The organism is Halomonas sp. YLB-10, from assembly GCF_003856855.1.
Taxonomy (GTDB): domain Bacteria; phylum Pseudomonadota; class Gammaproteobacteria; order Pseudomonadales; family Halomonadaceae; genus Halomonas; species Halomonas litopenaei.
The window spans coordinates 745,193-801,518 of sequence record NZ_RRCU01000001.1 but is presented as its reverse complement, the minus strand read 5'-3'; the positions used below and the strand labels follow the sequence as shown (position 1 = coordinate 801,518).

At 65.2% G+C, this 56,326-nt stretch carries 52 protein-coding genes (2 of these 52 cut by a window edge); 40 read left to right on the top strand and 12 right to left on the bottom strand.

Annotated features, from left to right (window positions below; genetic code table 11):
- Positions 1-1,199: the 3' portion of a lytic murein transglycosylase gene (locus EBB56_RS03285; RefSeq protein ID WP_124802764.1), read on the top strand. 100 nt of this gene lie to the left of the window's left edge; 1,199 of the gene's 1,299 nt are visible here — the last part of the coding sequence; its start codon lies beyond the left edge, outside the window; its stop codon occupies positions 1,197-1,199.
- 138 nt (positions 1,200-1,337) lie between these two features.
- A complete protein-coding gene (locus EBB56_RS03280) occupies positions 1,338-1,916 on the top strand; it encodes an ATP-dependent zinc protease (protein WP_045992177.1) in 579 nt (192 codons plus the stop codon).
- A 39-nt stretch (positions 1,917-1,955) separates the two neighbouring features.
- On the opposite strand, the gene EBB56_RS03275 is transcribed toward EBB56_RS03280, so the two are convergent.
- Positions 1,956-2,669 carry a 16S rRNA (uracil(1498)-N(3))-methyltransferase gene (locus tag EBB56_RS03275; protein ID WP_124802762.1) on the bottom strand — a complete coding sequence of 238 codons (714 nt, stop codon included), beginning with the start codon at positions 2,667-2,669 and terminating at the stop codon, positions 1,956-1,958.
- Positions 2,670-2,788: 119 nt separating this feature from the next.
- Between EBB56_RS03275 and phaR the strand changes: the two genes are divergently transcribed.
- The 4 genes from phaR to EBB56_RS03255 all read left to right on the top strand — a co-directional run bounded on the left by phaR (position 2,789) and on the right by EBB56_RS03255 (position 6,018).
- Complete coding sequence (phaR, locus tag EBB56_RS03270; protein WP_045992122.1) at positions 2,789-3,262, top strand: polyhydroxyalkanoate synthesis repressor PhaR; 474 nt, start codon at positions 2,789-2,791, stop codon at positions 3,260-3,262.
- 102 nt (positions 3,263-3,364) lie between these two features.
- Complete coding sequence (gene purD, locus EBB56_RS03265; protein ID WP_045992121.1) at positions 3,365-4,648, top strand: phosphoribosylamine--glycine ligase; 1,284 nt, start codon at positions 3,365-3,367, stop codon at positions 4,646-4,648.
- Positions 4,649-4,711: 63 nt separating this feature from the next.
- The gene (locus tag EBB56_RS03260; protein ID WP_108448062.1) at positions 4,712-5,146 is read left to right on the top strand and encodes a thioesterase family protein; all 435 of its coding nucleotides are present in this window, start codon (positions 4,712-4,714) and stop codon (positions 5,144-5,146) included.
- The gene (locus tag EBB56_RS03255; protein WP_045992119.1) at positions 5,146-6,018 is read left to right on the top strand and encodes a phosphoribulokinase; all 873 of its coding nucleotides are present in this window, start codon (positions 5,146-5,148) and stop codon (positions 6,016-6,018) included. Before EBB56_RS03260 ends, EBB56_RS03255 begins: the two co-directional genes overlap by 1 nt.
- Here the strand turns inward: EBB56_RS03255 and EBB56_RS03250 are convergent.
- Positions 5,988-6,959 (bottom strand): DMT family transporter, encoded by a 972-nt coding sequence (locus EBB56_RS03250; protein ID WP_260425274.1) that lies wholly within the window; start codon positions 6,957-6,959, stop codon positions 5,988-5,990. The genes EBB56_RS03255 and EBB56_RS03250 overlap by 31 nt on opposite strands.
- Positions 6,960-7,094: 135 nt before the next feature.
- Between EBB56_RS03250 and EBB56_RS03245 the strand changes: the two genes are divergently transcribed.
- Complete coding sequence (locus EBB56_RS03245; RefSeq protein WP_124802760.1) at positions 7,095-8,522, top strand: PLP-dependent aminotransferase family protein; 1,428 nt, start codon at positions 7,095-7,097, stop codon at positions 8,520-8,522.
- 46 nt (positions 8,523-8,568) lie between these two features.
- On the opposite strand, the gene EBB56_RS03240 is transcribed toward EBB56_RS03245, so the two are convergent.
- Positions 8,569-9,813 carry a sodium:proton antiporter gene (locus EBB56_RS03240; RefSeq protein ID WP_045992117.1) on the bottom strand — a complete coding sequence of 415 codons (1,245 nt, stop codon included), beginning with the start codon at positions 9,811-9,813 and terminating at the stop codon, positions 8,569-8,571.
- A 222-nt stretch (positions 9,814-10,035) separates the two neighbouring features.
- Here EBB56_RS03240 and EBB56_RS03235 point away from each other — a divergent pair, with 222 nt between their 5' ends.
- Together EBB56_RS03235 and coq7 are read left to right on the top strand one after the other, a co-directional pair.
- Entirely contained in the window at positions 10,036-10,377 is a 342-nt protein-coding gene (locus tag EBB56_RS03235; RefSeq protein WP_045992116.1) for a histidine triad nucleotide-binding protein, read from the top strand.
- 374 nt (positions 10,378-10,751) lie between these two features.
- Positions 10,752-11,396: a 2-polyprenyl-3-methyl-6-methoxy-1,4-benzoquinone monooxygenase gene (gene coq7 / locus EBB56_RS03230; protein WP_108131334.1), complete on the top strand. Its 645-nt coding sequence runs from the start codon at positions 10,752-10,754 to the stop codon at positions 11,394-11,396.
- Positions 11,397-11,533: 137 nt separating this feature from the next.
- Here coq7 and EBB56_RS03225 read toward each other — a convergent pair whose 3' ends face one another.
- From EBB56_RS03225 to EBB56_RS03215, 3 genes are all read right to left on the bottom strand, one after another.
- A complete protein-coding gene (locus EBB56_RS03225) occupies positions 11,534-11,953 on the bottom strand; it encodes an OsmC family protein (RefSeq protein ID WP_108131335.1) in 420 nt (139 codons plus the stop codon).
- Positions 11,954-12,041: 88 nt separating this feature from the next.
- A complete protein-coding gene (gene murU / locus EBB56_RS03220; protein ID WP_045991846.1) occupies positions 12,042-12,719 on the bottom strand; it encodes an N-acetylmuramate alpha-1-phosphate uridylyltransferase MurU in 678 nt (225 codons plus the stop codon).
- Positions 12,716-13,756 carry an aminoglycoside phosphotransferase family protein gene (locus EBB56_RS03215; RefSeq protein WP_124802758.1) on the bottom strand — a complete coding sequence of 347 codons (1,041 nt, stop codon included), beginning with the start codon at positions 13,754-13,756 and terminating at the stop codon, positions 12,716-12,718. Before EBB56_RS03215 ends, murU begins: the two co-directional genes overlap by 4 nt.
- Positions 13,757-13,944: 188 nt before the next feature.
- Here EBB56_RS03215 and EBB56_RS03210 point away from each other — a divergent pair, with 188 nt between their 5' ends.
- The 8 genes from EBB56_RS03210 to EBB56_RS03175 all read left to right on the top strand — a co-directional run bounded on the left by EBB56_RS03210 (position 13,945) and on the right by EBB56_RS03175 (position 21,832).
- The gene (locus tag EBB56_RS03210; protein ID WP_124802756.1) at positions 13,945-16,407 is read left to right on the top strand and encodes an LPS-assembly protein LptD; all 2,463 of its coding nucleotides are present in this window, start codon (positions 13,945-13,947) and stop codon (positions 16,405-16,407) included.
- A 77-nt stretch (positions 16,408-16,484) separates the two neighbouring features.
- Positions 16,485-17,126 carry a SurA N-terminal domain-containing protein gene (locus EBB56_RS03205; protein ID WP_045991849.1) on the top strand — a complete coding sequence of 214 codons (642 nt, stop codon included), beginning with the start codon at positions 16,485-16,487 and terminating at the stop codon, positions 17,124-17,126.
- Complete coding sequence (gene pdxA / locus EBB56_RS03200; RefSeq protein WP_260425273.1) at positions 17,126-18,187, top strand: 4-hydroxythreonine-4-phosphate dehydrogenase PdxA; 1,062 nt, start codon at positions 17,126-17,128, stop codon at positions 18,185-18,187. The genes EBB56_RS03205 and pdxA overlap by 1 nt, the downstream gene beginning before the upstream one ends.
- 41 nt (positions 18,188-18,228) lie before the next feature.
- Positions 18,229-19,041, top strand: coding sequence for a 16S rRNA (adenine(1518)-N(6)/adenine(1519)-N(6))-dimethyltransferase RsmA (gene rsmA / locus EBB56_RS03195; protein ID WP_108448069.1), 813 nt, complete (start codon positions 18,229-18,231; stop codon positions 19,039-19,041).
- Positions 19,038-19,418: a Co2+/Mg2+ efflux protein ApaG gene (gene apaG / locus EBB56_RS03190; RefSeq protein WP_045991851.1), complete on the top strand. Its 381-nt coding sequence runs from the start codon at positions 19,038-19,040 to the stop codon at positions 19,416-19,418. Before rsmA ends, apaG begins: the two co-directional genes overlap by 4 nt.
- Positions 19,419-19,457: 39 nt before the next feature.
- Positions 19,458-20,270 (top strand): symmetrical bis(5'-nucleosyl)-tetraphosphatase, encoded by an 813-nt coding sequence (locus EBB56_RS03185; RefSeq protein WP_124802754.1) that lies wholly within the window; start codon positions 19,458-19,460, stop codon positions 20,268-20,270.
- A gap of 66 nt (positions 20,271-20,336) precedes the next feature.
- Positions 20,337-20,675, top strand: coding sequence for a thiosulfate sulfurtransferase GlpE (gene glpE / locus EBB56_RS03180; protein WP_045991853.1), 339 nt, complete (start codon positions 20,337-20,339; stop codon positions 20,673-20,675).
- A complete protein-coding gene (locus EBB56_RS03175; protein WP_124802752.1) occupies positions 20,672-21,832 on the top strand; it encodes a polynucleotide adenylyltransferase in 1,161 nt (386 codons plus the stop codon). Before glpE ends, EBB56_RS03175 begins: the two co-directional genes overlap by 4 nt.
- Before the next feature lie 13 nt (positions 21,833-21,845).
- On the opposite strand, the gene folK is transcribed toward EBB56_RS03175, so the two are convergent.
- Both folK and folB read right to left on the bottom strand, forming a co-directional pair.
- A complete protein-coding gene (gene folK, locus EBB56_RS03170; protein WP_045991855.1) occupies positions 21,846-22,388 on the bottom strand; it encodes a 2-amino-4-hydroxy-6-hydroxymethyldihydropteridine diphosphokinase in 543 nt (180 codons plus the stop codon).
- A complete protein-coding gene (gene folB, locus EBB56_RS03165) occupies positions 22,388-22,753 on the bottom strand; it encodes a dihydroneopterin aldolase (protein ID WP_045991856.1) in 366 nt (121 codons plus the stop codon). The genes folK and folB overlap by 1 nt, the downstream gene beginning before the upstream one ends.
- A gap of 204 nt (positions 22,754-22,957) precedes the next feature.
- On the opposite strand from folB, the gene EBB56_RS03160 reads away from it, so the two are divergent.
- Positions 22,958-23,545, top strand: coding sequence for a glycerol-3-phosphate acyltransferase (locus tag EBB56_RS03160; RefSeq protein WP_045991857.1), 588 nt, complete (start codon positions 22,958-22,960; stop codon positions 23,543-23,545).
- Between the two features lie 79 nt (positions 23,546-23,624).
- Here EBB56_RS03160 and tsaD read toward each other — a convergent pair whose 3' ends face one another.
- On the bottom strand, positions 23,625-24,653 hold the full coding sequence (gene tsaD, locus EBB56_RS03155; protein ID WP_045991858.1) for a tRNA (adenosine(37)-N6)-threonylcarbamoyltransferase complex transferase subunit TsaD: 1,029 nt from the start codon (positions 24,651-24,653) through the stop codon (positions 23,625-23,627).
- Between the two features lie 389 nt (positions 24,654-25,042).
- Here tsaD and rpsU point away from each other — a divergent pair, with 389 nt between their 5' ends.
- The 3 genes from rpsU to rpoD all read left to right on the top strand — a co-directional run bounded on the left by rpsU (position 25,043) and on the right by rpoD (position 29,419).
- The gene (gene rpsU / locus EBB56_RS03150) at positions 25,043-25,258 is read left to right on the top strand and encodes a 30S ribosomal protein S21 (RefSeq protein ID WP_013333229.1); all 216 of its coding nucleotides are present in this window, start codon (positions 25,043-25,045) and stop codon (positions 25,256-25,258) included.
- Between the two features lie 198 nt (positions 25,259-25,456).
- Positions 25,457-27,271 carry a DNA primase gene (dnaG, locus tag EBB56_RS03145; protein ID WP_045991859.1) on the top strand — a complete coding sequence of 605 codons (1,815 nt, stop codon included), beginning with the start codon at positions 25,457-25,459 and terminating at the stop codon, positions 27,269-27,271.
- Between the two features lie 312 nt (positions 27,272-27,583).
- On the top strand, positions 27,584-29,419 hold the full coding sequence (gene rpoD, locus EBB56_RS03140) for an RNA polymerase sigma factor RpoD (RefSeq protein WP_045991860.1): 1,836 nt from the start codon (positions 27,584-27,586) through the stop codon (positions 29,417-29,419).
- Between the two features lie 216 nt (positions 29,420-29,635).
- Here rpoD and EBB56_RS03135 read toward each other — a convergent pair whose 3' ends face one another.
- Both EBB56_RS03135 and EBB56_RS03130 read right to left on the bottom strand, forming a co-directional pair.
- A complete protein-coding gene (locus EBB56_RS03135; protein ID WP_045991861.1) occupies positions 29,636-30,283 on the bottom strand; it encodes a hypothetical protein in 648 nt (215 codons plus the stop codon).
- A gap of 179 nt (positions 30,284-30,462) precedes the next feature.
- Positions 30,463-31,386, bottom strand: coding sequence for a LysR substrate-binding domain-containing protein (locus EBB56_RS03130; RefSeq protein ID WP_124802750.1), 924 nt, complete (start codon positions 31,384-31,386; stop codon positions 30,463-30,465).
- Between the two features lie 239 nt (positions 31,387-31,625).
- Between EBB56_RS03130 and EBB56_RS03125 the strand changes: the two genes are divergently transcribed.
- The 7 genes from EBB56_RS03125 to EBB56_RS03095 all read left to right on the top strand — a co-directional run bounded on the left by EBB56_RS03125 (position 31,626) and on the right by EBB56_RS03095 (position 38,952).
- Positions 31,626-33,005, top strand: coding sequence for an L-serine ammonia-lyase (locus EBB56_RS03125; RefSeq protein ID WP_124802748.1), 1,380 nt, complete (start codon positions 31,626-31,628; stop codon positions 33,003-33,005).
- 335 nt (positions 33,006-33,340) lie between these two features.
- Positions 33,341-34,117, top strand: a complete 777-nt coding sequence (locus EBB56_RS03120) for an ABC transporter ATP-binding protein (protein ID WP_124802746.1) — start codon at positions 33,341-33,343, stop codon at positions 34,115-34,117.
- Positions 34,114-34,866, top strand: coding sequence for an ABC transporter ATP-binding protein (locus tag EBB56_RS03115; protein WP_124802744.1), 753 nt, complete (start codon positions 34,114-34,116; stop codon positions 34,864-34,866). Before EBB56_RS03120 ends, EBB56_RS03115 begins: the two co-directional genes overlap by 4 nt.
- Before the next feature lie 139 nt (positions 34,867-35,005).
- The gene (locus EBB56_RS03110; RefSeq protein WP_124802742.1) at positions 35,006-36,253 is read left to right on the top strand and encodes an ABC transporter substrate-binding protein; all 1,248 of its coding nucleotides are present in this window, start codon (positions 35,006-35,008) and stop codon (positions 36,251-36,253) included.
- Between the two features lie 70 nt (positions 36,254-36,323).
- Complete coding sequence (locus tag EBB56_RS03105) at positions 36,324-37,211, top strand: branched-chain amino acid ABC transporter permease (RefSeq protein WP_045991867.1); 888 nt, start codon at positions 36,324-36,326, stop codon at positions 37,209-37,211.
- A 70-nt stretch (positions 37,212-37,281) separates the two neighbouring features.
- The gene (locus tag EBB56_RS03100) at positions 37,282-38,199 is read left to right on the top strand and encodes a branched-chain amino acid ABC transporter permease (RefSeq protein ID WP_371931873.1); all 918 of its coding nucleotides are present in this window, start codon (positions 37,282-37,284) and stop codon (positions 38,197-38,199) included.
- A 9-nt stretch (positions 38,200-38,208) separates the two neighbouring features.
- The gene (locus EBB56_RS03095; RefSeq protein WP_124802740.1) at positions 38,209-38,952 is read left to right on the top strand and encodes a tetratricopeptide repeat protein; all 744 of its coding nucleotides are present in this window, start codon (positions 38,209-38,211) and stop codon (positions 38,950-38,952) included.
- A 96-nt stretch (positions 38,953-39,048) separates the two neighbouring features.
- Here EBB56_RS03095 and EBB56_RS03090 read toward each other — a convergent pair whose 3' ends face one another.
- Entirely contained in the window at positions 39,049-39,978 is a 930-nt protein-coding gene (locus EBB56_RS03090; protein WP_108131345.1) for a LysR family transcriptional regulator, read from the bottom strand.
- A 184-nt stretch (positions 39,979-40,162) separates the two neighbouring features.
- Here EBB56_RS03090 and EBB56_RS03085 point away from each other — a divergent pair, with 184 nt between their 5' ends.
- The 12 genes from EBB56_RS03085 to fdhF all read left to right on the top strand — a co-directional run.
- A complete protein-coding gene (locus EBB56_RS03085) occupies positions 40,163-41,272 on the top strand; it encodes an S-(hydroxymethyl)glutathione dehydrogenase/class III alcohol dehydrogenase (protein WP_045994980.1) in 1,110 nt (369 codons plus the stop codon).
- Between the two features lie 209 nt (positions 41,273-41,481).
- Entirely contained in the window at positions 41,482-42,339 is an 858-nt protein-coding gene (gene fghA / locus EBB56_RS03080) for an S-formylglutathione hydrolase (RefSeq protein WP_045994979.1), read from the top strand.
- 580 nt (positions 42,340-42,919) lie between these two features.
- Positions 42,920-44,029: a GlxA family transcriptional regulator gene (locus EBB56_RS03075; protein ID WP_409360198.1), complete on the top strand. Its 1,110-nt coding sequence runs from the start codon at positions 42,920-42,922 to the stop codon at positions 44,027-44,029.
- Between the two features lie 197 nt (positions 44,030-44,226).
- Positions 44,227-44,925 carry a monofunctional biosynthetic peptidoglycan transglycosylase gene (mtgA, locus tag EBB56_RS03070; protein WP_045994978.1) on the top strand — a complete coding sequence of 233 codons (699 nt, stop codon included), beginning with the start codon at positions 44,227-44,229 and terminating at the stop codon, positions 44,923-44,925.
- Between the two features lie 284 nt (positions 44,926-45,209).
- Positions 45,210-46,223, top strand: a complete 1,014-nt coding sequence (locus EBB56_RS03065) for a dipeptidase (protein ID WP_124802738.1) — start codon at positions 45,210-45,212, stop codon at positions 46,221-46,223.
- 42 nt (positions 46,224-46,265) lie between these two features.
- Positions 46,266-46,811: a DUF5943 domain-containing protein gene (locus EBB56_RS03060; protein WP_124802736.1), complete on the top strand. Its 546-nt coding sequence runs from the start codon at positions 46,266-46,268 to the stop codon at positions 46,809-46,811.
- Positions 46,812-47,014: 203 nt separating this feature from the next.
- Positions 47,015-49,117, top strand: coding sequence for an NADH:flavin oxidoreductase (locus tag EBB56_RS03055; RefSeq protein ID WP_124802734.1), 2,103 nt, complete (start codon positions 47,015-47,017; stop codon positions 49,115-49,117).
- 60 nt (positions 49,118-49,177) lie between these two features.
- A complete protein-coding gene (locus EBB56_RS03050) occupies positions 49,178-51,307 on the top strand; it encodes a DUF3483 domain-containing protein (RefSeq protein WP_124802732.1) in 2,130 nt (709 codons plus the stop codon).
- On the top strand, positions 51,304-52,728 hold the full coding sequence (locus EBB56_RS03045; RefSeq protein ID WP_124802730.1) for an electron transfer flavoprotein subunit alpha/FixB family protein: 1,425 nt from the start codon (positions 51,304-51,306) through the stop codon (positions 52,726-52,728). The genes EBB56_RS03050 and EBB56_RS03045 overlap by 4 nt, the downstream gene beginning before the upstream one ends.
- The gene (locus EBB56_RS03040; protein WP_260425272.1) at positions 52,718-53,848 is read left to right on the top strand and encodes an electron transfer flavoprotein subunit beta; all 1,131 of its coding nucleotides are present in this window, start codon (positions 52,718-52,720) and stop codon (positions 53,846-53,848) included. The genes EBB56_RS03045 and EBB56_RS03040 overlap by 11 nt, the downstream gene beginning before the upstream one ends.
- Before the next feature lie 104 nt (positions 53,849-53,952).
- Positions 53,953-55,710, top strand: coding sequence for an NADH-ubiquinone oxidoreductase-F iron-sulfur binding region domain-containing protein (locus tag EBB56_RS03035; protein WP_185696368.1), 1,758 nt, complete (start codon positions 53,953-53,955; stop codon positions 55,708-55,710).
- Positions 55,710-56,326, top strand: partial view of a formate dehydrogenase subunit alpha gene (fdhF, locus tag EBB56_RS03030; protein WP_124802728.1) — the 5' end (the start) only. It continues 2,338 nt past the right edge of the window; the window shows 617 of its 2,955 coding nt (coding positions 1-617); its start codon is at positions 55,710-55,712; its stop codon lies off the right edge, out of view. The genes EBB56_RS03035 and fdhF overlap by 1 nt, the downstream gene beginning before the upstream one ends.

Here is a 56,326-nt window from a genome sequence, read left to right as displayed (position 1 = left end):
CCAGTGCTGGTGCAAGCGTCACCGCCAGCGCCAGTGGCGAAGCGTCTGGGCAGGCCGCCCCTGCCGCCGCTGCAGTCGAGCCCCAGAGCTTCGATCAGTGGCTGGCCGGCTTTCGTGATCAGGCGCGTGCAGAAGGCATCAGCGAAGCGACCCTGGCGCGCGCGCTGGATGGCCTGCGCTACCGTCCCCGGGTGATCGAACTCGACGGCTCCCAGCCGGAGTTCGTGCGCCCGATCTGGCAATACCTGGATACCGCGGTCTCCAACGCCAGGGTGACCCAGGGGCGTGACAAGCTCGCCGCCAATCGCTCCGCGGCCGACCGCGCCGAGGCCGACTACGGTGTGCCCGCCGAGGTCCTTACCGCCATCTGGGGTATCGAGAGCAACTACGGCCAGAACTTCGGTGACTTCTCGACCCTGGAGGCACTGGCGACCCTGGCCTATGACGGTCGGCGCCGAGACTTTGCACGCGGTGAACTGATGGCAGCGCTCGAGATCATCGATGCCGGCGATATCACACCGCAGCGCATGAAGGGCTCCTGGGCGGGGGCGATGGGCCACACCCAGTTCATTCCTTCCAGTTTCGTGGCCTACGCCAAGGACGGAGACGGCGACGGTCGCCGTGATATCTGGGCGAGTATCCCCGACGTCATGGCGTCGACTGCCAACTATCTGGATCGTGCCGGTTGGCGTCAGGGCGAGCCCTGGGGTGTCGAGGTGCAACTGCCGTCCGGGTTCGACTACGCCCAGACCGAGCTCGATACCCGCAAGAGCGCTTCGGCTTGGGCCGGCCTGGGTGTGAGCCCGCTGGGCGGTGGCGATCTGCCGGCCTTCGATGAGGCGTCGGTGATCACTCCGGCCGGCGCGCGTGGTCCTGCTTTCCTGGTGGGACCGAACTTCCGCGCCATTCTGCGCTACAACAACGCCACCAGCTACGCCCTGGCGGTGGCCTCGCTGAGCGACCGTATCGCTGGGCGCGCCGGCATCGAGGGTGGCTGGCCTCGTGACGAGCAACCGCTCTCTCGTACTCAGGTGAAGACGCTGCAGTCGCGGCTTCAGGCGCTTGGCTACGAGGTGGGAACCCCGGACGGCATCATGGGTCCCAATACCCGGGCAGGGTTGCGCGCCTGGCAGCGCGACCAGGGGCTGGTGCCCGACGGTTTCGCCACGCTCAACCTGCTCGAACGCCTGAGCCACTGAGCGATCAATCAGCCCTGAAAACATCAAGGCGGCCCCTGACTCAGGGGCCTGACGTATCGGCGTCCGGCGGGACGCCCTCCACATGGAAATGGCACGATGACTCTCTGGAATCGATGGCTGTCGGGCCCCGCCCGACGGATGGCGCTGGCGGCGCTTCCCCTGTGCATGGCGCCGGCCGGCGGCGCCCTGGCCGATGACGGCCCTGACGTCTTTGGCTGGGTCGAGATGGCGACCCTGGAGCCCTGGGACGTCGAAGTGAAGGCAAAGCTGGACAGCGGCGCGCTGACGTCTTCGTTGGATGCCCGGGATATCGAGCGCTTCGACAAGGAAGGCGAACCCTGGGTGCGTTTCGCCCTCGAGCTCGAGGACGAGGAGACCGGTGAAACCTTCAAGAAGCAGCTCGAGCGCCCGCTCTATCGCGACATGACGGTGCGCGGCGCCGGCGGTCGCGACGAGCGCCTGGTGGTGTTGATGGAGGTGTGCATGGGGGACACCATCCACGAGGAGCAGTTCAGCCTGCGCAACCGGGAAGAGATGAACTACCCGATGCTGCTGGGTCGCCGTACCATCGGTGAGCTCGGGCTGCTGGACGTGCGCGAGACCTTCATGATCGAGCCGAGTTGCGACGAGAACTCTCCGGTCATCGAGCATGAGGGAGAGGGCGAGTACGGCACCAACAAGGATGACGGTGCCGATGACGAGGACAGCGAGAGCTGATACGTCGATGGCACCGCTGGTGTGGTCTACAGGGTTGGCCTAGAAGAGCCTGGACAGTAGCGCGGTCACCGCGGTTTCCACCCGCAGGATGCGCTCGCCCAGGTGGATGCCCTCGCAGCCTGTCGCCAGCATCTGTTCCACCTCCCATTCGATGAAGCCGCCCTCGGGGCCGACCAGCAGGGTCACAGGCTCGGTCAGGCCTCGAGGGCAGGCAGTCGCCATCCCGGGGTGCGCCAACAGGCCCCGCCGTCCTTCCAGCAGGGACGGCAGACGGTCCTCGACGAAGGGCCGAAAGCCCCGCGCCGTGTCCACCACCGGCAGCGCAGTATCGCGGGCCTGCTCCAGGCCAAGCACCAGGTGCTGGTGGATCTTGGCGGGATCGAGTTCGGGGGACTGCCAGTAGCTCTTCTCCACCCTGCGGCTATGCAGCAACGTGATGCGCTTCACCCCCAGCGCGGTGGCATGCTCTATGCTTCTTGCCAGCATGCGTGGGCGAGGCAGCGCCAGCACCAGGTGCACCGGCAGCGCCGCGGGCGGAGCCTGATCGAGCCCGGAAACGTCGAAGCAGGCCTCATCGTCGGTCAGCGACACGAGCTGACCGCGGCCCAGCGGGCCGTTCTCCAGTCCCAGGGTCATCACGTCGCCCTGGCGGGCGCGGTGGACCTGGCGCAGGTGGGCCAGGCGCCGGGGGTCGCGGACCCGTGCCAACCCGGCGTCATCGACGTCGTTCCGGGTGAGAAGTATCAGATTCATGGAGCCTCGAGTACCGGTTTGTCTTGCAAGGGCCGTGTCGCGGTGCAAAATGGATGCGAACGAAGCCGAGGATCTGCAGCTGCAGTCCCTGGGCTTCCCACGAACAAAGGAGCAGCGCCGTGCGCGTGATTCGCAAGTATGCCAATCGCCGGCTCTATGATACCGAACAGAGCCGCTATGTAACGCTCGAGGATTTACGAAGCCTGATTCTCGAGGAAGTGCCTTTCCGTGTGGAAGATGCCAAGAGTGGCGAGGACCTGACGCGTACCATTCTGCTGTCGATCATCATCGAGCAGGAGCAGGCCGACAGCGACGCCGAGGTGTTCTCCAATGACCTGCTGCAACAGCTGATTCGGGTGTACGCCATGTCTCAGCCGCTGCCCCTGGCGCGCTACCTGGAGCAAGGCACCCGGTTGATGATGGAGCAGCAGAAGAAGATGCAGGATCAGTGGCAGCAGGCCATGCGGCATTCGCCGATGGAGCTGATGCGCGAGCTGGCCGAGGAAAACATGCGTTTCTGGCAGAACACCATCAGCCAGGGCGGAACCAGCCAGGGCGGGACCACCAAGGACGACGACGAGCGTTCCTCCTGACCCTCCCACGCCCGGCTCTGATGGAGAGAGGCCAGGAGGGCGAGAGCGGGCTTTTTCTGCCATAATGCCGCCTCATTTGGTACTCGAAAGGTAGTTGAGCGGATGAAGGTCCTGATCATCGGCGGCGGTGGCCGCGAACATGCCCTGGCCTGGAAGGTCGCCCAGTCGTCCAGCGTCTCCTCGGTCTTCGTGGCGCCAGGCAATGCCGGCACCGCACGGGAGGCGGGACTGACCAACGTCGATATCGCGGTATCCGACCTCGACGGGCTGGTGGACTTTGCCCGGCGCGAGAGCGTCGGCCTGACCATCGTGGGCCCCGAGGCGCCGCTGGTCGAGGGAGTGGTGGATCGTTTTCGTGACGCCGGGCTCGCGATCTTCGGCCCGACCCAGGGCGCTGCCCAGCTCGAGGGGTCCAAGTCTTTTACCAAAGACTTTCTGGCTCGCCACGCCATTCCCACCGCTGACTACAGCACCTTCACCGCCGTGGAACCGGCGCTGGCCTATCTGCGGGACAAGGGCGCACCCATCGTCATCAAGGCCGACGGCCTGGCGGCGGGCAAGGGCGTCATCGTGGCCATGACCGAGGCCGAGGCCGAGGCGGCGGTTCGCGACATGCTCGAAGACAACGCCTTCGGTGATGCCGGTGCTCGTGTCGTGATCGAGGAATTCCTCGAAGGTGAGGAAGCCAGCTTTATCGTCATGGTGGATGGCGAGTCCATCGTGCCCATGGCCACCAGCCAGGACCACAAGCGGGTGGGCGAGGGCGACACCGGCCCCAACACCGGCGGCATGGGCGCCTATTCGCCAGCACCTGTGGTCACCGACAGCGTCTACCAGCGCATCATGGACGAGGTGATTCGCCCCACGGTGCGTGGCATGGCCGACGAAGGGCATCCTTATACCGGCTTCCTCTACGCCGGGCTGATGATCACCGACGCGGGTGAACCCAAGGTGATCGAGTACAACTGCCGCTTCGGCGACCCCGAAACCCAGCCGATCATGATGCGCCTGCAGAGCGATCTGGCCGAGCTGTGTCTGGCCGGCGCCGAGGGTCGCCTGTCCGGTCACGATTGCCGCTGGGACCCGCGTCCGGCCATCGGTGTGGTGATGGCCGCCGAAGGCTACCCCGGCAGCTACCGCAAGGGCGACGTGATCAGCGGAGGCGACAGTGCCGAGGCCCTGGGCGTCAAGGTCTTCCACGCCGGCACCGCGGAAAAGGATGGCCAGGTGGTCACCTCCGGCGGACGAGTGTTGTGCGTGACCGCCCTCGGTCAGGATCTTGGCGAGGCTCGGGAGCTGGCCTACCGCGGGGTCAAGACGGTGAGTTTCGAAGGCGCCTTCTGGCGTTCGGACATCGCCCACCGCGCCATGGCCCGGCAGTCCTGATCGTCGGGTACCGGTCTGGCTTGCCCCATGGTACTGACCAACAATAATCAGCAAGGAGCGAGCATGGAACGCGTCAAACTGGAGTTTCCCGAGCAGGCGATCGTCCACCGTCATGGTTTGACGGTGCGCGTGACCGACATGAACTACGGGCACCATCTGGGCCATGACGCCGTGATTTCGCTGTTGCACGAGGCCAGGGCGGCCGCCCTGGCCCATCTCGGGCTTCACGAAGGTGACATGGGAGGCTATCCCAGTGTCGCCGCTGACCTGGCGGTGCAGTACCAGGCCGAGTCTCGTTGGCCGGATGCCTTGACGGTCGAGACCGCCATCCCCGAACCGGCGCGCAAGGCCATCACGGTCTACCATCGCATGCGTCGCGACAGCGATCAGCGGATAGTGGCGACCGCCAGGCTCAACCTGATGGTGGTCGACCCCCAGGCAGGGCGTGCGGTGGCGGTGCCCGAAGCGGTACGTAACGCCCTGGCGAGGGCTGGCTGATGTCGAGGGAGTATCCAGTCATCGCGGTCACCGGTTCGTCCGGTGCCGGCACCACTACGGTCAAGCGTACCTTCGAGCGCATGTTCGCCCGGGAAGACGTCCACGCCGCCTTCGTCGATGGTGACGCCTTCCATCGCTACACCCGCCAGGAGATGGCGCGGATCTTTCGCGAGGAGCCCGAGCGCAAGGATGAGCTGTCCCACTTTGCGGTGGAGGCCAACCTGCTCGATCGCCTGGAGACGCTGTTCCAGGAGTACGGTGACAGCGGCGCCGGGACCTTCCGGCACTATATCCACGCCGAAGACAAGAAGATGATCGAGGCCGGCTACCAGGTCGGCACCTTCACCGAATGGCAGCCGCTGCCCACCGGTACCGACCTGCTGTTCTACGAGGGTCTGCACGGTGGGCTGGTCACCAGTGAGGTGGACATCGCCCGCCACGTCGATCTGCTGGTGGGCGTCGCCCCGACCATGAACCTCGAGTGGATCCAGAAGATCGACCGCGACATGCATGCCCGCGGCTACACCCAGGAAGCGGTCATCGACACCATCCTGGGGCGCATGGATGACTACGTGCGCTACATCCTGCCGCAGTTCTCGCGTACCCATATCAACTTTCAGCGGGTGCCCACGGTAGATACCTCGAACCCCTTCGAGGTCCAGGATATCCCCACCGATGCCGAGTCCTTCGTGGTGATCCGGTTCCGCGATCCGTCCACCGTGGACTTTCCCTACCTGCTGGCGATGATTCAGGACGCCTTCATGAGTCGCCCCCACACCCTGGTGGTGCCCGGCTCTCGTCTATCCTTGGCGATGGAGCTGATCCTCGGTCCGCTGGTGCGTCATCTGCTGGCCCAACGACGTTTTCGTTGAGCCGCCGCGCCGTCGATGCCGGCTTCGTCTGACTGACAGGTCGGGATCGACGGCACCGGAGCTGGTGTGGCGAAGCGTTTTGCGCCGGCGACGCACACCACGACCGCGGCACAGGTGGCGAGCATCGCCACGCTGATCGACTCGTTCAACAACCAGGCCGCCAGGCCAAGCCCGATAAACGGCTGCAGCAACTGTAGCTGACCCACCGCGGCCACCCCACCGAGCGCCAGGCCGCGATACCAGAAGATGAAGCCAATCAGCATGCTGAACAGCGATACATAGCCCAGCGACCACCAGGCGGCGCTGCCGATACCCTGCAGGGTCGGCGGTTGCGATGCGACCGCCAGAGGCAGCATCAACGGCAGGGTCAGGGTCAGCGCCCAGCAGATCACCCGCCAGCCTTGCAGCCGTCTTGATAGTCGCGCGCCCTCGGCGTAACCGAGCCCGCAGACGGTCACGGCGGCCAGCATCAACAGATCGCCGGTCAAGGAGGCGCTGCCAGGCTGGCCGAGCGCGAAGCCTGAGACCAGCGCAGCACCGCTCAACGAGCAGGCCCAGAACGCCGGGCGGGGCCTGTCGCCGGTACGCAGCACCCCGAACAGCGCGGTAGCCATCGGCAGCAGGCCGATATAGACCAGCGAGTGCGCTGCGCTGACGTGCTCCAGCGCCATGGCGGTCAGCAGTGGAAACCCCACCACCACGCAGGCGGCAACCAGCCCCAGCGATGCAAGCTCATCGGTCCGCGGCCGGCGTCCCTTCAGGCACGCCAGCAATACCACCGCCACCAGTCCCGCCAGGCTGGCCCTGGAAAAGGTCAGAAACAGCGGATCGAAGGCCCTCACCGCCACCCGGGTGGCGGGCAATGAACCGCTGAAGATGGCCATGCCGAGGGCGCCGCAGGCCCAGCCCTTGCCAAGGTCCGGGCGGTGTGTCGGGTTCAATGGTCGGTGTCGTGAGGCATCTGCGCGAACTCCGTGGCGGGTCAGTAGCGCCTAGGGTGAAGGGCGTGCGCTGGTGCAGCCAGAGACGGTGCAGTACAGTTTTGACAAACTGTCATGGTGGAGCCTCCAGTACAGATGAAGGCACAGGACATCGATCGTCGGGCGGGCATCAGCCTGGTCGAGCAGGTGGTAGCGCTGATCCAGCGCCGCATGGCCCAGCGTCAGCTGGCGCCAGGTGCGCGCCTGCCGTCGATTCGCGGCTTGGCTGAATCGCTCGGGGTGTCACGCTCCACCGTGGTCGAGGCCTACGATCGGCTGGTCGCCGAGGGCGCCATCCATTCCCGTCGCGGCGCCGGCTTTTTCGTCGGTGATCGCTTGCCGCCGCTGTCCCTGGCGGAGCTGGCGCCCCGTCGCGAGCGCGAAGTGGACCCGCTGTGGCTGACCCGCCAGGCGCTCGAGAGCGACCATTACCGGCTGAGGCCAGGCTGTGGCTGGCTGCCGGCAGAGTGGATGCCCCACGAGGAGATTCGCCGTGGGCTGAGGCAGTTGGCGAGGCGTTCCGGCGCTGTCGCCAGCCTGACCGACTATGCGTCGCCCCAGGGCCTGCAAGCACTGCGTCAGGTGCTGGCGCATCGCCTTACCGAGCGGGGTGTCGAGGCGGCGCCGTCCCAGATCCTGCTGACCGAGTCCGGCACCCAGGCCATCGATCTGTTGTGTCGGTTTCTGCTCGAGCCGGGCGACCGCGTGCTGGTCGATGACCCCTGCTATTTCAACTTTCATGCCCTGCTGCGTGCCCACCGGGTCAAGGTGGTGGGCGTGCCCTTCAGCCCTGCGGGGCCGGACCTTTCACGCCTTGCCGAGGCCCTCGAGCAGCATCGTCCGCGGCTCTATATCACCAACTCGGGGCTGCATAATCCAACCGGTGCCAGCCTGTCACTGGCGGTGGCCCACCGCGTGCTGCGCCTGGCCGAGCGTCACGACCTGCTGATCATCGAGGACGACATCTTCGCCGACTTCGAGCACCAGGCGTCACCGCGCCTGGCGGCGCTGGACGGGCTCGAGCGGGTAATCCAGGTGGGCAGCTTCTCCAAGACCCTGTCGGCCTCGGTGCGCTGTGGCTATATCGCCATCCGCCCCGAGTGGTTCGAGGAGCTGGTCGACCTGAAGCTGGCGACCTCCTTTGGCGCCAGCGCGCTGTCGGCAGAGCTGGTGTTCCAGCTGGTCAGGGAAGGCGCCTATCGACGTCACCTCAACGTGCTCAGGACGCGCCTGGCAGACGCCATGGGGCAGGTCATGCCGCGACTGCGCTCGGCGGGCCTGGAGCCCTGGGTGGAGCCCAGTGCGGGGCTCTTTCTGTGGACGCGACTGCCCGCGGGGCTCTGCGCCAAGGACGTGGCCAGAGCGGCGTTGGACGAGGATCTGGTACTGGCGCCTGGGGAGGTGTTCAGCCCGGAAACGGCGAACAGTCGCTACCTGCGCTTCAATGTGGCGCAGTCGCTGGATGATGACGTCTTCAGGGCGCTGGACCGGGCCATGGAGCGGGCGGCCCGGGGCGAGGGCTGACCTTCGTGGTGCCATGCCAGTCCCGCCCACCCTCGAGCAGGCGGCACTAGTGGCCAGGAGGCGCCTGCTTGACGGGTGCGTCCTTGGCGGCGCCAGAGCCGACGAAGCGCTGGGCCATGGGCTGGGCGCTGACGCCGTGCAGCACCACCGAGATCATGACCGTCAACACCACGCAGGCGAGGATCTCGTCGCTGCCGGGGATCGGGTACTGATCGTAGATCAGCAGTGCGAACAGGATGCTGGCCAACCCCCGAGGTCCGAACCAGCCGAGGAAGGTCTTTTCATAGGCGGACAAGCCGAGTCCGGTGAGCGATATCCAGATCGGAATCATGCGAATCACCGACAGGTACATCAGCGCCAGAGCAACGGTCTTCCAGGACGCATGCGAGAGGGCCAGCGGCACCATTACCGCACCGAAGATCAGGAAGGTGGCGATGGTCAAGAGCTGGCCCTCGCTCTCCATGAACTCCTCGATAAAGGTGGTGTCATGGCGTAGCTGGTTGCCGAAGGTCAGGCCGCCGAGGAACACCGCGATAAAGCCGTTGCCGCCGACGGTTTCGGCGACCAGATAGATCAGGAAGGCCAGCGCCAGAAACAGGATGCCCTGATAGATGACGGTGACGTAGCCGCGGTCGATGGCTGCGTCGAGCAGGCGGGCAAAGCCCCAGCCGAACAGCACCCCGACCAGCGGCCCGAGGGTCAGTTGCAGCAGGGCGAAGGTCCAGAGGTTGTTCGGTGCGTCGGCGACCTCGGTGCCGGTGGCCGCCACCGCCAGCAGTGCCGAGGCAAGAATCACGGGTACAGCCAGGCCATCATTGAGTCCACTTTCGACGTTGATCGACTGGCGGATACGTTCCGGCACGCTGGGGCTCGATACCACCGCCTGGCCCAAGGCCGCGTCGGTCGGGGTAAGAATCGCCGCCACCAGCATGGCGGTGCCCCAGGCTGCTTCCGGCGAGACCCACTTGGCCATCAGCGTGCCCAGCAAGACCGTCAGGGGCATGCCGATCAACAGCATGCGCAGCGGAATCGCCAGGTTCTGGCGCAGAGACTTCAGCTTGACCACCGAGGCATCGGCGAACAGCACGATGATCAGGGTGATCTCGGCGATCACCTGGGTCAGCTCCTGCTGCATGTCCATGGGCACCAGGTCCGGCGTCAGCGCGCCCAGCCCCATCCCCGCGGCCATGAACACCATGGGCAGACTGATCAGCGAGGCCGAGATGCGCCGCGACAGCAGGGCAAAGGCGATGATGATCAGAAGGATCAGCAGCAGGGCGGTGTGATGCATGGCAGGCGACACTCCGAAAATGCATGGGAGCTACGGTTGTACCATAGCCGCAATGGCTTGGGGGGGCAGGCGAGCGCGATGACCAGAGGTGCATAACTGGCGGTTTGGGAACGTTGCTCATGGGGCCTGGGTCAGTGATCGGGCGAGTCAGGGGACTGACAGCAGCCCTGTTGGCGGGTAATCTCGAAGACACCGTTTTTTCAGTGTGCCCCGGAGCCTGCCATGGATTGCCTGTTCTGCAAGATCATCAACCGCGAGATTCCCGCCGATATCGTCTACGAGGACGATCAGGTGCTGGCCTTCAACGATATCGATCCCAAGGCCCCGACCCATATGCTGGTCATCCCCAAGAAGCATATTGCCACCCTCAACGACATCACTGAGGAAGACCAGGCACTGGTGGGGCGCCTGCCGCTGACCGCCTCGCGTCTGGCCAAGGACCTCGGGTTTGCCGAAGACGGCTTCAGGGTGGTGATGAATTGCAATGAAGACGGCGGCCAGACGGTCTATCATATTCACATGCACGTGATGGGCGGTCGTCGCTTCACATGGCCGGCTGGCTAGCCGGCGCGCGACGGAGTTTCTTCCGGCAGTTCAAGCGCTCGACGCATCCGTGCATTCTCCGGCGTCGCCTGGTGTCCCCCAGGCGGCGCCGATCGGTTTTTGTTTCTAGGCGCCGCCGAGGGGCTGGTGCCCCATTTGAAAAGCCGGCGCCGATCGCTTTTGGTGTGTGTTGAGCGTCGAGGCGTCGCCGCCCTCAACATGAAGAACCGGCGCCGATCGCTTTTTTCGATGTGTTGAGCGTCGAGGCGCCAGTGCCCCGCATAAATAGCCGGCGCTTGAGTGCCGCCGACGCTTGCGTAGAATAATCCCTTGATGCGAACGTTCATCGTTCCGCCCATGTTCGCTGGCTCACTTAGTCGTACAAGGATCGCGCCATGTCCCGCTCTCTCAGCCCCGCCGATCGGGCCATCCATCAGTTCGACAATGTATTGCGCACCCTGGTGCCGGGGGCGGCGCGGGCATCACGGCCGACGCCCGCGGTCGATACGATCCATGACGGCGAAATGAGCCCGGATGAGCGCCATCACGCGGCCGGCCTGATGCGCATCAACCACACCGGAGAGGTATGCGCCCAGGCGCTGTACCAGGGCCAGGGCCTGACCGCCAAATTGCCGGAGGTGCGCGGCCAGATGGAGGAAGCCGCCCAGGAAGAGATCGATCACCTTGCCTGGTGCGAGGACCGGCTCAGGGAGTTGAATGCGCCGACCAGTCGACTCAATCCGCTGTTCTATGCGGCGTCCTTCGGCATGGGGGCGCTGGCGGGGGCGGTTGGCGATCGTGTCAGCCTGGGCTTTGTCGCCGCCACCGAGGAGCAGGTGGGCAAGCATCTGGACGAGCACCTCGAGACCTTGCCCGAAGGAGACAAGCGCTCCCGGGCGGTGCTCAGGCAGATGGCCATCGACGAGGCCCACCACGCCCAGCAGGCGCTGGAGGCTGGTGGCGCCAGGTTCCCTGGCCCGGTCAAGGCCGGCATGACGCTGATGTCCAGGGTGATGACCAAGAGCGTCTACCGCATCTGATCCTGTGCCGGTGGCCAGCGCCTGATGCTGCGATGGCCTCGCCCTCACGCAAAAGCCCCTGCCGATCGGCAGGGGCTTTTGCGTGAGGGTGGCTGTCGATCCGAGGCGCTCGCTGCTGCGCGGCGCTCGAAGCGGCCTCAGGACTCGACGATGGTGTAGGAATGGGTGACCTCGACGCCGCCCTTGGCCAGCATGATGGAGGCGCTGCAGTACTTGTCGGCGGAGAGTTCCACCGCGCGCTGGACCTGCTTTTCCTTGAGCCCCTTGCCGGTGACGGTGAAGTGCACGTGGATCTTGGTAAACACCGACGGCACGCTGTCGGCGCGTTCGGCCTCGATGTCGGCGACGCAGTCTTCCACCGGGGCGCGGGACTTCTCGAGGATCTCCAGCACGTCGAAGGAGGTGCAGGCGCCCATGCCCATCAGCAGCATCTCCATCGGGCGCGGCCCGGTGTTGCGGCCACCGTGATCGGGGGGGCCGTCGATGACCACGGCGTGGCCACTACCGGATTCGGCCACGAACTGACGGCCGTCGGTCCATTTGACGCTGGCTTTCATGGGGATTCCTTCTTTTTCTGCGATAGTGATGTCGATGTTTTTTGATGCGGTCTGCAAGATGCGGTCTGCAGGATGCAGCTGGACTCAATCAGCGTTCGCCAGGAGCGCCGCCGAGTCGGTGATTCAACGCCTCGAGGCGCTCGGGCGTACCCACGTCGACCCAGTCTCCCCGATGGTGGGTGCCGGCGACGAGGTCGCGGGCCATGGCCTCGCGAAGCAGTGGAGCGACAGGATAGCAGGGAGCGGGCAGGTCATTCACCAGACGCGGGTCGATCAGCGCTATCCCCGAGTAGGTCAACTTTGGCGAGCCGTCGCTCGAAACTCTGCCGCCGGCCGCCAGGTGGAAGTCGCCGTCCGGGTTGTGGACGGGGTTGTCGACCAGCACCAGATGGGCCAGATCGCCCTCCAGAGAGGGCAGGGCGCTGGGGTCGATGTCGCAGAAGGCATCGGCGCTGACCAGCACGAAGGGCTCCTCGCCGAGCAGTGGGCGAGCCTTGGCGATACCGCCGGCGGTCTCCAGCGGCTCGTCCTCGCGACTGTAGGCAATCGATACCCCGTAGCGTTCACCGTCGCCCAGGGTCTCGATAATCTGGTCGGCACGGTAGCTGACGTTGATCACCACCTGTTCGATACCGCAGCCGGCCAGGCGCCTGAGGTGGTGGCCAATCAGCGGTTCGCCGGCCACCGGCAACAGGGGTTTGGGGCAGTGGTCGGTCAGCGGCCGCATGCGTTTGCCGAGACCGGCGGCCAGGATCATGGCTTTCATGGGCGCACCTCTGCGACACGGGCTTCGATCAGCGGGCGCAGGCTGTCTTCGACCCAGGCGCTGAAGTCGGCGTGTCCCGCGAGGCCCTCCAGCCCCTCGAGGCTGTCCTGAAGATGGGCAAGAAAGTGAGGTAGACGCGCCAGGTAGCCGTCGCGCTGGTCGCGCAGGGTCAGGCGACAGAAGATGCCGAGCACCTTGAGCGCACGCTGGGCAGCCATGGCATTGACCCAGCGCAGGAAATTGTCGCTATCTACCGAGTCAGACAGGCGCCCGTCGGCTATCGCGCGCTGGCGGAAAGCCTCGCTCCAGGCCGCCCGGGTGGCCGCATCGAAGCGCCGATAGCGCCCGTGCAACAGCGAGATCAGGTCATAGGTGATGGGGCCTGCCAGGGCGTCCTGGAAGTCAATCAACCACAGTTCGGCGGCGTGACGCATCAGGTTCATGGCATCGAAGTCGCGGTGCACGGTGACCACCGGCTGGGCCAGCGCCTGTTCGATCAGCGCCTGGCGCAGCGCAGGCCAGCCGGGAGGCTGGCCATCCAACTCCAGCCACTGGGCGAGGCACCAGTCGGGGAACAGGTCCAGCTCCCGGGCCAGCGTTACGGCGTCGTAGGGCGGCAGGCTATCGCTCGGAGCCTTCCGCTGAAGCTCCTCGAGCAGCGCGATGGCGGCGTCGAAATGGGCGTGGGTGGTGGCCTCGTCGGCACCGTCGAGGGCCAGGTGCAGCGGCTCGTCGCCGAGGTCCTCAAGCTCCACGAAGCCCTGGTCGGCGTCCACGGCATAGACCCGGGGTACCGGCAGGCCCGCTGCGTGCCAGTCACGGGCGATGGCGACGAAGGGGCCGACGTCCTCCTGGGGGGGTGGGGCGTCCATCAGCATGCGGGTCTCCCCACTTTCCAGGGTGAGGCGGTAGTAACGCCTGAAGCTGGCGTCGCCGGCGGCCAGCACGAGATCGCTCGAGCCCTCGATGGACGGGTGCTGTGCCTGTGCCCAAAGGCGCAGTTGCTCGAGTCGGCGGGGGCTTTCAGCCTGGGACATCGGGGGGAAAACTCCTGGTGGCGGCAGGGCGAAGGATGCCAATGTCGGTTGACGCTCCGTTGGCCTCACCGCATGCTGTGCATGGATCAAGGGCGGCCGTGGCGCGAATCTCGTTGGAACAGATCGGCGTTACAGGTCGGCCGCGGCCTGTATAATACCGATTCACCCCGTCGAGGACAGCGTGCAACATGGCCAAGCGATACGCATGGACGGCCCTGGCGGGCCTCGCCACCACCAGTCTGGTGTCGTCCCCCCTGTGGGCGGCCCCACCTGAACCCCTGCCGGCAAGCCAGATGGATTGGCAGCCCTGGGGCGATGACCGTCCCGCCGGGACGGTGTGCCGAGGCTACTACGTTCAGCCCGAATACCGCCTTCCTGCGCCGGCCATCGATGGCCAGGTCAACAGCGAATCCAACACCGCCAACTACGGCACCGACGGTGACACCGTGCTCGACGGTGAAGTGGTGCTGCGCAAGGGCGATACCCAGCTCGAGGCAACCCGGGTGCAGGTACCACCGGAGCGTGACCTGGCCAACGCCAGTGGTCCCCTGACCCTGCGCGACAAGGGCCTGCTGGTGCGCGGTGACAGCGCCGAGGTGTCGCTGAACAGCGACCAGGCCACCATCGATTCGGCCCACTACGTGGCCCACGAGTCGCGCCTGCGCGGCGATGCCATCCAGCTCGAGCGAGTCAGTGACAACGTCTTTCGTCTGCGCGAGGCCAGCTTCACCACCTGTGAGCCTGGCGACAGCACCTGGCGCCTGATCGGCAACGATATTCTGCTGGATCGCAATCAGGGCTACGGTACCGCCAAGCATGCCCGCCTGGAGGTAGGCGATGTGCCGGTGTTCTACTGGCCCTGGGTGCGCTTTCCCATCGACGAGCGGCGCCAGACAGGCTTCCTGTGGCCGACCATCGGCGTCTCCGACGGTGGTGTCGACTACGCACAGCCCTTCTATCTGAATCTGGCGCCCAATTATGACGCCACCATCACCCCGCGCTGGATCGACGACAGCGGGTTACTGATGGGGGCGGAGTTCCGTTACCTGTTTCCCACCGATCAGGGCACTCTGGAAGGCGCCTACATCGGTGACGACGAGTCCGCCGGAGATGACGACTCCACCACCGAGCTCGAGAACGGCGACGAACGCTGGTACTTCGACTACAGCCATTACGGGCGCTTCAGCTCGCGCGTTCCCTACCGGCTGCGCTATGGCGCCGCCAGTGACGGCCGCTACTTCGATGACTTCGGGCGTACCTTTGGTGAGACCGATACCAGCAACATGGCGCGTCTGGCCCAGATCGACTACCTCGGCGACACCTGGAACCTCCAGGCCAAGGCCCAGGGCTATCAGCTGCTGGACGATCCGGTCGACGAAGGCGACAAGCCCTTCTACCGGCTGCCGAGCCTGACCGCCAACGGCCGCTGGTCCCAGGACCTCGGCTTCTATCAGGAGTGGAACTCCAACGCCACCTACTTCTGGCGCGATATCGAGGGCGACGAGAACGGCTTCTACGACTACGAGGATACCCAGCGCCGCATCCCGCTCAGGGAAGGCGTCAAGGGCGCCCGCCTGGATCTGGCGCCGGCGGTGGGCTACCGCTTCGAGCCGAGCTGGGGCTTCTTCGAACCCCGCGTGGCGCTGCAGCACACGAGCTATGACCTCGACTATGACGAGCGCATCACCGACAACAGCGAGAGCCCGACGCTGACCGCACCGGTGACCACCATCGACGCCGGGCTGATCTTCGAGCGCGACTTCGCCTTTGGCGGTGACGACTGGCGCCAGACCCTCGAGCCACGCCTCAACTACGCCTACGTACCGGAGCGCGACCAGAGCGACTTCCCCGACTTCGACACCGAGGAACTGGCGTTCTCGTGGGGCCAGCTGTGGTCGCCGTACCGCTTCTCCGGCGGCGATCGTCTGGGTGACCTGAACCGTTTGTCCTACGGCGTGGAAAGCCGCTTCCTCGAAGACCAGAGCGGCCGCGAGCGGTTGTCTGTCGGGGTCGGGCAGTCGGCCTACTTCGAGGACCGCAATATCGATATGGCCGGTGATCCCGACACCTTGCCCGGTGATGAGGAGTCGTTCGACTACTACGAAGCCACCCGCGATCGTTCGCCCTGGGTGACCCGAATCAACTGGCAGATCACCGACAACTGGAGCACCCGCTGGCAGTGGCTCTACGACGACGAGGAGAGTCGCACCGAGAGCACCGGCCTTGGCGTGCAGTACCGTGCTGACGCCGGTCACGTGCTCAACCTGGGCTACCGCTGGGAGATCGAAGGCTTCGACAACGCCGACGATGACGATGACGTTCGCAACTACAACCGCGAAGAGTACGACATGTCCTTCGCCTACAAGGCGACGGATCGTTTCGACGTCATCGGCCGGGTGCTCTACGACAACACCAACGACCGTGCCCTCGACCAGATGGCGGGTGTGCAGTGGAACGACTGCTGTTATGGTGTGCAGGTCGTGTGGCGCGAGTGGATCGAAGACGAGGACACCGCCAACAACATCGAGGACGACACCACGGATCGTGGGCTCTTCCTGCGCTTTGTGCTCAAGGGCTTCGGTGGCATCGGTGGCGACGCGGACACCTACTTCCAGTCTGCGGTGCCCGGTTACCGTCCCGGCCTGAACTAAATACCCTGGCGTATCCCCAACGGCGAGCACGAGACGTGCTCGCCGCATCGAATCTGAGTGAACGAGGAAGCATGACTATGCGTAGCCGACCCCTTGCCGCCCTGGCGATGGCCGCCTGTCTGGCACTGACTACCGTGGCGGCCCACGCCCAGGACGGTTACCGCCAGCCGCTGGATCGGATCGTCGCCGTGGTCAACGAGGACGCCATCATGGCCTCCCAGCTCGATGACCGTGTCGAGCAGGCCATGGCCAGACTGCGCGCCAGCGACATGGACACTCCTCCGGAGCAGGCCCTGCGTGAGCAGATTCTGGACCGCATGATCGTCGAGGAGATCGAGGTTCAGATGGCCGAGCGCATGAACCTGAGCGTCGACGATACCGAGCTCAATCGTCAGGTGCGCGCCGTGGCCAACCAGAACGGTGTCAGCCTGGAGCAGTTCGCCGATCGGCTCGAGTCCCAGGGCATGAGCCTGTCCCAGGTGCGTGATCAGATCCGTCGCGAGATGCTGATCATGAAGGTCCAGCAGGCCCAGGTGTCCAGCCGGATCAACATCTCCGAGTCCGAGGTCGAGCGCTATCTGCAGCAGCAAGGCGTCGGCACCAGCCGCGAGGAGGCGCGCCAGGCGATCTTCCAGCGCAAGGCCGGCGATGAACTCGAGAAGTGGGTTCAGGAAATTCGCGGCGAGGCCTTCGTCGAGAAGCGCCTGAACCAGGGCTGATGTCGCAGCGGATGAAGGCGCCGATCGTGGTGACCACCGGCGAACCCGCCGGTATCGGTCCCGAGCTTGCCCTGATGCTGGCTGCGCGCCACGTCACCGACTGGGTCGCCATTGGCGACCCAGAGCTGTTGAGGGCTCGCGCCCTGGCGCTCGGACTGGATGTCGAGGTGGTAATAGTGGCACCGGGCGAGGCGCATCCGGGGCCGCGCCGGCAGCGTCTGGCGGTGTGGCCGGTCGCGCTCAAGGAGGCCAGCGAGCCTGGCGTGCTGTCGACGGCCAACGCCGACTATGTGCTCGAGACCCTGGATATGGCGGTGGCCCAGTGCCTGGCAGGCAAGGCCTCGGCGATGGTCACGGCGCCGCTGCACAAGGGGGTGATCCGCGATGCGGGCCATCACCACTTCACCGGCCACACCGAGTACCTGCGCGATGCCTGCGGGGTCGAGGAGGTGGTCATGATGCTGGCCACCGACAGCGCCCTGCACGGGCGCGTCGTCTCGGCCGACGCCACCACTGATCCATTGCGTTCGATACCGCTGCGGGTGGCCCTGGCGACCACCCACCTGCCGCTGCGCGAGGTGGCCGATGCGCTGTCTCAAAAGGGGCTCGAGCGAGTGCTGCGTATTCTGGCCCGGGACCTGACAGACTTCTTTGGCGTTGTCTCTCCGCGGATCGCCGTGTGCGGTCTGAATCCCCACGCCGGCGAGGATGGGCATCTCGGGCGCGAAGAGATCGAGATCATCACCCCGGTGCTCGAACGGCTACGTGAAGAAGGACTGGCCCTTGACGGGCCGCTGCCGGCGGATACCCTGTTCACCCCGCGTCATCTCGACGGCGTCGACGCGGTGCTGGCGATGTATCATGACCAGGGTCTGCCGGTGCTCAAGTATTCGGGATTCGGCCAGGCCGCCAACATCACATTAGGGCTGCCGCTGGCACGGACCTCGGTGGACCACGGCACCGCCCTGGACCTGGCCGGGCATGGCACTGCCAGTCCCGATAGCCTGGCGGTGGCGATTGCCCTCGCCGAGGATATGGGCAGCCGGGTGGCCGAGCGCTGAAGGTCCGTCACCCCAACCCTCGTTTTGCAAAGGATTCAAGCATGTCATCCCGCCCCACGGCGCACCGGGCCCGCAAGCGCTTCGGTCAGAACTTCTTGCGTGATCCCGGCGTCATCTCGCGCATCGTGCGTTCCATCGGGGCGCGCCCCGGCGACCGTATGGTCGAGATCGGCCCAGGCCAGGGGGCGCTGACCGAACCACTGCTCGATGCCACCGACGGTGATCTCGAGGTCATCGAGCTGGACCGGGACCTGATTCCGGGGCTGCGGGTGCAATTCTTCAATCACCCGAACTTCGTCATCCACGAAGGCGACGCCCTCAAGATGGACTTCGTTGCGCTACGCGGCGAGGGCCAGCCACTCAGGGTCGTCGGCAACCTTCCCTACAACATCTCGACCCCGCTGATCTCGCACCTGCTCAAGGCTGGCGACGCCATCCAGGACATGCACTTCATGCTGCAGAAGGAGGTGGTGGATCGTCTTGCGGCGCCACCGGGCGGAGGTGATCGTGGGCGGCTGTCGGTGCTGGCGCAGTACTTCTGCGACGTCGATTCGCTGTTCGTGGTACCGCCGGAGGCCTTCGTGCCGCGTCCCAAGGTGGACTCGGCCATCGTCAGGCTGACCCCGCGTGAGCGACCCCAGGGGCGGGCCAAGGACGAGACGTTGCTGTTCGACGTGGTGCGCGAGGCCTTCGGTCAGCGGCGCAAGACGCTGCGCAACAATCTCAAGGGACGCATCGACGGTGACGCCCTCGAGGCCCTCGGTATCGATCCGAGCCGGCGGCCCCAGACGCTGGAGGTGGAAGAGTTCGTGTCCATCGCCAACGCCTTGAGTGCAGAGGAGAATCCGTCATGAGCGAGATGCCCGACGTAAGGGTCGATGTGGAGCCCGCCTATCGTGAAGATGAATCTTCGCCGATGGAGAACCGCTTTGTGTTCAGCTACACGGTGACGGTACACAATCATTCGCCGGGGAATATTCAGTTGATGGCGCGTTTCTGGAAGATCACCCAGACCAGCGGGCAGGTCCAGGAGGTTCGCGGCAAGGGGGTGGTCGGCAAGCAGCCGATGATAGGCCCCGGTCAGACCTTCCAGTACACCAGTCGTGCCATTCTCGACGGGCCAGTAGGGTTTATGGAAGGGGCCTACACCTGCGTGGACACCGCCAGCCAGCGTCCCTTCGAGGTGCCGATCACGGTGTTTCGCCTGGCCACACCCAACCAGATTCACTGATCTGGCGAATCGAACGACCTTCAAGAGCCCCGAGATCCTATGAAACGCTACGCTATCGGTGACCTTCAAGGCTGTCACGAGGAATTCATCGCCCTGCTCGAGGTGCTCGACTTCGATCCTCGTCGGGATCAGCTGTGGCTGGCCGGAGATCTGGTCAACCGTGGGCCGGGGTCGCTGGACTGCCTGCGCGAAGTGATGGCGCTGGGGGAGGCGGCCAGGGTGGTGCTAGGCAACCACGACCTGCATTTGCTGGCGGTGGCGCGAGGTGGCGCCGCGACCAAGCGCAAGGACACCATCGACGACATTCTAGAGGCCGAGGATCGCGAGACCCTGCTCGACTGGCTCCAGGCCAGGCCGCTGTTAGTGCGCGATGGCAATACGCTGATGACCCACGCCGGCCTGCCGCCCCAGTGGGGGCTGGATCAGGCCGAGTCGCTGGCCGGTGAGGTCGAGTGGATGCTGACCGGCGAGCGTGCCGGCGATTTTCTCACGCGCATGTACGGCAATCGTCCGCGCCGCTTCAAGCCGCACCAGGAAGGGGTCGACCGCCTGCGGGCCATCGTCAACACCCTGACCCGTATGCGCTTCATCGACGCCGAGGGGCGCCTGGATTTCGACGCCAAGGAAGGCCTGGACAGTGCGCCGGATGGCTTCGCTCCCTGGTTTCAGTACCCTCGCCAGGATGATCCCTGGCTGCTGTTCGGCCACTGGGCCGCGCTCAACGGCGAGGCCAGCGGCAGTCGGGTTCGCGCCGAGGCGCTGGATACCGGCTGCGTCTGGGGCGGCAGTCTGACCGCGCTGGACCTGGACAGCGGCGAGCGCATCAGCGTGCCCAGTCGGCAGTTTGCGTAACGCCGCAGGCCACTCGCCGATACCCGCTTCCCCGTGCCCGACCCTTCCCTTTATCAAGGAGTCCATATGACGTCCGCCGCCTTCGAACATCTGGATATCGAGCGCCTGAGCCAGTGGCTCGATGAGCAAGGCGAGCTGTGTCTCGTCGATATTCGCGATCCCGGCAGCTACGCCCAGGGCCACATTCCCGGCAGCCGCCATCTGGACAACCACAGCGTAGGGCCGTTGGTCGAACAAACGCCGAAGGATAGGCCCCTGGTAGTGGTGTGCTATCACGGCCATTCCAGCCAGCAGGCGGCAAGCTGGCTCAGCGCCCAGGGCTTCGAGCGCGTCTACAGCCTCGATGGTGGTTTTACCGAGTGGCAGCATCGCCTGCCCGAACGGGTGAGCCGGACGGCGTCATGACCCAGGATCGCGAGCAGCGCCAGGGCGACGAGCCTTGTGCGGGGCTGGAGGTCTATCGGGTGGGTGGCGCGGTACGCGACGCTCTGCTTGGCTGGCCGGTGAAGGACACCGACTGGGTGGTGGTCGGCGCCACCCCCGAGGCCATGCGCCAGCGTGGTTTTCGCCCGGTGGGGCGCGACTTTCCGGTTTTTCTGCACCCCGAGACCCACGAAGAGTACGCCCTGGCGCGGACCGAGCGAAAGTCCGGTCATGGCTATACCGGCTTTGTGGTGCAAGCCAGCCCCGAGGTGACCCTGGAGGAAGACCTGGCCCGCCGCGATCTGACCATCAACGCCATGGCCGAGTCGCTCGACGGCGCGCTGGTGGATCCCTTCGATGGCCGTCGAGACCTCGATGATCGACTGCTGCGCCACGTCAGCCCGGCCTTCGTCGAGGATCCCTTGAGGGTGCTGCGTACCGCCCGCTTTCTGGCCCGTTATGCAGGCCTTGGCTTTCGCATCGCCGAACCGACCCAGGCGCTGATGCGCCAACTGGCCGACAGCGGTGAGCTCGACCATCTGGTGGCCGAGCGGGTCTGGGTGGAGACCGAGAAGGCGCTCGGCGAGCCCGAGCCGCGGCATTACTTCGATGCCCTGGCCGCCTGCGGTGCACTTGAGCGACTGATGCCGGCGCTGAACGAGGCGGGCGGTGATACCCTTGAGCGCGCGCTTGTGCGGATGACGAGATTGCCCGAGGCGTTGTCCGGTTCGCCCTGTTGGCGCTGGGGGCGACTGGTGGAGGCACTGAGTGCGCCCGCACGCAAGGCCCTGGAGGAGCGCCTCAAGCTACCCAACGACTATCGTGACGCCGGGCATCAGTTAGCGTCGACCCGACAGCTGGCGTCGTCGCTTGCTCAGGACGGTGATCGCTCGGCGCCGTTGATCGCCATGGACTGGCTCGATGGCATCGACGCCTGGCGCCGCGGTGAGCGGGTGGCGCCGCTGCTGGCGGTGCTGGCACTTAGGCGTCCCGGGGACGCCGAACGGTTGGCGCTGGGCTATCGTACGGCGCTGGCGCTCTCGCCCAGAGACCTGCTCGATGAGGGCTTCAAGGGTGCGGCGCTGGGTCAGGAGCTACGACACAGGCGGCTTGCCGTCCTGGAAGACGCCTGGCGCTAGCGGGCTTGCGGGGCTACTGCTCGAGAGTCCCCTCGAGTGCTGCGCGTGAAGGCAGCGCCCGATCCCCCCAGTGGAACTCGATGGGCCACAACGGCTGGTCGTCCGCGTCGAAGGCCTGCCAGATCTCTTGATAGCAGCGCCCGTCGAGGGGGTGGCGGTGCTCCGGCAGCAGCTCGGCCATGGGCCAGAGCACGAAGGCGTGGTGCAGGATTTCGCCTCGCGGCAGGCTGACGCCGTCGATGTCGCCTACCTGCTCGCCGACGGTGAGGATGTCCACGTCGAGGGTGCGAGGGCTGAACTTGGGGCTGTCCTTGCGTCGACCATTGGCGGCCTCGAGACGTTTGCACCAGGCCTGCAGTTCGCCAACGGACCAGTCGCTGTAGAGGGCGACCACCAGGTTGTAGAAGTTGCGACCGTCTTCGAAGCCGACCGGCTTGCTTTCGTAGACCCGCGAGATGGCAAGCTCGCCAAAGGTCTCCGACAGGGCGTCCAGGCAGACGCGAATATGCTGGTCGCGCTCGATATTGCTGCCAAGACTCAGGGTTACCAGCGCCATCAGTGGCCCCCGGGGCGCTGACCGCGCTCGATGCTGACGCCTACGGCGCGGGCGTTGGCCACCGCCCCGGGCTTGCGCAGGGTCATCTTCAGCCAGGGCACGCCGAACTCCTCCTGCAATAGTTCCGCCAGCCGCTCGGCGAAGGTTTCCACCAACTCGAAGCTGTGTTCTTCGGCGAAGACCCCGATGCGACGGCTGATGGCGTCATAGTCGAGGGTCTGGCTCAGGTCATCGTCTTGCGCTGCAGCGCGGATGTCGGTGGCCAGCACCAGGTCCAGCGTCAGGCGCTGGGTGATGCTGCGCTCCCAGTCATAGACGCCGATGACGGTATCCAGTTCAAGGCCTTCGATCAGTACCTGATCCATCGGTGATCCCCGGTGATTGTCCTCCCGGCCGCTAAGCAAGAACCGGGAAAAGCAGGTGTGACAAGGCGCCCGATTGTACTTGAGCCGCCCCCCGGGAAACAGGCCGCGGGTGACTCGCGAGTGCTCGTACTGGCAAACTACGACGGAATGCCCTTGAGTGTGGCATCTTTCGCCAGCACCGGTTGCGTCGGGTCAGGAGTCGCCATGGGTTCATCGTTGGAAGTGATACTGCCCTTGACCGCTCTTGCCTACCTGAGCGGCACCTGGCTGGGCGCCATCAGCGTCTGCCGCTGGGCCGGGCGCCCGGATCCGCGGCTCAGCGGCTCCTGCAATCCCGGCTTCTCCAATGTGCTTCGCCAGCACGGCGTGCCGCTGGCGCTGGCGACGCTGGCGATCGACGCCCTGAAAAGCTGGCCGGTGCTGCTGCTCGGCCTGTGGCTCGAACTGCCGCCCTGGGGGCTAGGCCTGGTGGGGCTCGGTGTGCTGCTGGGCCACTGCTACCCGGCGTGGTATCGCTTCCGTGGTGGCAAGGCGGTGGCCAGCGCCTTCGGCGTGATGCTGTTGTTGACCCCTGGGGTAGCCCTGGTCAGCGCCGTGATCTGGGCGCTGCTTGCCTGGTGGGCGCACACCGCGGCGGTGGCCTCATTGACCAGCGCCACCCTGGCCCCGCTGCTGAGCCTGTGGCTGGCGCCGGACTTTGTCTGGGTAGTGCTGGTGTTCGCCGGTCTTGTGGTGGCCCGCCACGCCATCAATATCGGCCGGTTGCGCCAGGGCAAGGAGCCCCACCTGTAAAGCGACCGGCTCGATGGGGCAGGCTGGGCTCCTGGGCGTATAGAGAGCGCAATCATGGCCCTTTCTTCTTGCTAGTCGACTACGGCGCGCTGAGTTGATCCATCGGCCAGCGCGGCACCGCCTTCATCTGACCCACGGTATCCTTTTCTCCTGCGATCAAACGCTGGGCTCCCGCATAAGCGATCATGGCGCCGTTGTCGGTGCAGAAGCGGCCGCGAGGGTAGTAGGCGCGAGCCCCCTGTTTTCGCGTCGCTTCTTCCAGCTTGGCGCGCAGGCGCACATTGGCACTGACACCGCCGGCCACCACCAGGCGGGTGAGCCCGGTCTGCTTGAGGGCCCGACGGCACTTGATCGCCAGGGTGTCGGCGACGGCCTCCTCGAAGGCTCTGGCGACGTCGGCGCGGGCCTGGTCGTCGAGCTGGCCAGCCTGTTCTAACTGACGAATGGCGGTCAGGGTGTGGGTCTTGAGCCCCGAAAAGCTGAAGTCGAGACCCGGGCGATCGGTCATCGGCCGGGGGAAGCGGAAGCGGCCCGGGTCGCCGCCCTCGGCCAGGGCAGCTACCCGCGGGCCGCCGGGGTAATCGAGGTCCAGCATCTTGGCAGCCTTGTCGAAGGCTTCACCGGCGGCATCGTCCACCGATTCGCCCAGCAGTTGATAGCACCCGATGCCGTCAACCTGGACCAGCTGGGTGTGGCCGCCCGAGACCAGCAATGCCACGAAGGGAAAGGCCGGAGGCTCGTCCTCGAGCATGGGAGCGAGCAGGTGTCCTTCCATATGGTGAACGCCGAGCACCGGAATGCCGAGTGCGCGGGCCATGCCGTGGGCGGTGCTGGCGCCGACCATCAGCGCGCCGACCAGCCCGGGGCCTGCCGTGTAGGCGATGGCGTCCAGCTGGGTGCGTTCGAGCTGTGCTCCAGAGAGCACCTGGTCGATCAACGGCAGCAGGCGCCGGGTATGGTCGCGAGAGGCGAGTTCCGGCACCACACCGCCGTAGTCCGCGTGCATCGCCACCTGGCTATGCAACGCATCGGCCAGCAAGCCGCGGTCGGTGTCGTAAATGGCGACGCCGGTCTCGTCGCAGGAGGTTTCGATGCCTAGTACGCGCATGGATCGGGCTCGGGAAACGGTGAAAGGGGGGAGTATTCTACGCCGATTTGGCTTCCGCTGCATAAGCGACGGGCTCCCTTTCGGCGGCCGCGGCGCGCCTTGTGGCAGGCAAGCAGCGCTGGCGGCGGGTACAGATTGAAGGGTGAGCGAGACGAAAGCATTTGCAAGAAAGCGGGATGGTCACTAAAATACTGTCCGCTGCAAGACTGGGTCGTGCATCCAGGGCTCGCTTCCCCCGTCTCTGTTCCGTTTCAGGTCATGCCCGCAGGGTTCCTGCGCTGAGCTGTTGTCAGCTCAAGGGTTGGCCGGACAAGGAGTGGTGCGGGGTATTGGCCTTGAAGGTGTGCGTACAAACCGAACTCAAGTTACCCAAGGTAGGTGAGTGCTTAATGCCTTCTGTCAAAGTACGTGATAACGAGCCGTTTGACGTCGCTCTGCGTCGCTTCAAGCGTTCCTGTGAAAAAGCCGGCGTTCTGTCCGAGGTTCGTCGTCGTGAGCAGTACGAGAAGCCGACTGCCGAGCGCAAGCGCAAGGCTGCTGCCGCTGTCAAGCGTCACGCCAAGAAGCTCCAGCGCGAGCGCAAGCGTTTCGAACGGCTCTATTGATCCGTACTTGAGTCGAGCGCGGTCCGCCGCCCTCGGTTCAGGAGGACGCCAAGCGGCCGCCATTGAGGTGGCCGCTTGTTTTTCTGACGTTTGTCGCCGACTCCCGCTTCGCTTCTCTTGCTCCTGCTAGTGCATTGTCTAGCGCGTTTCAGTCTAGACTAGCGCGCTTCAGTCGAGAGAGCTCCTGTCGAGCAGAATATGGCCGGTCAGATTCCCCAGCGTTTCATCGATGATCTCCTTGCCCGCGTCGACGTGGTCGAAGTGGTGGGAGAGCGCGTCAAGCTGAAAAAGGCCGGGCGCAACCATTCCGGTCTGTGCCCCTTCCACCAGGAAAAGAGCCCGTCTTTCACGGTCAGTGCGGACAAGCAGTTCTATCACTGCTTCGGCTGCGGCGCCCACGGCAACGCCCTGCGCTTTCTGATGGAGTACGACAAGCTGCGGTTTCCCGAAGCGGTGGAGCAGCTGGCCTCGCGGATGGGAATGGAAGTGCCGAGGGAAGGGGCGGACGACCCTCGCGCCCAGGCCCGCGAGAAGAAGCGCAAGGAAGGCGTCAACCTGCTGGAAATGTCGGCCAGCTATTTTCGCGAGCGGCTCAAGATGCCGGAAGGCAAGGCGGCGCGCGAATACCTCGAGGGCCGAGGGCTGTCCGATGAGGTGCGCGAGACCTTCGGCATCGGTTACGCGCCGGCCCAGTGGGAGGCGCTGAAGCGACACCTGGGCAGCCAGGGCGTCGATGAGTCGGTGCAGATCGAGTACGGCCTGCTGGTGCATCACGAGGACAGTGGCCGCAGCTACGACCGCTTCCGCGACCGGGTCGTCTTTCCGATCCGCGATATTCGTGGCAGGACGCTTGGCTTCGGCGGCCGAGTGATGGGCGACGCCAAGCCCAAGTACCTGAACTCGCCCGAGACGCCGGTGTTCCACAAGGGGCGCGAGCTCTACGGCCTCTATGAGGCACGTCAGGCCAATCATCGCCTGGAACGCCTGCTGATCGTCGAGGGCTACATGGACGTGGTGGCGCTGGCCCAGTTCGGCATTCGCAACGCGGTGGCGACGCTTGGCACCGCCACCACCGCCGATCACCTGCGTCGGCTGTTCCGTCTGGTCAGCGAAGTAGTGTTCTGCTTCGACGGCGACAAGGCGGGACGTCAGGCGGCAGCGCGGGCGCTGGAAACGGTGCTGCCGGAGATGATCGATGGTCGCCAGGCACGCTTCCTGTTCCTGCCGGAGGGAGAGGATCCCGACTCCCTGGTGCGCAAGGAGGGAACCGAGGCCTTCGAGGATCGGGTGACGTGCGCAAGCCCTCTGTCGGAGTTTCTGTTCGAGCACGCCGCCCAGGGGCGCGATCTGGCCCAGCTTGAATCGCGAGAGCGCTACGCCAGTCAGGTGCTGGCAGCGATCGAGAAGCTGCCCCAGGGGGTACTCAAGTCGCTGATGCTGACCGAGCTCTCACGTCGCACCGGGGTCGAGCAGTCGCGCTTCGAGGCGCTGCTGGCGCCGGCGCCCGAGGACAACGACGTCGCGCCGGTCGATGAGTTTTTCGAACCCGTTGTCGAGGACGGCGAGCCGGCTCCACGGCCGCGCCGTTCCGGGGGCGCCCTTGGCCTGATGGCGCGAACCCTGCAATTGCTGGTTCACGAGCCCAGGCTGGTGGAGCGCTTGCCCGAATCGCTGGACTGGTGCGGGGGGCAGGATGAGGACGCCCGGTTGTGCCGGGAGGTCATTACCTTGCTTCGTGCTGGCGGCTATTCAAGCGCTCAGGTGCTGCTGATGCACTTCCACGGTAGCGAGGACGGTGAGCGGCTGGCGGCGCTGGCGCGACGGGAGTTGTTGATCCCGGTGGCAGCCAGGGCGGCGGAGCTCGATGGTCTGGTGAGCTATTTTCAGAGAGCCAGTCAGACCCCGTCCCGGCAGGAAGAGATCGACGCCTTGCTGAGGCGGCAACAGTCCGGCGAGCGGTTGTCGAGTGAAGAACGCGGGCGCTTGATGGAGTTGCTGGCGGCGGGGCGCTAGGTCGCTTGCGGCAGGGCGCGAGCGCTGTCACGACGGCAGGTTCGGCTACCACCAATGGTAAGAACCTGTGAGCGATCGACGACAAATATGAGGTATGGATGCGGGTAGGGTTGAATTTTGTCCTACCATCACCATCTAAGGGATACGGCGCTGACAAGTGGCGCAACCAGATAAACTAACACACCTGAGACATCGCGCAAACACTCCAGACTGGCAGAAGTGGCCCCAAAACCGCTATACTGTCCGGCTTACCGAGTTTCTCCACCTTAGCGCTTCAGGTGCTTCATTCTTCTTCGTCGAGATAGGGTTTCTATGGCTGGAAATGCGCAGCAGCAGTCACGTCTGAAGGAGTTGATCGCGCGCGGCAAGGAACAGGGCTTCCTGACCTATGCCGAGGTCAACGACCACCTTCCCGAAGATATCGCCGACCCCGACCAGGTGGAAGATATCATCGGCATGATCAATGACATGGGTATTAACGTCGTCGAGGAAGCTCCCGACGAAGATACCCTGATGATGTCGGATCACTCAACCGATGAATCCGCGGCTGAAGAGGCAGTGGCGGCCCTGGCCGCGGTGGAAAGCGATGTCGGTCGCACCACGGACCCGGTGCGCATGTACATGCGCGAGATGGGCACCGTCGAGCTGTTGACTCGTGAAGGCGAGATCGAGATCGCCAAGCGCATCGAAGAAGGCACCCGTGAAGTCATGTCGGCGCTGGCCTATGTGCCGGGTGCCGTCGAGTCGATCCTCGATGCCTACGATGCCACCCAGGACGAGGAAGCGCCGGGACGTCTCTCTGACCTGTTTTCCGGCTTCATCGACCCCGACGAAGGCATCCCCGGCGTGGCCGAGGCCGAAGTGCCCGAGGTGGACGAGCAGGCTGCCAGCGACGACGACGAAGACGGCGAGGAAGAAGAGGACGACTCCGGTGGTGGCCCGGATCCGGAAGAGGCCCGTGCGCGTTTCGGGCAGATTCGCGAGCAGAGTCAGGCCGCCAACGCCGCCATCGAGACCCACGGTCGTCAGTCCCGTGAGGCTCAGGAAGAGCTGGCACGTCTGGCCGAGCTGTTCTCTCCGATCAAGCTGGTGCCCAAGCACTTCGAACGTCTGGTCGGACAGGTCCGCATCAGCGTCGAGCAGGTGCGTGCCCAGGAAAAGACGGTGATGCAGCTCCTGGTGAAGCAGGCCAAGGTGCCGCGCAAGGCCTTTATCAAGGCCTTCCCGAGCAACGAGTCCCGGCTCGGCTGGCTCGACGACTTCATGGCCGACAACGCCCGCTACGCCGATCGTCTCGCTCCGCTCAAGGCTGACGTTCAGCGTGCCCAGCGCAAGATCGCCTTCGAGGAGGAGATGATCCAGCTGCCGGTGAGCGAGGTGAAGGAGGTCAATCGTCGCCTGTCCATCGGTGAGGCCAAGGCTCGCCGTGCCAAGAAGGAGATGGTCGAGGCCAACCTGCGTCTGGTCATCTCCATCGCCAAGAAGTACACCAATCGCGGCCTGCAGTTCCTCGACCTGATCCAGGAAGGCAACATCGGCCTGATGAAGGCGGTGGACAAGTTCGAATATCGTCGCGGCTACAAGTTCTCGACCTACGCCACCTGGTGGATTCGTCAGGCGATCACGCGTTCCATCGCCGACCAGGCGCGCACCATCCGTATTCCGGTGCACATGATCGAGACCATCAACAAGCTCAACCGCGTTTCGCGGCAGATGCTGCAGGAGATGGGGCGCGAGCCGACGCCTGAAGAACTGGGCGAACGTCTCGAGATGCCGGAAGACAAGGTGCGCAAGGTGCTCAAGATCGCCAAGGAGCCGATCTCCATGGAGACGCCGATCGGTGACGACGACGATTCGCACCTGGGTGACTTCATCGAAGACTCCACCATGGTGCTGCCGATCGACTCGGCCACCGGCGAGGGCCTCGTCGAAGCCACGCGCAACGTGCTCGGTGGCCTGACCGCCCGCGAAGCCAAGGTGCTGCGGATGCGCTTCGGTATCGACATGAACACCGACCACACCCTCGAGGAGGTCGGCAAGCAGTTTGACGTGACCCGCGAGCGTATCCGTCAGATCGAGGCCAAGGCGCTGCGCAAGTTGCGCCATCCGACCCGCTCCGAACCGCTGCGCTCCTTCCTCGACGAGTAACGCCTGTCTCGACCGAGCAGGGCTTGCGTCGACAGCGAAGCAGTAGGGTGAGCACAGGACGCCCGTGGCGAAAGCCACGGGCGTTTTTTCATGTCATCGAATCAGGGTGAAGCGCTGCCGCACGCGAGCGTTTCCGGCGAGCGAAGGCTGAAAACGACAACGCCCGCGGTGATGGCCGCGGGCGTTGTCGTGTCACGACGCTGTGGTGGTCACGAGCTATTGGCTTCTGGCCTGGCGCCGGCGGATCCACAGCACCAGTTCGACCATGGCGAACATCAGCAGGGTATAGCCGAACAGTTCCGTGACCTCTTCGGCGGCGTCCTTGAATACCCTGACGTAGCGTTCGGCGAGCAGGGCCTCCCACATCTCGCTGCGGCCGTAGAGCCGCGAGAAGGCAAAGGTGCAGAGGAAGCCTGCTGCAAACAGGCCGAAGGCGAAGCTTTCGACGAACTCCTCGAACTCGCGTACGAAGGCGTGACGCTGGCGAAGCACGCAATAGAGAATGGGCAGCAGCAGCAGGGTCACCAGGGTCTGCCAGGCGCCGTCGAAGACGTAGGCGTCGAGAAAGGCGTCCTGCTCGCGAATCAGGGCGGCGCCGAGCAGGCCGAACATCAATAGCGTCACCCGTGGCAGACCGTCCAGCACCTGGCGGGCGTAGATCAGCAACAGGCAGCTGATCAGCAGCCACAGCGTCTGCATGCTCTCGGTAAAACCGACTTCGCTGAAGCGAATCTTTTCGGGCAGGCCGGTCTCCCACAGCACGCCCTGCATCATCGCGCCGATGATCAGGATATAGAGCAAGGCTCTGGCGCAGGTCGCGCGAAAGCTGATGGTAGGCGTGATGGAAGGGGGGGTATTGAGCATCCCTCTCAATCTCCAGAAAAGGGGTGTATCTGGAAGTGATTATACCCGTCGAGCCGGGGGAGTGTCTGGGAATCCCGAAGGATTCTTCGCCAGTCTTCGCCATATGCTTATACAGCATAGGTAAGGCGCAAGACAGGTGCCCGATGGCTTGGTCAGGGCCGCTCGTCCAGGCACGGGGGCTAGTGGTTAGCGCTGCGGCCGGCCTCCTCCACCAGCCAGTCGTGCACGGCCTTGACCCGGCGATCGTCGGTGGCGCCTGCCGCGTGGACGATGCCGTACTGCTTGCCACTGTCGACGCGGGCACGGAAGGGGGCGATCAGGGCGCCGCTCTTCAACTCGCTGGTGATCAGTGTTTCCCGGGCGATCGCCACGCCCATGCCGGCGATGGCGGCCTCCATGGTGAGGTGATTGCGGTTGAAGGTGTAGCCACGCTCCAGATTGATCGAAGGGGCGCCGATGGCGGATAGGTAGTGGCGCCACTCGCCATACTCCTGGCTGCCGCGCCAGGCGGTGATGTCATGCAGCAGCGGGTACCAGGCCAGGTCTTCGGGACGTCTGAGCGGTGGGCGGCCCTTCAGCAGGCCGGGTGAACAGACCGGGAAGATGCGTTCCTGCATCAGCGGGGTGATGGCAAGTCCCGGATAGTGGCCGTCGTTGAGGTCGAGTGCGAGGTCAAAGTCGCCGTCACGCAACGAGATGTTGCTGTCCTCGGCGGTGATATGCAGTTCGATATCGGGAAACCTGGCCTGCAGACGCGGCAGGCGGGGCATCAGCCACTTGTTGAGGAAGGAGGGCACCGAGCGCAGGCGGATGACCCCGCTCATTACCCCGCTGCGCAAGCGACTCACCTCGAGTCCCACCGCCTGGTAGGCGTCGTCCACCACGGCGGCCAGGCGCTTGCCTTCTTCGGTCAGTTCCAGGCGACGGGGCAGGCGCCGGAACAGCTTGAAGCCCAGGCGATCCTCCAGTTGCTTGATCTGCTGGCTGACGGCGCCGGTGGTGACGTGCAGTTCCTCCGCCGCTCGGGTGAAGGACAGGTGGCGGGCGCTGACGGCGAAACCCTTCAGCCAGGCGTGGGTCTGGGCGTTGAGCAGTCGACTCATTGCGATGTGTTCCGACAAGAGGTCATGGTCTGGCCGTGGTATGGCGGTGGTTTAGGTATGGTTTAGCTGAGCTATAGTGAAGGCAAGATATTCTGCCTTGTCCATCGAAGCGATGGCAGCCAGCATAACGATATCCCGGAGGAACGGCAGCCCTCGCTTTAGCGAAATTGACCTCGCAGGTCTCGGACCTCCGCCCCTCATGCCCCACACTTCGCGTCATTCGTACAAGAGGCAGCGCCATGGCTATCAGCGTATTCGACCTGTTCAAGATCGGGATCGGGCCGTCCAGCTCCCACACCGTGGGGCCGATGAAGGCCGCCTACGACTTCGTCGAGGCGCTGCGGTCGCAGGACCTGCTGGAGCGCGTCGCGGGGATCGAGATTCACCTCTACGGTTCGCTGTCGGCCACCGGCAAGGGCCACGCCACCGATCGCGCCTGCGTGATGGGACTGATGGGTGAGCGTCCAGACCGCATCGATCCGGCCGTTGTTGGCCCCTGCATCGAAGAGCTGCTCGAGAGCCAGACCCTGTTGCTCGGTGGTCAGGTGGCGGTGCCTTTCCTGTGGGCCAGAGACCTTAAGTGGCACGAGGAGAGCCTGCCCTATCACCCCAACGCCATGACGCTGGTGGCCAAGGGGCACAGCGAGGAGGTCAAGCGCGAGACCTACTACTCGGTCGGAGGTGGCTTCGTCGTCGACGAGGCCCAGGCCCGGGACGGAGCGCTGGATTCCGACACCACCCCCTTGCCTTACGACTTCAACAGCGGCGCGGAACTGATGGCGCTGTGTCGTCTGCATGGCATGAGCATCAGCGAGCTGATGCTGGAAAACGAGAAGGCCTGGCGCAGCGAAGCCGAGGTGCGCTCCGGTCTGTGGGATATCTGGCAAGCCATGCAGGCCTGCGTCAACCGTGGTGTCGAGGGGGAAGGGGTGTTGCCTGGCGGGCTCAACGTCAAGCGTCGCGCCGCGTCGCTGTATCGCCGTCTCGAGGCGATGGGCGATGACGCCGGACTGATCGCCACGACGTTTTCAGCGATGGACTGGGTCAACGTCTACGCCCTGGCTGTCAACGAGGAAAATGCCGCCGGTGGGCGCATGGTCACCGCGCCCACCAATGGCGCCGCGGGGATCATTCCCGCCGTGCTGCACTACTACATGAAGTTTCAGCCCGGTGCCTGTGAGAAGGACGTGGTCAACTTCCTGCTGACCGCTGGCGCCGTCGGCATCCTGTGCAAGAAGAATGCCTCCATCTCCGGCGCCGAGGTGGGCTGTCAGGGTGAGGTGGGATCGGCCTGCGCCATGGCCGCAGCCGGACTCGCCGAAGTCATGGGGGCCAGCGTCCCCCAGGTCGAGAACGCCGCCGAGATTGGGCTCGAGCACAACCTGGGGCTGACCTGCGATCCGGTCGGAGGCCTGGTCCAGGTGCCCTGCATCGAGCGCAATGCGATTGCCTCGGTCAAGGCCATCAACGCCGCCCTGATGGCCTGTCGCGGTGATGGTGAGCACTTCATCTCGCTGGACAAGGCCATCCGCACCATGCGCGACACCGGCGCCGACATGCAGGAGAAGTACAAGGAAACCTCCAAGGGGGGACTCGCCGTCAACGCCATCGAGTGCTGAGCAGGACGCGGGCGCTGGTCGTGGTGGTTGACCAGTCGCTCGACGAGGATCGAACCATTGGAGCCTCTTCTTTCAGGCCCCCGTCGCGCCAGCGCGACGGGGGCCTTGTGCTTTTCAGGGGGAAAACCTCGCGGGGCCAAGGTGTTGCCGATTTGTCGTAAGCAACCTATTGAAATGCGGAGAATACATCTTTGGTCTTGTTCAACGCTTGGCCAATTGCGTCGGGCCTTTGACTCTTCTAGCTTACGTAAACGTAAAGTAGAGCGTCGCCATCGCGGCATCGAACAACCATAACAACCTCAAGCCAGGGACCCCGGTCCCGCAGAGGACGCCACATGACCCAGCAGTACGTGCTAGAGACCCGTGGCCTGACCAAGTCGTTTCGTGGCTTCACCGCCGTGGACGGCGTGGATCTCAAGATCACGGAAGGGCATATCCACGCCCTGATCGGCCCCAACGGCGCCGGCAAGACCACGGTCTTCAATCTGCTCACCAAGTTTCTTCCGCCGACCCGCGGCGAGATCCTCTATCGCGGCAAGCCGATCACCCGCATGCGGGCCAACGAGATCGCGCGGCTGGGGCTGGTGCGTTCGTTCCAGATATCCGCCGTGTTCGCCCACATGACCGCGCTCGAGAACGTGCGTGTGGCCCTGCAGCGCAAGCTCGGCACCTCCTTCCACTTCTGGAAGTCAGAGCGCTCGCTGGAGCCACTCAACCAGCGTGCAATGGAACTGCTCGAGCAGGTGGGACTGGCCGACGTTGCCGATGTCCTCACCGTGGAGTTGCCCTACGGACGCAAGCGCGCGCTGGAGGTGGCCACCACCCTGGCGCTGGAGCCCACCGTGATGCTGCTCGACGAGCCCACCCAGGGCATGGGAGCCGAGGACGTCGACCGTATCGTCGAGCTGATTCGGCGGGTTTCTGCCGGGCGTACCGTGTTGATGGTCGAGCACAATCTGAGCGTCGTCAGTCGTCTTTGTGATCGCATCACCGTGCTGGCCCGGGGCTCGGTACTGGCCGAAGGCGACTATGCCAGCGTCTCGGCCGATCCGGCGGTGCGTGAAGCCTACATGGGCAGTGAAGCCAGCGTCGGTGAGGAGGCCAGCGCATGAACCAGACTCTCGACAGGCCAACTGCTTCACCGGCGGTCGGCGCCCATGGCGACGAAGCGCTCAGTCTAGCGGACGTCAACGCCTTCTACGTCGAGTCGCATATCCTGCATGGCGTGGAGCTGCGCGTGAAGCGGGGAGAGCTGGTGACCCTGCTGGGGCGCAACGGTGCCGGACGCAGCACCACCCTGAAGACCATCATGAACATGGTCGGTTCGCGCAGTGGCTCGATCAAGATCAACGGCCAGGAGACCCTGGCCATGAAGCCTCATCACATCCCGCGTCTGGGGGTCGGCTACTGCCCCGAGGAGCGTGGCATCTTCGCCAGTCTCGACGTCGAGGAGAACCTGCTGCTGCCGCCCACCGTGCGCTCGGGCGGAATGAGCCTGGATGACATCTACGCCATGTTCCCCAACCTCTACGAGCGGCGCCGCAGTCAGGGGACGCGGCTGTCCGGCGGCGAGCAGCAAATGCTGGCGATGGCCCGCATCCTGCGTACCGGGGCCGAGATCCTGCTGCTAGACGAGATCACCGAGGGGCTGGCACCGGTCATCAACCAGAAGCTCGCCGAGGTGCTGATTACCCTCAAGTCTCGGGGCATGACCATCGTGCTGGTGGAGCAGAACTTCCGCTTCGCCGCGCCCCTGGCCGATCGCCACTTCGTGATGGAACACGGTCGCATCATCGAGACCATCGAGGCGCGTGATCTGGACGCTCGTCGTGAGCACCTCAACAGCCTGCTCGGGGTCTAGTGTCCATGGCCGCTGTCTTCCAGGCCTTAGAGGACCTTTGCATCAACCACAAGATGTCCGGCAGTAGCCGTTCAACAACCACTTGCTAAACAATAACCTATTCAACAACAACAAGGGCCGCTGGCCCCAGGAGCCTCCCATGACCAAGGTACACGCTTCCTCCCCCCGTCTTGCCCGCCGCCACCTGGCCCTGGCGGTCGCCGCCGCCACCGGCCTGGGCCTGGCATCGTCGGCCATGGCGCAGGACGCCATCAGCGATGGCGAGGTGCGTATCGGCTATCTGGCCGACATGTCCGGCACCTACCGTGACCTGGCCGGCCCCGGCGGCCTCGAAGCGCTGAAGATGGCGGTGGAGGACTTCGGCGGCGAAGTCGCCGGTGCCCCCATCGAGGTGTTCAGCGCCGACGATCGCAACAGCGCCGACGTGGGCGCCAACACCGTGCGCGGCTGGGTCGACCAGCAGAACGTCGACCTGGTGGCCGGCATGGTCGCCTCCTCGGTGTCCATCGCCGTGACCAAGGTGCTGGAGGAGGCCGGTGGTCTGGCCATCATTTCCGGCTCGGCGGCCTCGAGCATCACCAACGAACACTGCACCCCGAACCATATTCACTACGTCTATGACACCTATCCGCTGGCCAACGGTACCGCCAAGGCGGTGGTCGAGCAGGGCGGCGACAGCTGGTTCATGCTCACCGCCGACTACGCCTTCGGTCATGCCCTCGAGAGCGACGTGGAAAAGGTGGTCACCGACAACGGTGGCACCATCGTCGATCGCGTTCGCCATCCGTTCCCGACCAGCGACTTCTCCTCCTACATCCTTCAGGCCCAGGGCTCCGGCGCCAAGATCGTCGGTCTGGCCAACGCCGGCTCCGACACCGTCAACGCGATCAAGACGGCCAGCCAGTTCGGCCTGACCCAGAGTGGCCAGCAGCTGGCCGGCCTGCTGATCTTCCTCAACGACGTCCATGCCATGGGCCTGGAGACGACTCAGGGCCTGTTGTTGACCACCGGCTGGTACTGGGACATGGATGACGAGTCCCGCGAGTGGGCCGAGCGCTACTTCGAGCGGGTGGGCAAGATGCCGACCATGGTTCAGGCCGGCATCTACTCCAGCACCACCCAGTACCTGAAGGCGCTGGAAGACGCCGGCACCGACGATCCTGCCACCGTCAGGGCCAAGCTGGGCGAGGCGCCGATCAACGACTTCTTCGCTCGCAATGGCCAGATTCGCGAGGATGGTCGCATGGTGCATGACATGTACCTGGCCGAGGTGAAGGCTCCCGCCGACTCCGAGGGCGAGTGGGACCTTTACGAGATCCAGGCCACGATCCCGGCCGAAGAGGCCTACCGTCCGCTGTCCGAGAGTTCCTGCAAGCTCGTCAACTGAGCCGCCCGCGCTCGATCTACGCCGGGGTCACCAGGGTGGTGCCCCGGCCTGATGCTCAAGGGAAATCATCATGACCATGATATTCGGCGTACCGCTGGCGGTGTTCATGGGCCAGCTGATGCTGGGGCTGATCAACGGCGCCTTCTATGCGCTGCTCAGCCTGGGGCTGGCGGTCATCTTCGGTCTGCTGAAGATCGTCAATTTCGCCCACGGCGCCCAGTACATGCTGGGTGCCTTTGCTGCACTGCTCGGGGCTCAGTACCTGGGCATCAACTACTGGCTGGCGCTGTTGCTGGTGCCGCTGGTGGTCGGCGCCTTCGGTGCTCTGCTCGAGCGTCTGGTGCTGCGGCGCATCGCCCACCTGGATCACCTCTATGGGCTGCTGCTGACCTTCGGCCTGGCGCTGATCTTCGAGGGTAGCCTGATCAACCTGTTCGGCGTGTCCGGGGCCAGCTACCCGATTCCCGAGGCATTGAGCGGCGGCATCAAGTTGCCCTTCATGTTCCTGCCGACCTATCGCGGCTGGGTGCTGGTGGCGGCACTGGTGGTGTGCCTGGGCACCTGGTTCATCATTGAGCGCACCCGGCTTGGCGCCTACCTGCGGGCGGGCACCGAGAACCCCGCCTTGATGCAGGCCTTCGGCGTCAACGTGCCGCTGCTGGTCACCTTGACCTATGGCTTCGGGGTGGCCCTGGCGGCCTTCGCCGGGGTACTCGCCGCGCCCTTGTACCCGGTGTCACCGACCATGGGCTCGAGTCTGTTGATCGTGGTCTTCGCGGTGGTGGTGATCGGCGGCATGGGCTCGATCCTCGGTGCCATCCTGACCGGTCTTGCCATGGGGCTGATCGAGGGGCTGACCAAGGTGTACTACCCGGAGGCAGCCAACACCGTGATCTTCCTGGTGATGATCATGGTGCTGATGCTGAGGCCCGCCGGGCTGTTTGGAAAGGAGGCCTGAGATGTCCACAACCACTACCTCGCCGACACCGACTCAGACCAGGGCCCGCGCCGCGCGCCGACGCCAGGGCATGCTGATGATCGTGTTGCTGGCCATCGCCCTGGTCGCGCCGCTGTTTGCCTACCCGGTGTTCCTGATGAAGGTGCTGTGCTTCGCGCTGTTCGCCTGTGCCTTCAACCTGCTGCTGGGCTTCGCCGGACTGCTGTCCTTCGGCCATGCCGCCTTTCTCGCCACCGGGGGCTACGTCACCGGCTTTCTACTGTCGAGCTATCCCGGCCTGACGCCGGAACTCGGGATCGTCGTCGGCACCCTGGCGGCGGTGATCCTCGGCACCCTGTTCGGGGCGCTGGCGATCCGTCGTCAGGGCATCTACTTCGCCATGGTGACCCTGGCGCTGGCCCAGATGATGTTCTTCTTCTACATCCAGGCGCCCTTCACCGGGGGCGAGGATGGCCTGCACGGTGTGCCGCGGGGCAAGCTGCTGGGGCTGATCGATCTGTCCGACAACCTGGCGATGTACTACGTGGTGCTGGCGATCTTCGTGATCGGCTTCGCCATCATCCAGCGCACCGTGCACTCGCCCTTCGGTCAGGTGCTCAAGGCCATCCGCGAGAACGAGCCACGGGCGGTGTCACTGGGCTACAACGTCGACGCCTACAAGCTGGTGGCCTTCGTCATCTCGGCGGGGCTTGCTGGCCTTGCCGGCGCGACCAAGACGGTGGTGTTCCAGCTTGCCTCGCTCACCGATGCCCACTGGCACATGTCCGGCGAGGTCATCCTGATGACCCTGGTCGGTGGTGTCGGCACCCTGTTCGGCCCGCTGGTCGGCGCTGGCCTGGTGGTCAGCCTGCAGACTCAGCTCGCGCAGTCGCCGCTGGGCAACTGGGTCAGCGTCATCCTGGGCTCCATCTTCGTGCTCTGCGTCCTGAGCTTTCGCAGCGGTATCGTCGGCGAGATCCAGAACATGGTGCGCAAGAACTTCAAATAGACACGGCGATTGCCGCTGTTCTCCCGCTGCCCGGCCTCAAGGCCGGGCTTTTTTTTGTCAGGATTTTTATCTCAGGGTGGAGTGCGTGGTTTTGATGTGGAGAAAAATATTGAAGATATGGTGAAATATAATGAGAACGCCTGGAGGTTGGGTGCAGTTGATGCGGGATACGTTCTGTTTGGAATGTACTATACCGGGGGTGGCGTCGAGAAAAACAAAGGAGTTGCATTAAGATATCTATTGGATTCAGCTAGGCTAGGTTTTATTAGATCGCAAAGACAATTGGGCGTGGCATATAGGGGGCTAACTTTACGTGACTTGGTGGATAAAGATGAAGCTGCAGCATTCGAATGGTTTTTATTGGCTGCAGAGCAAGGAGATAGGACTTCTGCAACGAATGTGGCAGTGTTTCTTCACGAAGGAAGAGGTGTAGATAAAGATGACGATGAGGCATTTCGTTGGTTTTCTAGGACGGAGGATATGCCTTATGGCGGCGATACATCAGGGTTTAGAGGGCTGGCAGCATTTTATGAAAAAGGTATCGGTACCGACATAGATCTCGTCCAAGCCTATAAATATTACGACCTTCTCTCCCCCGGCAGCGCCCCCGACAAAGCCCGCCTTGAAGAACAAATGACCCCTGAGCAGATCCGTGAGGCGATCCGACTTTCTCGCCAGTGGCAGGAAGAACACAATATCTTTGTTCCCAGCTACTACGGCCTCGAGTATCAGGAGGATGGGACCTTTCAATAGTCACAGGTGGCAGGCAATAGGAGGCAAGGCTTTTGGTGACCAGATGTCGAAGGCCCTCGATACGAAAGCGTATCGAGGGCCTTTTTGTCGCTGGGGTTAGTCGGATGGCGCTGGCTCGTCGATGCCTCGCCTGTCGCGATATCGCGGTGGCAGGCGCTCTGCGAGGTGTTCGGCCAGGTAGTCGATGACCACGCGGACCTTAGGGGAGCGGTGGCGGTGGTGGGGGGTGACGGCCCAGACACCGGTATCGCTGTGACGGTAGGTGTCGAGCACGGAGACCAGCTCACCCTGGGCCAGATGATGCTCGACGTAGTAGTCGGGAAGCTGACCCAGGCCCACGCCCTTCAGCACGGCGTCGAGCAGGGCTGGGCCGGAGTTGCCCTGCCAGGGGCCCTTGATCGCCACTTCCCGGGGAATGCCGTCGACGGCGAAGCGCCAGCGATCGCGTGAGCCATGCAGACAGCGGTGGTGCTTCAGCTCGGACAGGGCGTGGGGCTGCGAATAGCGCTGGAAGTAGTCGGGGGAGCCCACCACGTACTCGCGGCGGTCGGCCAGGCGACGGGCGATCATGGTGCTGTCCTCCAGCGTGCCCATGCGGATGCCGATGTCGAAGCCTTCCTCGATCAGGTCCACCTGGCGGTTGGTGAAGTGCAGGCGCACGCCAAGCTGAGGGTACTGGATCAACAGGTCGTTGATCAGAGGCGCCACGTAGCGCTCGCCAAAGGTGGTGGCGCAGGTCAGCGCCAGCTCGCCCCTGGGGTGAGCCTCGAAGTCCTTGACCACGGCGTCGGCCTCGCGAAAGCCGTCGACCAGTGCCTCGCATTGTTGATAGTAGAGCCGACCGGCCTCGGTCAGGCTTATCTGGCGGGTGGTGCGATACAGAAGCGGCGTATCGAGCCGGCTTTCCAGGGCGGCCACCTGTCGGCTGACGTGGGAGCTGGATACACCCAGGCGTCGGGCGGCGGCGGCAAAGGACTTCAGGCGTACCACTTCGATAAAGGCTTCAATGCCGGCCCAGGGATGCATGGCGCTCTCCATTGTTGCGAGACAGCAACAATGTTATGCCGAATGCGTGCTTTATCCCAGTCCGTAGCGAGGTCTAGACTGTGGTCATCATCCACGGGGTCAGGATGACCCGTGCCCCTTACGTCAGTGCGCCAGGCTTGGTCGTTCATGCCTGTCGTGCAGCCCCCGATCCGAGGAGATTGCCATGAAGTCTCGCGCCGCCATTGCCCTTGAAGCCGGCAAGCCGCTTACCCTGACCGAAATCGATGTCGAAGGCCCCAAGGCCGGCGAGGTGCTGGTCAGGGTGGTCGCTACCAGTGTCTGTCACACCGACGCCTATACCCTGTCCGGGGCCGACCCGGAGGGGCTGTTTCCTTCGGTACTGGGTCACGAGGGTGCCGGTGTGGTCGAAGAGGTGGGGGAGGGCGTCACCAGCCTGAAGCCCGGCGACCACGTCATCCCGCTGTACACGGCCGAGTGCGGCGAGTGCAAGTTCTGTCGTTCGGGCAAGACCAACCTGTGCAGCTCGGTCCGTGCCACCCAAGGCAAGGGCCAGATGCCTGACGGCACCACGCGCTTCTCGCTGGATGGCAAGCCGCTCTATCACTATATGGGCACTTCCACCTTCAGCGAGTACACCGTGGTGCCGGAGGTCTCGCTGGCCAAGGTGTCCAAGGAAGCGCCGCTGGACAAGATCTGCCTGCTCGGCTGCGGGGTGACCACCGGGATCGGCGCGGTGATGAACACCGCCAAGGTCGAGCCGGGTGCCACCGTGGCGGTGTTCGGTCTCGGTGCCATTGGCCTTGCGGTTATCCAGGGTGCGGTGATGGCCAAGGCCGGTCGTATCATCGCCATCGACGTGAACCCGGACAAGTTCGAGCTGGCCAAGCAGTTTGGCGCCACCGACTTCGTCAATCCGAAGGACTACAGTGATTCCATCCAGCAGGTGATCGTCGACCTGACAGACGGTGGCGTCGACTACTCCTTTGAGTGCATCGGCAACGTCAACGTCATGCGTTCGGCGCTGGAGTGCTGTCACAAGGGCTGGGGCGAGTCGATCGTCATCGGTGTCGCCGGCGCCGGCGAAGAGATCTCCACCCGGCCTTTCCAGCTGGTGACCGGTCGGGTATGGAAGGGCTCCGCCTTCGGTGGCGTCAAGGGCCGTAGCCAGCTGCCGGGCTACGTCGAGCAGTACATGAAGGGCGAGCTGAACATCGACGACTTCATTACCCACAACATGGAGTTCGAGAAGATCAACGAGGCCTTCGACCTGCTTCACGCCGGCGAGAGCATCCGCACCGTACTGCATTACTGAGCCGGTAGCATCGAGACGGCGCTGATGAGGCCACGTCCGCCTGACCCAAGCGATGGGCCAGGCGGGCGCCGATTGGCGGTGAGTCGATTGCTGGCGCAGTATTGATGCCAGCTCGCCCCACCGCCAGACGGCCGCGTCGTCCGCCAGAACGCACCGCGTCGTTTTATCCGCCCCGGACCTCGGGGCTTCATCGTTGAGGGGAAGTCGCCATGTCCATGAGCGAACATCTGGAACTGGTCAGCGCCAATCGCAGCTTCGGCGGCTGGCACAAGCGCTATCGTCATCACTCGCGGGCGCTGGACTGCGAGATGACCTTCGCCATCTATCTGCCGCCCCAGGCCGAGACCGAAAAGGTGCCGCTGCTGTGGTGGCTGTCGGGGCTGACCTGCACCGACGAGAACTTCATGCAGAAGGCCGGTGCCCATCGGCTGGCGGCGGAGTTGGGCATCGCCATCCTCTGCCCCGACACCAGCCCCCGGGGGACCGACCTGCCGGGTGAGCACGACAGCTACGATCTGGGTTCCGGGGCGGGCTTCTACGTCAATGCCACCCAGGAGCCGTGGAAGGCTCACTACCGGATGTATGACTACGTCACCGAAGAGCTGCCTTCGGTGGTTCGTCAGCACTTCCCGCTCAACGGTCGCGAGTCCATCAGTGGTCACTCCATGGGAGGCCACGGTGCCTTGATTCTGGCGCTGCGCAAGCCGGGGCACTACCGTTCGGTGTCGGCGTTCTCGCCGATCGTCAATCCGACCCAGTGCCCCTGGGGGCGCAAGGCGTTCTCGGCCTATCTGGGCGAGGATTCCAGCAAGTGGACCCAGTACGACGCCTGTGAGCTGGTGGCTCGTGGCGCCTCACGTCAGCCGTTGTTCATCGACCAGGGCGACGCCGATGACTTCCTCGATGAGCAGTTGTGTCCGGAGCGACTGGAGGCGGTCTGTGCCGAGCGCGATCACCCGCTGATCCTGCGTCGCCAGCCCGGCTACGACCACAGCTACTTCTTCATCGCGACCTTTATCGAGGATCACCTGCGCTACCACGCCGAGAAGCTCTACGCCAAGCGCTGAGTGAGACTTCTCGCCAACCTGCAGTACCCTCCAAGGTATTCACCACGGCCCCCGATCATCGGGGGCCGTGGCGTTTCTGGGCTTATTTTTTTGCCCGGGATTTCTGCGGCCTGAACTTCCGGGCCATGGAGTGGGGGAAGAGAGTGCTGGATTTTGGCGTGTCCGGGCAGGGGGGCGTGCGCTGGCTGGCGAGCCAAAGGCGGTGTCCCGGCAAGGCATCGCCGGGTCGCCTGGAGAGATAGCCCTGTCGTGAATGGGGAAATATGGCCGATCCTTTGCCTTGTCAGGTGACAGATGCGACCTCGTCATAGTCGCCAGCGACATCATTGTCGGAGACGACTGGTCAAGCGGCAGCCGATAGCGATTATTGTGATGCCGAGACTCAGTCGCCAGGCGTAAAGTCGTCGGAGAAAAGCACGGACGCTCCTGCCTGCGATACCCGTAGCGACGCTGGCAACGTCGAGGGTGTCGACACCATGCGCGAGTCCTGTTCCGTTTACGACGTCGCGATAACAACAAATGGACGTGACGGTACCTCGTGGCTTGCGACGAGGAGGCCGACGCTGTGGAGAAGATGACCATGACCCTGCCTAGCCGGCCCGAGGGGCCACAGACCGTAGGTTTTCTGCTGCTCGAGCATTTCACCCTGATCTCGCTGGCCTCGGCCATCGAGCCGCTGCGCATGGCCAACCAGTTATCGGGCCAGGAACTCTATCGCTGGTTCACCCTGAGCCTGGATGGTGCGCCGCTTCAGGCCAGCGACGGCCTGACCGTGACGCCGGACTCGTCGATCACGGTGCCGCTGTCGCTGGATATGGTCGTGGTCTGCGGCGGCGTGGCGCCGACCCGCCATGTGCACCAGGGCCACGTCAGCTGGCTGAAGGCCCAGGCGCGCCATCTCAAGCGTTTTGGCTCGGTGTGTACCGGCGCCTGGGCGCTGGCCCGGGCCGGGCTGCTCGAGGGTTATGAGGTCAGCACCCATTGGGAATGCCAGGCAGCGCTGCAGGAGGCCTACCCGGGCATCGGCCTGACCTCGAAGCTTTTCGCCATGGACCGGGACCGTTTCACCTGCTCTGGCGGCACCGCGCCGCTGGACATGATGCTGACGCTGATCGGGCGTGACCATGGGCGCGAGCTGGCGGCGGGCATCTCCGACATGTTCGTGTGCGACCGGGTGCGTGGCGAACAGGACCAGCAGCGAGTGCCGCTCAAGCATATGCTCGGCACCACCCAGCCGCGACTGCAGGAGATCGTCGCGCTGATGGAGAACAACCTTGAAGAGCCCATCGACCTGGACGAACTGGCCCGCTACGTCAGCCTGTCGCGGCGCCAGCTGGAACGGCTGTTCCAGCGCAACCTGCACTGCTCGCCGTCGCGCTATTACATGCGCCTGCGGCTCAATCGCGCCCGTCAGCTGTTGAAGCAGACCTCGATGTCGATCATCGACATCGCCGCCGCCTGTGGCTTCGTCTCCACCCCGCACTTCTCCAAGTGCTACCGCGAGTGCTTCGGCCTGCCGCCGCGGGAGGAGCGACTGGGCTGGAGCGCCTTCTCGCCGGTGGTGGCCGGTAGTGCAGTATCCCCGCTGCTGACGGCGGCCCCAGACGAGCCGGTGTCCCGGGCGCTGTCGGCGTTGGAAGAAGCGCGCGGAGAGCCGACCTACGGCAGCTTCAAGGTGTTGCCCAAGTAGCGAAGGGCGTATTGAAAAATGCGCCTTCGCTGGCTGAATTGCTGGACGAGGCCAGGGACCAGGCTTCGGCATGCCTGGACGCCAGATATCGGCAGGAGAGCCTTTGGCCACACCGGTAAAATGCTGACAGCGGCGATTGCCCGCCCCACCCAAGGCCTTGATATACTCCCCGGATCGATTCCAACCGAGCCCGATGCATGCGCAACTGGTGGCGCCCTCTCAGCCGACTTCTGCTACGCGCCACCCTTGCCTTTGCGCTGGGGTCAGTGGTGCTGGTGCTGGTGTTTCGCGTGGTGCCGGTATTCGGCTCCATGGTGATGCTGGAGCGCGAGGTCTCGTCCTGGTTCTCCGGCGAGCCGCTGGACATCCAGCAGCGCTGGCGTCCCTGGGATGAGCTATCCGACAACGCCAAGCTGGCGGTAATCGCGGCGGAAGACCAGCGCTTCCCCGACCATCATGGCTTCGACCTGGTGGAGTTGAAGCGTGCCATCGAGTCCGCGATGAATGGTGGCTCGCTGCGCGGGGCCAGCACCATTACCCAGCAGACCGCCAAGAACCTGTTTCTGTGGACCGGGCGGGACTATGTGCGCAAGGTGTTCGAGGCCTGGTTCGCCACCCTGATGGAACTGCTGTGGCCCAAGGAGCGCATCCTCGAGGTCTATCTCAATATCGTCGAATTCGACCGGGGAGTCTTTGGCCTGGAGGCCGCCAGCCGCCACTACTTTGGCGTCGGTGCCGATCAGTTGAGCGCCGCCCAGGCGGCCCGCCTGGCGGCGGTGCTGCCCAACCCGCGAGAGCGCAGCGCCTCGCACCCGGGGCCGCGCACCGCCCGTCACGCCGCCTGGATTCAGCGACAGATGAATAACCTGGGGCTTGGCTACCTGGAGAAGCTGTAGCCGGCAGGCGTCGCAGTCCTTGATCCTTTGGTTCTGTCCATTCACTTCTTTCCCTCTTCGCCCCTTTGCTTCCGGCACGTCTTCGCGGTGTTTTGAGGCGCGTCGTTTCGCTTCTTTCCTTTGCCCATGGGTGCCTTTTGTCGCTGCCGGAACGGCGGTGACGCTTTTGGAATTCTCGTCGTCGCAATCAGGCGTCGTGGCCCCCCGGGGCGGCGCTATCCTGCCCGCACAACGCCAGCGTTCTGATGCTGGCGCTCTCCCTGAAGCGGGTAAGGACAACAGCGATGAACTCCCCTCTGACGCAAACCGAAACTGGTGCCATCGATGCCCGGGCGCTTCACCGCGAGGCCACGGTGATCGACGGTCTGATCATCGCCAAGTGGAGCCGTGAACTCCTCGAGGACATGCGCCGTGGTGGGCTGTCGGCGGCCAACTGCACCGTGTCGGTGTGGGAGGGGTTCCAGGCCACGGTGGACAATATCGTGGCCACCAACGCGCTGATGGAAGAGTGCAGCGACCTGGTGCTGCCGGTGCGCACCACCGCGGACATCCGGCGTGCCAAGCAGGAAGACAAGACCGGCATCATCTTCGGCTTTCAGAATGCCCATGCTTTTGAAGACCAGATCGGCTACGTCGAGATCTTCAAGAAGCTCGGCGTCGGTATCGTCCAGCTCTGCTACAACACCCAGAACCTGGTGGGCACCGGCTGCTACGAGCGCGACGGTGGCCTGTCCGGCTTCGGTCGCGAGATCGTCGCCGAGATGAACCGGGTCGGGGTGATGTGTGACCTGTCGCACGTTGGCGCCAACACCTCCCGCGAGGTGATCCTCGAGTCGTCCAGGCCGGTCTGTTATTCCCACTGCCTGCCCTCCGGGCTCAAGGAACACCCGCGCAACAAGTCCGACGAGGAGCTCAAGTTTATCGCCGACCACGGCGGCTTCGTCGGCGTGACCATGTTCACCCCCTTCCTGCGGGCCGGGGTCAACGCCACCATCGACGACTACGTCGAGGCCATCGTCTACGTGATGAACATCGTCGGCGAAGACGCCATCGGTATCGGCACCGACTTCACCCAGGGCCACGACCAGGCCTTCTTCGAGTGGCTGACCCACGACAAGGGCTACGCCCGTCGCCTGACCTCCTTTGGCGAGATCATCAATCCCAAGGGCATTCGCACCATCGGCGAGTTCGGCAACCTCACCGAAGCGCTGCTGCGCTACGGCCTCAGCGAGGCCCAGGTGCGCAAGATCATGGGCGAGAACTGGGTACGGGTGCTGGCCGATGTCTGGGGCGAATAGCACATAACCACCACAACAATAACGCCTGCCAAGGAGTCGACCGTGACCAAGATGGCGCCTGAACTGCCCATAGAGGTGGACGTCGAGACCGGTGTCTGGACCACCGACGCCCTGCCGATGCTGTATGTGCCGCGACACTTCTTTATCAACAACCATATCGCCGTGGAGCAGGCGCTGGGCGTCGAGGCCTACGCCGAGATTCTCTACCACGCCGGCTACAAGAGCGCTTGGCACTGGTGCGAGAAGGAGGCCGAGTTGCACGGTCTGGCCGGCGAGGCGGTGTTCGAGCACTACATGACGCGTCTGTCCCAGCGAGGCTGGGGCCGCTTCATCACCGAGGCCATCGACCTGGAGGCGGGGACCGCCCGGGTGCGACTGGAACACAGCGCCTTCGTCTACCAGCTGGGCAAGGTTGGCTACCGGGTCGAGTACATGTTCACCGGCTGGTTCGCCGGTGCCATGGACCAGATTCTGGCGGCCTCGGGGTCGGAGCTGCGTACCCGTGCCGAGCAGACCCAGAGCGCCGCCGAGCCAGGCTGCGAGGTGGGCCGCTTCGAGGTCCAGCCGCTCGCCACCGTGTCTCGCTGAGCTGCGCTATCTCGTCGATTCGGTGCGCCGCCCTGGTGTTCCTGTCAGGTGACGCTGTTCGGCGAACCCGGTCGACGACCCTATTCAGCTACCCCCGTCGGCGAGCCCAGCCAGCGGCTCCCGTCAGCGACCCCAGTCAGTGACCACCGCAGGCCAAGGCGTCTGTCGTGGTTCCACCTTCGTCCGGGCAGAGGAGTTTCCCCATGGCCTTTGACGCGATCTTCGAGCCGATCACCATCGGCAGTCAGACCATTCGCAATCGTGTGGTCAGCACCGCCCACGCCGAGGTCCACGCCACCGACGGTGGCATGACCACGGAGCGCTACGTGCGCTACTACGAGGAGAAGGCCAAGGGCGGCTGCGGGCTATGCATCTGCGGCGGCTCCTCGGTGGTCTCCATCGACAGCCCCCAGGCCTGGTGGAGTTCGGTGAACCTGTCCACCGACCGCATCATCCCGCACTTTCAGAATCTGGCCGAGGCGGTGCACCGTCACGGCGGCAAGATCATGATCCAGATTACCCATATGGGGCGTCGTTCGCGCTGGGATGGCCACGACTGGCCCACCCTGGTGTCGCCTTCGGGCATCCGCGAACCGGTCCATCGCTCCACCTGCAAGACCATCGAGGAGGAGGAAATCTGGCGCATCGTCGGTGACTTTGCCCAGGCCGCTCGCCGGGCCAAGGAGGGCGGTCTCGATGGGGTCGAGCTGTCCGCTGTGCACCAGCACCTGATCGACCAGTTCTGGAGCCCCCGCGTCAACAAGCGCGAGGACGCCTGGGGCGGCACCTTCGAGGGCCGCATGCGCTTTGGCCTGGAGGTGCTCAAGGCGGTGCGTGCCGAGGTCGGCGACGACTTCGTGGTGGGCATGCGCATCTGCGGCGACGAGTTCCACCCCGATGGCCTGACCCACGACGACATGAAGGCCATCGCCGCCTACTACGATGCCACCGGCAAGGTGGACTTTTTCGGCGTGGTCGGCTCCGGCTGTGATACCCACAACTCCCTGGCCAATGTCATTCCCAACATGTCCTATCCGCCGGAGCCCTTCCTGCACCTGGCAGCAGGCATCAAGGAAGTGGTCAGCGTGCCGGTGATCCACGCCCAGAACATCAAGGACCCGACCCAGGCCAACCGCATCCTCGAAGGTGGCTACGTCGACCTGGTGGGGATGACCCGGGCGCATATCGCCGACCCCCACCTGATCGCCAAGATCAAGATGGGCCAGGTCGACCAGATCCGTCAGTGCGTCGGCGCCAACTACTGCATCGATCGCCAGTACCAGGGCCTCGACGTGCTGTGCATCCAGAACGGGGCGACATCGCGGGAGTACATGGGCTTGCCCCATGTCATCAGCCAGAGCGAAGGCCGGAGGCGTCGCGCGGTGGTGGTGGGTGGCGGCCCCGGTGGCATGGAGGCCGCCCGGGTGCTGGCCGAGCGCGGCCACGAAGTGACCCTGTTCGAGGCCGAGGACAGCCTGGGCGGCCAGATCACTCTGGCGGCCAGGGCCCCGAGTCGCGACCAGATCGCCGGGATTACCCGCTGGTATCAGCTCGAACTTGCCCGGCTCAAGGTGGACCTGCGCCTCGGCACCCGGGCCGTTGTGCCCACCATCGACGACCTGAGGCCCGACCTGGTGGTGCTGGCCACCGGCGGGCGGCCGTTTCTCGACCAGTACGCCGACTGGGGCTTCGACCCTGACCCGGAAAAGAGCCTGGTTGTCAGCACCTGGGACATCCTCTCGGGCAAGGTGGCACCGGGCCAGAACGTGCTGGTATTCGATTCCATCTGCGAGTTCTCCGGGGTATCCGCCGCCGACTTTCTGGCCGACAAGGGCGCCCGGGTCGAGATCGTCACCGACGACATCAAGCCCGGGGCCGCGGTGGGGGGCACCACCTTCCCCACCTACTACCGCAGCCTGTACGACAAGGAGGTCATCATGACCTCGGACCTGATGCTGCACGAGGTCTACCGCGAGGGGGCGTCGCTGGTGGCGGTGCTCGAGAACGAGTACAGCGGGGTGCAGGAAGAGCGTGTAGTCGACCAGATCGTGGTGGAGAACGGCGTGCGCCCGGACGAGCGGCTCTACCTCGAGATGAAGGAGGCCTCGCTCAATCGCGGTCAGGTCGATCTGGAGGCGCTCTACGCGGCCAGGCCGCAGCCCTGCCTGGCGCACCTGGACGCAGAAGGTCGCAGCGCTGGAGATCGCAGCGCCGGTTTCGTGCTGTTCCGACTGGGCGACGGGGTGGCGCCGCGCAATGTGCACGCCGCGATCTATGACGCCCTGCGTCTGTGCAAGGACGTTTGAGCGAGCCATGAGGGCGGCCCAGTCGCCGCCCCCCTGCCCCTCGTCGAGAGGAGATAGAAGATGCCCGCAACCGTTCTTCCTGACCTGCTGGCCGTGCTGGTGCTGGCCGTGCTGACACTGACCCTGGTGGGTGGGGCCAGACGCTTCACCCTGTGGCGACGTGGGCGGCCCTCGCCGGTGCCCTGGTTGGCGGGCCTGGCGGCGATGCCGCGCCGCTATCTGGTGGATCTGCACCACGTGGTGGCTCGGGACAAGGCCTTCGCCAACACCCACGTGGCCACCGCCGGGGGCTTCGTCGCCGCTGCGCTGCTGATGCTGCTGGTGTTGCTGGTGCCGATGCCGGCGGGGCTAAGGCTCGGCCTGACCGGCCTGATGCTCGCCGCCAGCGTGCTGATGCTGGTCGGTGCCAGGCTGGTCGCCAGGCGGCGGCGCTCGCCGCCGGCGCGGCTGTCACGTGGCCCCTGGATGCGCCTGCCCAGGAGCCTCACGCTGTTCTCGGCAAGCCTTGCCGGCGTTGCACTGGTCAGTCTGCTGTCCTCGCTGCTGCCGCCAGGCTGGCTCGGCGGCATCCTCGGCTGGGCGCTGGCTGGTGTGTTGCTGGTGGGACTCGCGCTGGGACTCGCCGAGATGATGCTGGGCATGACCTGGGGCGGGCCGATGAAGCACGCCTTCGCCGGTGCGCTGCACCTGGCCTGGCATCGCCGGGCAGAGCGCTTTTCCACGCGCTCAAGCGAGCGCGAGGGGCGCACGCCGCGCTCCACCGGGCTCAAGGCGCTCGATCTTGAGGACCCCGAGGCGCCGCTGGGGGTGGCGTGTCCCGAGGACTTCACCTGGAACCAGCGCCTGGGCTTCGATGCCTGCGTGCAGTGCGGGCGCTGCGAGGCGGTGTGCCCGGCCTTCGCCGCCGGCCAGCCGCTCAATCCCAAGAAGCTGATCCAGGATATGGTGCGGGGCATGACCGGCGCCAGCGCCGACAGCTACCACGGTTCGCCCTATCCCGGCCGGCCGCTCACTCAAGATAGAGGTCAAGACAAGTCTAAGAACCAGGGCCGGCCGGGAGGACCCATCGTCGTCGAGGCGGGTGGCGCCCTGCTCGATGCCGATACCCTGTGGTCCTGCACCACCTGCCGGGCCTGCGTGGAAGAGTGCCCGATGATGATCGAGCACGTGGACGCCATCGTCGACCTGCGCCGTCACCTGACCCTGGAGCGCGGCAAGACTCCAGGCAAGGGCGCGGCGGTGCTCGACAATCTGATCGCCACCGACAATCCCGGCGGCTTCGCCCCTGGGTCACGCATGCACTGGGCGGCCGACCTGGCGCTCCCGCTGATGCGCGACTACGGCCAGGTGGATGTGCTGCTGTGGCTGGGCGATGGCGCCTTCGACATGCGTAATCAGCGTACTCTGCGCGCCCTGGTCAAGATCTTGCGGGCGGCGTCGGTGGACTTTGCCGTGCTTGGCAACGAGGAGCGCGATAGCGGCGATGTAGCGCGTCGGCTGGGGGACGAGGCGACCTTTCAGCGTCTGGCCCGGGCCAATGTGGCGACGCTTTCACACTATCGCTTTCAGACCATCGTCACCTGTGACCCCCACAGCTTCCACGTGCTCGGCAACGAGTACGGCGCCTTCGGCGGCGACTATCGGGTACGCCACCACAGCACCTTTATCCAGGAGTTGATCGCCGACGGACGGCTCACGCTCGAGTCCCGTCCGCGTGGCCGTGTCACCTACCATGACCCTTGCTATCTGGGGCGCTACAACGGCGAATACGAGGCGCCGCGCCAGGTGCTGGCGGCGCTCGGCATCGAGCTTGCCGAGATGCAGCGCTCCGGCTTCCGTTCACGCTGCTGCGGTGGGGGTGGCGGCGCCCCGATCACCGACGTGCCCGGCGAGCGGCGGATTCCCGACATGCGTATGGCCGACGTGGCCGAGACCGGCGCCGAGCTGGTGGCGGTGGGCTGCCCCCAGTGCACCGCCATGCTGGAAGGGGTGGTCGAAGCCACCGCCCAGGTGCGCGATATCGCCGAGCTGGTGGCGGAGGCGCTGATCGAGCCGCCCACCGGCAAGCGCCAAGCGCGCAAGGCGCCAGCACACGACAGGACGGTCGCCGCAAAAGGAGGTGTGGCAAGAGGCGCCGACCCGGTCGTGGACCGAGGCGTGGGCCGTGACGTAGAGGAGCTGAGCCAATGAACCCGTCCGATGAAGCGACGCGAGGCAGCACCCCAGTAGCGACGGCTCGGCTGCGTCGCGATCCCCGGCAAGACTGGATCGCCCGCAACCGCCTGCATCCGCAGCATCAGTCGGTACTGGCCGCTTTGGAGGACGCCACCTCGCCGCCGGCGTGGATGGGCCCCCAGGGACGGTTGCGCCGGAACCCCCACGCGGTGGGCTTTATTGGCCCCAACGGTCGCCGGCGTATCGACCGCAGCGGTGTCCAGGCGGGAGCCACCGCGTCGCCTGCAGGTCGCGCCCAGACCACAGACGTTCAGGTCGCCCGCGACCGGCGCCGCGCGGTGACGTTGGAGGCCCCGGCGGGCTGGATCGCGGTGGTCCCGGAAACCGCCACCGGCAGGCTGACCGAGCACGATCGCGATCTGTTCGGCCTGGCCCGCCGACTGGCCGATAGCGGTTCCAAGCCAGAGGGAGCTGAACTGGCCGTGGTGGCCATCCTGTTCGGGGATTCGCCGCCACCCGCGCTGAAGCAGGCGCTCGGCGAGGCCGGGGCCGATCGGGTGGTCTGCCTGGCGGTGGCGGAGGGTTATGCCCCCGAGGCACGTCTGGCGGCCTGCACCCGAGTGGACGACGCGCTGGCGCCGCGCCATTGGCTGTTTCCCGATACCGCCCTGGACGGCGGCGATCTGGGTCGCAGGCTGGCGGTACGGCTGGGCGAGCGGCCCGCCTGCGGGGTATGGCGCGTCGAGGCGGATGGCGGACTCGATGCCGACGGGTCCTGCGTCTGTCGGACCGGGTCCGGGCGCGAGGACCAGCCCCGTCCGCTGCCGCGCATCCTGATGGCGCTGGCTGAGTGCGCCGAGCCGGTGGTCGAGACCCGCCATGAGGCGAGAGCGATGGCCCTGGAGCCACAGCACGCGCCCCAAGCACTCCAAGCAAGGGTCGAGGATCTTGGTGCGGTGGCGGTGGACCCCGCCGAGATTGCCCTGCACGAGGCGCCCTTTATCCTGTCCGGCGGCAATGGCGTTGGCGACTGGCCCGGCTTTCACCGGGCCGCCCAGGCGCTGGGCGCCAGCGAAGGCGCCTCCCGGGTGGCGGTGGACGACGGCCATATGCCACGCCATCGCCAGGTGGGGGCCACCGGCACCTTCGTCAGCGCCCGGGTCTACCTGGCGGTGGGGATCAGCGGGGCGATCCAGCACCTGCAGGGGATCCAGCGCTGCGACAAGGTTATCGCCGTCAACCGCGACGCCGGCTGCGATATGGTCAAGCGGGCCGATCTGTCGGTGATTGGCAATGGCGACGAGATCTTCGCCGAACTGGTACGTCTGGTCGAGGCCGGGGGGGAACGTGGAGGCAAAGTTGATAGTGAGCGTGGCGATACCCACGAGTCCCGGCCCGCGGAAACATCCTCGAAGGAGGCCCTGAATGTTGCCTGAATCTTCCTCCCCCCATGGCGAGGCCCAGATCGGCGCCAGTGCCGATGCCAACGGCGGTGTCAAAAACAAAGCCAAGGCCAAAGCCAACGCCAAGGCCTCCAGCGCAGACGCTGCCTACCCGCAAGCCAGCGCCATCACCTCGCTTCGCCTGGATGTGCTTTTATCGGTGGGCCGCCATCGCCTGACCGGTCGCGCCCAGCGTGCCGATGGCGACGCCCGGGCGCTGGAAATGGCGCTGTCGCTGAAACAGGCGCTGTCGCTGAGACAGGCGTTGCAGACCGAGAAGACGCCCCCTCCCGAGGTGGAGTTGATTCCCTGGCACCAGGGGCCGGAGGGCGACGACACTGAAGCGGCGCTGCGTGGCTATCTGGGCATGGGCCTGGACGCCATTCGCTGGATCCAGGCACCGGCGGCGGCGGACGCCATGGCGCCACTTCGGGCGTCGCTGACATCGCCCTCGGCGGAGGACGCTTACCACCGTCAGGCGCGCCTGGCGCTTTGCGGGATGCGTGCCGAGCAGGGCGAGGGCACCGGCATGCTGCCCATGGTGCTGGCCGAGCAACTCGGCTGGGCCTGGGTGCCTGGGGTGGTGGCCCTCGAGCGTATTGAAGCGATCGAGGGTCGCCAGCGGCACGCTGAGGACGGCGAGCCAGGCAAGGTCAATGACTGCGAGGAGACCGCGCTGTTCCGGGCCATCGTGCTGCAGGCGCTGCCGCAGGGACAGCGACGTCGTCTGGCGGTGACCCTGCCGGCCATCCTGGGGGTGGACAGTGCGGCACCGGCCGCGCGCCAGAGCGCCTTCGGTCCGGCCCGGCGTGGTCAGCTGCGTCTGGTCGAGTCAGGCGAAGAGCTGGTGCTGGACCCGGCGGTGGAGCAGTGGCCGCTGATCCCGGCCCGCGCCCGCCCCAGGCGGCTCAAGATCGTCACCGCCACCAGCGCCCGGGATCGCTTCAAGGCCGCCGCCGCCAAGGCCGAAGGTGGCGGTGGTCGGGTGCTCGAGGATGTCTCGGCCGCAGAAGGGGCCGCCGCCATCCTGTCGATGCTCGAGGCAGAGGGCGTCTTGCCTGCCGGCGGGGCCCGGCACGGTCAACAAGGTAGTCCACAAGGCGATGGACGCTGACGCCAAGCGGTGCCAGCATCAAGGCAGGGACCGCCAGTGGCAGGGCGCGTCGACCCGGCAAAGTCCGCACCGCTGCCTTACATGGACATAACTAGAGTCAAGCAATGACCGTCGAACCCGATACCACCGTGACTTCCGACGCCAGCCGATCCCGGCGTACCCGGGCGACCCTCAAGGGGCGCCAGACCGACCCCGACCTCCTCGAGGCATTGCGTCGGTTGCTGGGCGATGAACGCAAGCACCCCGAGCTGCGGCGGCGGGATCTCTTGATCGAGCACCTGCACGCTATCCAGGACGCCAATGGTCATCTGGCGCTTGACTGGCTGAGGGCGCTTTCGAGCTACATGACGCTGCCCATGGCGGCGGTCTACGAGACGGCGACCTTTTACGCTCACTTCGATGTGGTGCATGACGGCGAGGCGCCGCCACCCGCACTGACGGTGCGCGTGTGCGACTCGCTGTCCTGTGAGCTTGCCGGGGCCGAGCGCCTGGCCGAGGCGCTGAGCGACGGCCTCGACCCCGAGCAGGTGCGCGTCACCCGTGCCCCCTGCATGGGCCGCTGCGACCTGGCGCCGGTGGTCGAGGTGGGGCACCACCACCTGGGCCACGCCACCCCGCAGGCGGTGGAGGTGCTGGTGGAAACCGGCAAGGTCCACCCCGAGGCGGTGCTGTGGCAGCGCCTCGACGAATATCGCCGAGAGGGCGGCTACGAGCTGCTGCGCGGCTGCCGGGAAGGCCAGGTGACGGCCGATGAGTTGACCTCGATGCTCGAGCGCGCGGGGCTGCGTGGCCTCGGAGGCGCGGGTTTCCCGACCCATCGCAAGTGGCAGAGCGTTCGCGCCGAGCCCGGTCCTCGCTGGTGCGCGGTCAACGCCGACGAAGGTGAACCGGGGACCTTCAAGGATCGCTACTACCTGGAGCGCGCCCCCCACCAGATGCTGGAAGGCGCCCTGGTGGCCTGCTGGGCGGTCGAGGCAGAAGGCGTCTATATCTACCTGCGCGACGAGTATCCCGGCGTCCACCGGGTACTGATCGAGGCCATCGAGGAGCTCGAAGACGCCGGTATCGCGCAGCCGGGCCAGCTTATCCTCAGGCGTGGCGCCGGGGCCTACATCTGCGGCGAAGAGTCGGCGATGATCGAGTCGCTGGAGGGCAAGCCCGGCAAGCCCAGGCATCGTCCGCCGCTGGTCGCCCACAAGGGCCTGTTTGGCCGGCCTACGCTGGTCAACAACGTCGAGACCCTGTACTGGATACCGGTGCTGTGGCGCGAGGGGGTGGCCATGTACGCCGGTCAGGGCCGGCGCGAGCGTAGCGGCCTGCGCAGTTTTTCACTGTCCGGGCGAGTGCGGCGGCCTGGTGTCTATCTGGCGCCCGCCGGCATCAGCCTGCGCGAGCTGGTCGACGAGTACGGCGGCGGCATGGCGCAGGGCCATCAGCTGGCCGGCTATCTACCGGGGGGCGCCTCCGGCGGTATCCTGCCTGCCGCCAAGGCGGATATCGCACTGGACTTCGACACCCTCCAGGCCGAGGGCTGCTTTATCGGCTCGGCGGCGGTGATCGTGCTGTCTGATCAGGACGACCTGCGCGCGGTGGCCACCAACCTGCTGGCCTTTTTCGCCGATGAATCCTGCGGTCAGTGCACCCCCTGTCGGGTCGGCAGCGAGAAGATGCTGAGCCTGCTCGAGCGCGATCGATGGGTGGTGGAGGACCTGGAACGACTGTCCCGGGTGATGCAGGACGCCTCGATCTGCGGCTTGGGGCAGGCGGCGCCGAATCCGGTGCTGAGTCTGCTGCGCCACTTCCGCGATGATCTGGGGCGCCACGACATCATCGTCACCGATACCGCCGAGGGAGCGTGCTGATGACCGGATCCCGGAACGCTTTTGTCTCCCACGTCGCTGATGATTCGACGCTTGAGTCCTTCACGCTGACGCTGGATGGTGTCGAAGTAAGCGCCTGGCCCGGCGAGACCCTGTGGCAGGTGGCCAAGCGTGCCGGGGAGACCATACCGCACCTGTGCTTCAAGGACGCCAGCGGCTACCGCGCCGACGGCAACTGCCGTGCCTGCATGGTGGAGATCGAAGGCGAGCGGGTGCTCGCCGCCAGCTGCCTGAGGGAGGCGCGCCCCGAGATGGTGGTCAGAAGCCAGTCGTCCGAGCGCGCCCGGGTCGCCCGCGAGGGCGTGCTGGAGCTGCTGCTCAGCGATCAGCCGCCGCGCGACGATAGCCCGGACCGTGCAAGCCAGCTGTGGCAGATGGCCGATCACCTGGCGGTGGACGCCACCCGCGCCCGCGCACGCTACCCGAAGCGCAGGCCCGACGTCGTGCGTCATGCGCCCGGCGCTCGCCTTCCCGGCCAGTGCCCGCCGATCGCAGATGATGTGAGCGGGGGGCGCCATGCTTCCGCGACAGCAGACCACGACACCAGCCATCCGGCGATGACGGTCAATCTGGACGCCTGTATCCACTGCACCCTGTG

Bases quoted from the DNA above. Each gene is read 5' to 3' on its own strand.
- EBB56_RS03280 (WP_045992177.1), top strand. From the start codon at position 1,338: ATGGCGCTGGCGGCGCTTCCCCTGTGCATGGCGCCGGCCGGCGGCGCC.
- EBB56_RS03275 (WP_124802762.1), bottom strand. From the start codon at position 2,669: ATGAATCTGATACTTCTCACCCGGAACGACGTCGATGACGCCGGGTTG.
- purD (WP_045992121.1), top strand. From the start codon at position 3,365: ATGAAGGTCCTGATCATCGGCGGCGGTGGCCGCGAACATGCCCTGGCC.
- EBB56_RS03260 (WP_108448062.1), top strand. From the start codon at position 4,712: ATGGAACGCGTCAAACTGGAGTTTCCCGAGCAGGCGATCGTCCACCGT.
- EBB56_RS03255 (WP_045992119.1), top strand. From the start codon at position 5,146: ATGTCGAGGGAGTATCCAGTCATCGCGGTCACCGGTTCGTCCGGTGCC.
- EBB56_RS03245 (WP_124802760.1), top strand. From the start codon at position 7,095: ATGAAGGCACAGGACATCGATCGTCGGGCGGGCATCAGCCTGGTCGAG.
- EBB56_RS03240 (WP_045992117.1), bottom strand. From the start codon at position 9,813: ATGCATCACACCGCCCTGCTGCTGATCCTTCTGATCATCATCGCCTTT.
- EBB56_RS03235 (WP_045992116.1), top strand. From the start codon at position 10,036: ATGGATTGCCTGTTCTGCAAGATCATCAACCGCGAGATTCCCGCCGAT.
- coq7 (WP_108131334.1), top strand. From the start codon at position 10,752: ATGTCCCGCTCTCTCAGCCCCGCCGATCGGGCCATCCATCAGTTCGAC.
- EBB56_RS03225 (WP_108131335.1), bottom strand. From the start codon at position 11,953: ATGAAAGCCAGCGTCAAATGGACCGACGGCCGTCAGTTCGTGGCCGAA.
- murU (WP_045991846.1), bottom strand. From the start codon at position 12,719: ATGAAAGCCATGATCCTGGCCGCCGGTCTCGGCAAACGCATGCGGCCG.
- EBB56_RS03215 (WP_124802758.1), bottom strand. From the start codon at position 13,756: ATGTCCCAGGCTGAAAGCCCCCGCCGACTCGAGCAACTGCGCCTTTGG.
- EBB56_RS03210 (WP_124802756.1), top strand. From the start codon at position 13,945: ATGGCCAAGCGATACGCATGGACGGCCCTGGCGGGCCTCGCCACCACC.
- EBB56_RS03205 (WP_045991849.1), top strand. From the start codon at position 16,485: ATGCGTAGCCGACCCCTTGCCGCCCTGGCGATGGCCGCCTGTCTGGCA.
- pdxA (WP_260425273.1), top strand. From the start codon at position 17,126: ATGTCGCAGCGGATGAAGGCGCCGATCGTGGTGACCACCGGCGAACCC.
- rsmA (WP_108448069.1), top strand. From the start codon at position 18,229: ATGTCATCCCGCCCCACGGCGCACCGGGCCCGCAAGCGCTTCGGTCAG.
- apaG (WP_045991851.1), top strand. From the start codon at position 19,038: ATGAGCGAGATGCCCGACGTAAGGGTCGATGTGGAGCCCGCCTATCGT.
- EBB56_RS03185 (WP_124802754.1), top strand. From the start codon at position 19,458: ATGAAACGCTACGCTATCGGTGACCTTCAAGGCTGTCACGAGGAATTC.
- glpE (WP_045991853.1), top strand. From the start codon at position 20,337: ATGACGTCCGCCGCCTTCGAACATCTGGATATCGAGCGCCTGAGCCAG.
- EBB56_RS03175 (WP_124802752.1), top strand. From the start codon at position 20,672: ATGACCCAGGATCGCGAGCAGCGCCAGGGCGACGAGCCTTGTGCGGGG.
- folK (WP_045991855.1), bottom strand. From the start codon at position 22,388: ATGGCGCTGGTAACCCTGAGTCTTGGCAGCAATATCGAGCGCGACCAG.
- folB (WP_045991856.1), bottom strand. From the start codon at position 22,753: ATGGATCAGGTACTGATCGAAGGCCTTGAACTGGATACCGTCATCGGC.
- EBB56_RS03160 (WP_045991857.1), top strand. From the start codon at position 22,958: ATGGGTTCATCGTTGGAAGTGATACTGCCCTTGACCGCTCTTGCCTAC.
- tsaD (WP_045991858.1), bottom strand. From the start codon at position 24,653: ATGCGCGTACTAGGCATCGAAACCTCCTGCGACGAGACCGGCGTCGCC.
- rpsU (WP_013333229.1), top strand. From the start codon at position 25,043: ATGCCTTCTGTCAAAGTACGTGATAACGAGCCGTTTGACGTCGCTCTG.
- dnaG (WP_045991859.1), top strand. From the start codon at position 25,457: ATGGCCGGTCAGATTCCCCAGCGTTTCATCGATGATCTCCTTGCCCGC.
- rpoD (WP_045991860.1), top strand. From the start codon at position 27,584: ATGGCTGGAAATGCGCAGCAGCAGTCACGTCTGAAGGAGTTGATCGCG.
- EBB56_RS03135 (WP_045991861.1), bottom strand. From the start codon at position 30,283: ATGCTCAATACCCCCCCTTCCATCACGCCTACCATCAGCTTTCGCGCG.
- EBB56_RS03130 (WP_124802750.1), bottom strand. From the start codon at position 31,386: ATGAGTCGACTGCTCAACGCCCAGACCCACGCCTGGCTGAAGGGTTTC.
- EBB56_RS03125 (WP_124802748.1), top strand. From the start codon at position 31,626: ATGGCTATCAGCGTATTCGACCTGTTCAAGATCGGGATCGGGCCGTCC.
- EBB56_RS03120 (WP_124802746.1), top strand. From the start codon at position 33,341: ATGACCCAGCAGTACGTGCTAGAGACCCGTGGCCTGACCAAGTCGTTT.
- EBB56_RS03115 (WP_124802744.1), top strand. From the start codon at position 34,114: ATGAACCAGACTCTCGACAGGCCAACTGCTTCACCGGCGGTCGGCGCC.
- EBB56_RS03110 (WP_124802742.1), top strand. From the start codon at position 35,006: ATGACCAAGGTACACGCTTCCTCCCCCCGTCTTGCCCGCCGCCACCTG.
- EBB56_RS03105 (WP_045991867.1), top strand. From the start codon at position 36,324: ATGACCATGATATTCGGCGTACCGCTGGCGGTGTTCATGGGCCAGCTG.
- EBB56_RS03100 (WP_371931873.1), top strand. From the start codon at position 37,282: ATGCTGATGATCGTGTTGCTGGCCATCGCCCTGGTCGCGCCGCTGTTT.
- EBB56_RS03090 (WP_108131345.1), bottom strand. From the start codon at position 39,978: ATGCATCCCTGGGCCGGCATTGAAGCCTTTATCGAAGTGGTACGCCTG.
- EBB56_RS03085 (WP_045994980.1), top strand. From the start codon at position 40,163: ATGAAGTCTCGCGCCGCCATTGCCCTTGAAGCCGGCAAGCCGCTTACC.
- fghA (WP_045994979.1), top strand. From the start codon at position 41,482: ATGTCCATGAGCGAACATCTGGAACTGGTCAGCGCCAATCGCAGCTTC.
- EBB56_RS03075 (WP_409360198.1), top strand. From the start codon at position 42,920: ATGACCCTGCCTAGCCGGCCCGAGGGGCCACAGACCGTAGGTTTTCTG.
- mtgA (WP_045994978.1), top strand. From the start codon at position 44,227: ATGCGCAACTGGTGGCGCCCTCTCAGCCGACTTCTGCTACGCGCCACC.
- EBB56_RS03065 (WP_124802738.1), top strand. From the start codon at position 45,210: ATGAACTCCCCTCTGACGCAAACCGAAACTGGTGCCATCGATGCCCGG.
- EBB56_RS03055 (WP_124802734.1), top strand. From the start codon at position 47,015: ATGGCCTTTGACGCGATCTTCGAGCCGATCACCATCGGCAGTCAGACC.
- EBB56_RS03050 (WP_124802732.1), top strand. From the start codon at position 49,178: ATGCCCGCAACCGTTCTTCCTGACCTGCTGGCCGTGCTGGTGCTGGCC.
- EBB56_RS03045 (WP_124802730.1), top strand. From the start codon at position 51,304: ATGAACCCGTCCGATGAAGCGACGCGAGGCAGCACCCCAGTAGCGACG.
- EBB56_RS03040 (WP_260425272.1), top strand. From the start codon at position 52,718: ATGTTGCCTGAATCTTCCTCCCCCCATGGCGAGGCCCAGATCGGCGCC.
- EBB56_RS03035 (WP_185696368.1), top strand. From the start codon at position 53,953: ATGACCGTCGAACCCGATACCACCGTGACTTCCGACGCCAGCCGATCC.